Genomic DNA, 57045 nt, shown 5'->3' with positions numbered 1-57045 from the left:
GTCTACGCCGTCCGCCTCGAGTCGCCGATCGACGAGCCGGCGATGCGAGAGTGACGCTCGACCGAGCAGCCGTCGAATCGCCGCCATCCACGCAAGCGTGTGAAAGCTTTTGGACCCCACCGACGAAGAACGATCATGTACCGCCTTCTCCTGCCGGTCGACGAGAACGCACCGCGCGCTCGAGCCCAGGCCGAGGCCGTCCTCGAGATTCCGGCCGACGACGGCATCGCCGTCGATCTGTTACACGTCCACGACGACCTGTCGGCGTCCGACGCCGAATGGGCCGCCGGCGGCGGATTCGCCGAGACGTTCGCCGAAGAGATGGAGGCCGTTCGAGGTGCTGACCGACTTCCGGCTTCGATCGAAGCGGCCGTCGACGTCCTCGAAGGAAGCGACGTCGAGTTCGCGGTTCACGAGACGTCCGGTGAACCCGCAGTGAAGATCCTCGAGGCCGCGACCGAGTTCGACAGCAACGCGATCGTCCTCGGCGTCGGACGGCGCTCGCCGGTCGGGAAGGTGCTGTTTGGCAGCGTCGTCCAGGCGGTGATCCTCGACAGCGACCGGCCGGTGACGGTGGTCCCCGTGGGCGAAGAGAGCGAGTAGTCGTTCGAGCGACGAAGCGCTGGTAACCCGACGCGGGCAGAGGTTTCACGGCAACGCTCGAGCAGCACCGCGATTCTCGTGATTACCGACTGTACGAGGGACTGAAACGTCAGGTTCGGTCGCCGTCAGTCCCGTCCGGTTGTTCAGCCAGAGAGAACGACCACAATGACGAACTATCGGTGGGTACCGATCACCGAATAGAATGCGCGATGGACGAGGCCTCGAGCAGTTGTTGGGCCAATCCTCCGATGATTCTCCGACGGTGCCGCGACACTATCCACTGCTCGCCGTCTTCGCCATCGTCGCGAGCGTCGCACCCTCGACGTGGTACTTTTCGACGGACCAGGGCTATCTGCTATCGGGTGCGGTCCTCGCCGCTATCATCGTATACGGGGTGTTGTTTACGAGCGTGCGGCTGTCGGCGGATCCCGCCTTTCTCGTCCTCTTCGGCGGGTACTGGCTCGGACTGGTGGCACAGTACCGGTTCCACGATCCGCACACGGAACTCTTCTACGTCGCGCTCAGCGCTCCGCTCGCCGTGTTCGCGACCGTGGTCGTCCTCCCTCGATTCGTCGCGGGACGACGCCAGACGTTCGCGATGGCCCTCACGCTCGCGGCCGTCGCCGCCGCTCTGATCGGACTCTTGGTGCTCTGGTGGGCCGGAACGGCCGACACCGACCTTCCCGATTTCGTCGGCGAGGAGGTCATGGGTCTCTATGCGATCCGAACTGTCTCGGTGTTCGGCAACCCCAACCCGTACGGCTTTTTCATGATGGTCGGCTGTCTGGCCGCGCTGTATACCGTCCTCGTCCGCGGCGGGTTCGTCTGGGTGGCCGCGCTCGGACTCTGCGTGCTCGGGCTGGTCATGAGCGAGGGGGACGCCGCGCTCGCCGGGGTGAGCGTCGGCTCGGTTATCGTGCTGGCCGGACGCCACCGGCTGCTCTCGTTTCTGGGAATCGGCGTCGGGATCGTCGGGCTGTACGGGATGATCCGAACCGGTCACGTCCCCGAAGTGATGCAGACGACGCTGCTGAACCGAATCGAACGGTGGGTGCGCTCCGTCGAACTCCTCGCTGACGAGCCGCTGTGGGGGATCGGATTCGCGGACGTCGGATCGCAGCTCGGAATCGGACGGGAGTTCGACCACTCGTCGATCTATCCGCCGCTCAGTTCGGATACCGGCACCAGCAGCGGTCCGCACAACTCCTACGTCTACCCGCTGCTCAGCACGGGAGTGATCGCCGGCTCGCTGTACCTCGGCTCGCTGGTCTACGCGCTCGGCCGCGGAATCAGGGGTCACTGGACGACCTGGAAGGCCTACGTCGTCGGCACCGCAGCCGGCATCTACGTTTTCATGGCCTTCGAATCGCACTTTCTCGGCGGGTTGAGCGTCTCGTCGATCGTCTTCGGGCTGTTCGTCGGCCTCATGCTGCTACCGGAGCACGAGGGCGCTAACGCGCAGACGCAGCCGGTTGGCACGCGGGCGGCGCTCGCGACCAGCCGGTTCGCCCGCGCGCTCACTCGCGTTCGAACGTGGATCGCCGAGCGCGACGCGACGGATTCACGTCGCGACTCGAGAGGAAAAGCGTAATCGACCAGGTTCCACAGCCCCGAGCGTCACCGCAGACAGGCGGCGACGACCTCGAGCATCCCCTCGCCGCGGACCTCGTCGGCGAACAGCGGTACCCGTTTGACGTCGGTGCCGCGAAAGAGGTTCTGGGCCTCCGCGAGCGCCGACTGCTGGACGTCCCAGCGCCGCTGGCAGAACTCGCAGTCCTCGAGGTTCGGCTGGAGGAACTCGCCGCGGACGTCGTCGGTGACGTCCGACAGCGGCTCCATGACGCGGTTGACGACGACCGTCCCGACGGGGATGGCAAACTCGTCGAGTTGCTGGCGCAGTCGCTTCGATTCGAAGACGCTCATCTCTTCGGGGACCATCACGATCCGGAAATCCGTCCGCGCGGGGTCCTGCAGCGCCGCGCGCAGTCGTTCGATCCGTTCGCGCAGTTCGTCGAGGTCGTCGAGGTCGCCCTCCTGGGGAGCCTCCTGGCCGGGAAACATCCCCTTCATTCCCTCGAAGAGCCCGCTCAGCCGCTGGCGCATCTTCATGATCCGGCCCATCATCGAGTCCATCAGTTCGGGCAGTTTCAGCAGTCGAAGGGTGTGGCCAGTCGGCGCGGTGTCGACGACGACGCGCTCGAAGCGCGGATCGTCCATGTACTCGAGCAGCAGTTGCATCGCGGCGGCCTCGTCGGCACCGGGCATCGCGCCGCCGAAGAGGGCGTCCATCGGCGAGTCGCCGCCGAGCATCTCGCCGAGACCGCCCATGCCGCCCATCGCGTCCGGGCCGCCGGCGTCGGCGCCGCCGAACGGCCCGCCGGCGCCAGCACCACTGCTCTCGCCGGTATCGTCGAAAGGACTGTCAGCCACGTCGTCGCCGAATCCGTCACCGCCGCCCTCGCCGCCGAAGACCGCCTCGCCCTGCTCCATCGCGGCTTCGGGGTCGATCTCGGCCGCGTAGAGGGGGACGTCCTCGCGGATCCGGGTCGGATCGGCGGGAACGTCGGTCTCGTAGGTGTCGGACAGCGAGTGTGCGGGATCGGTCGAGACGACGAGCGTGCTGGTTCCGCCGCGGGCGCTGTCGAGGGCCGTCGCGGCGGCCATCGTCGTCTTTCCGACGCCGCCTTTCCCGCCGTACAGGACGTAGTCGGGCCCCTCGATCGGCTCGTCCGAGGGCTCCACGTCGATCGTCTCTCGCTCCTCACCGACGGACTCCGTCGGCGTCACCTCGATGGTGTGTGCGCCGCCGTCGCTGTCGCCGTCGGCCGCTGCCCCATCGTCTTCCGCTTCGACGCGTTCGGCGTCGGCTCCACTCATACCGATCGCTTCGCCGTCCCGTCACGAGTATTCGTCGGTCTCGAGCGGTCCGGTCGCGCTGACGACCGCGGCGGTCCCTCGCGACGGCACCGACGCGGGACTGGCCGCCGCCGAATCGGACGGTCAGAGGACGGTCAGAGTGCGAGGAGCACGACTGCGTAGACGCCCGATCCGGCGGCGAACGCCCAGAATCGACTCTTTTCAGTCCGCGGCAGTTCGTCCTTGATCGCGTTGAAGACGACGCCGCCCGTCAGGAGTCCGAGCAGCGCCGTGAACGCGACGTCGCTCAACGCGTATACGACGCCGACGGCGGCGCCGACGAAAACCGCGGCCGCGAGAACCCACCGCCCGAGTCGCTGATACGACTCGCGGTGGTGTTGGCTCATCGCTTCGTCGTTGCCGAGCAGGTGAAACGCCATCGCGACCGCGAACAGCGCCGTCGATTCGGTGCCGGTCTCCCCCGCGACCAGCACGTACCCGATGAAGGCGTTGTAGACCGCGAACGAGCTGACATGAATCCAGAAGACGGGCTCGTCGGCGAGCGAGCCCAGTTCGTGGTCGAACTCGTGGGACCGGGATATTGTCGCGACTCGCTCGAGGCCGTAGAATAACGCCAGTCCGAGGAAGACGAGCGCGTATCCGTGCTGGACGAGCGTCGATCCGAGCGCGGGCTCGGTCGTCTCGAGTGCGCCCCGGCGCGTCTCGAGTTCCGGAAACAGGTGGAGGAACGCGTACACGGTCGAGATACCGCCCGCGAGGGACAGCAGGCTGCGACGCGAGACGCCGCTCGAAATCGGGAGCGTCTCGGGAAGGAGGTGGACGAGCGCGACGACGCAGACGAGGAGCGCCGTGGCGACCGCCCCGCCGTCGAACGGCTGGGTGAGCGCGACCCACATCGGTAGCCAACACTATCTCCGGCGCAACGGACGCCGCTTTCGGTGCGCCTGCCGGGTCAGGAGCTCTCGACTCCGCGACGGCGTCCGAACTCGAGCTATCCCCGCCCGCCGCTCCCGTCGGTCGATTCGGGCGACGCAGTTGGTTCGGTCGGCTCAGTCGGACTCGAGTCGCCTCCCGTCGCGAGATCGACGGCAGCGAGCGCGATCGGCGCCGCAGACGCCATCGCGTACAGCGCCTGCGTGAACGGGTTCGAGAGAAGCGAGTACGCGAGCCGGTGCAGCCGATTCCGGAACGGGTACGCCCGCCACGCGGCCCGGTACGCCCGCACGCTGTAGTACCCCCAGAGCACGACGTTGAAGCCGACGAGCAACTGCAGGGAGAGCGGGACCGACCACGATTCGGCTCCGCTCCCCGTGAGTGTCGGCCACGCGACGAGCGCCGCGGCCGGCACCCCGACGACGCTGACGAGCGCGATCGACTGCAACAACAGCCGTCCCGACCAGCACCGAACGTCGTCGATCGCCGTCCAGCCGTGAGCGGCGACGCGTCGGTACAGTTCCCGCGACGACGATCGCTTTCGCTCGAACCACGCCTCGAGCCCCGGCGGACAGCCTTCGAGAACGAACCGATCGAGGACGCCGAGGTCGTACCCTCGCCGCGAGGCCGCCAGCCCGAGCGGCAGCGCCCCACCCTCGTCTCGCTCGCGGTGCCACCGTGCGACGTCCTCGAGGACGCGCGCTTCGGTCACGTAGCCCGTCTCCTGAATGGCGTAGGGGCCCGAACTCGAGGTCGGCAACAGGTCCGAACGGACTGCGGCCGCCGTCGACTCGAGCAGCGGGAGGATCCCGAAGTCGACGTTGCGAACGGAGCGTTTGGCCTGGACGATATCGTACTCCTCGAGACCGGCGACGGCGAGTTCGAGGGCGTCGACGGGAAGCCACGTGTCGGCGTCGATAACGGTGACGAGGTCGTCGCCAGCGACGCCGCGACCGTCGTCTTCGTAGGCGGCTGCCAGCATCGCCGCCGTCGCGGGCGGGACGCCGGTCGGCGCGAGCCACGAGCCTCGGTCCTGTCCGTCGCGTTCGTCTCGGCTGCTGTCATCGCCAGCCATCGCCCCGACCGCGTTCGTCTCGCCGTCGACCGCGACGGTTTCGATCTCGAGGCCCGGCGGACGGCGCGGTTCGATCGCCCCCTCGAGTTCGAGCGCCGTCCGGTCTCGCGGCTCGTAGACCACGTGGACGGTGAGCGACGACGCGGGGTAGCTCTGGGCGGCGAGGCTCGCAAGCGTCGACTCGAGGGCGTCCCACTGCTCGCCGACCAGCGGGACGAAGACGTGGACCCGCCGCCGGAGGTCGGCGGGGAGCCGACAGTCGGGGCCGGGTCCGCGTTCGATCTCTGTCCTCGTTTCGCCATCGCGCCGTTTCTCCGCGCGCTCGAGGACGGTCCCGAGCGTTCGCTCGTCGACGCGGTTCATCGGTCGGCGGAGAAACAGCGCGAGCAGCCCGCAGTTGGCAACGAAATAACACAGCTGCGTCGCGACGAACGCGACGAGCACGACCTCGAGGACCATCTTCACTCAACCACTCGTCTCGCGGCGTATCTGTATTGCGGCCGTCCCGTCGTCTCCCGTTCGATTCGGATCGGCGTCCCTTGCAGCACCAACTGAAGCCGACCGTGCGCTAATCGGACAGCAGTAGCGGTCGGACGCCGATCACACGGTCATCGTACGCGGAAGCGTACAGATTTTAATCACCGGCCGTTGACCGTCGTGTTCCCCGAGGACAATGACAGAACTCTGACGCTGCTATCGTGCCCGTCAGAGGTGGCCTCGCCCTCCCCAGCCGATTCGCTCGGTCACTTCGTTCCGTCGCTCATCCCTCGCACGATGTCGTCGACTGTCCTCACCGTCGTTCGGCCAGCCGACAGCACGCGCCACCGCACGACAGCTGCACGGGGACGGACGATACCGCCGCGTATCGACGTAGCCGACCGTCGCTCGAGAGTCGCTCACCCGAAGTACGTCGCCAGCCGCTCGGCGGCCTCCTCGACGCGGGGCGTTACGAGCGCGAACCGCAGCCACGCCGACCGCGAGTCGCCGAAGGCCTCGCCGGGCATTCCCGCGACGCCGGCCTCGTCGATCAGCCGCTCGACGTTCTCGAGCGTGCCTGGATAGTCCTCGAAGCGAGCCATGACGTAGAACGAGCCCCGGGGCGTGGTGTACTCTGCGCCCGCGGCGTCCAGGGCGTCGGTGAAGGTGTCGACGCGCTCGCGGAGCAGGGCGCGGTTTTCCTCGTAGTACTCCGGCGGCGTCTCCCGCAGCGCCCGCAACACCGCGTACTGTGGGGGCCGCGTCGTCGCCACGTTGACCAGCATATGACGGCTCTTTGCGTTCTCGACCAGTTCGGGTGGGAAGATCGCGTAGCCGACACGAAAGCCCGTGATCGCCATCGACTTCGAGAACGCGTTGGTGACGATCCGGTGGGCCGAATCGGACTCGAGCGCGCTCGCGAACTCGCCCGAGAGGTCGTAGTGGTCGTAGACCTCGTCGCTGACGAGGATCGCGTCGTACGCCTCGGCGATCTCGACGAGCGCTTCCATCGTCTCCGCGGGGTAGACCGCGCCCGTGGGGTTGTTCGGCGAGTTGACGACGATCGCGGCCGTCTCCTCGCTCGCCGCGTCGCGAACGTCGGCGGGATCGAGCTGGCCCGTCTCGTCGGTCGCGACGAACCGCTGCGTGCCGCCGAGCATCGTCGTCTTTCCGGGATAGTAGGGGTAGACGGGATCGGTCAGGAGAATCTCGTCGCCGCTATCGCGCTCGAGGGCGCGAGCCATCGCGAGGTAGTTCGCCTCGCCCGCGCCGTTGGTGACGATCACCTGCTCGGCGTCGACGCCCCGACGAGCCGCGATCTCCTCGCGAAGCTCGAGGAGGCCCTCGCTGGGGCCGTACTGGAACCGATCGGGCTCGAGTGAGGCGTAGTCGCGCAGTCCCTCCCGGAGTGCCTCGGGGGGCTCCCAGTCGGGGTTTCCGCTGACCATGTCGACGACGTCGCGGTCGGCCCGGTCGGCGTACTGCATGACGTGGAAGAACAACGGCGTCTCGTACTCCATACCGGATCCAGCGGGCGCGCGGACCGTCGTTCTTTCCGTTCGCGCTCGCGACGGTGACTCGATCGGCCGCCCGAGGAGCCGCTGTCGGCGCCCGGCAGAAAGCCGCGCTTTGACGTACCGACGGTTCGTTGCCTCCGGTATGAACGACGACATCGATCGCGAACTGCCGATGGACGTCGCCGACGCGCTCCGGGACCGCGAGGAGACGCTCGCCGTCGCCGAATCCTGTACCGGCGGCCTGATCGGCGCCGCGATAACGGCCGTACCCGGCGCCAGCGACTACTTCGATTCGGGGCTGACGACCTACGCCTACGACGCCAAGCGCCGCCACCTCGGCGTCAGCCGCGAGGCGCTCGACGAACACGGCGCCGTCTCCGAACCCGTCGCCCGCCAGATGGCCCAGGGGGTCCGCGACGTGACGGACACGACGTGGGGAATCGCGACGACTGGCGTCGCGGGACCCACAGGCGGGACCGAAGAGAACCCGGTCGGAACCGTCTACATCGGCGTCGCCTACGCCGGACCGTGGGGCAGCGAGACCTCCTTCGCCACCGTCTCGCGGTACGTTTTCGACGGCGACCGTGCCGACGTCCGCGCACGGACCGTCGATCAGGCCCTCGAGGACCTGCTCGAGGCGATCGACGAACTGCAGTAAGTCACACGCCGCCGTCGTCGTCGCCGTCGCTGCCACCCTCGTTATCGCTGCCGGCCGCCGTCGTCCGTTTCGGCTCGCCGTCTCCTACAGTCCATTCGCCCGCGCCGAACGGTTCCGAATCGATGACACTCTCGAGAGAAAGCTATTCGGTGCCGGCCTCACCAGTACCGAGTGAATGAACAAGAAGGGACACGTTCTCAATGCGGTGCTCTTGAGCATCGGGCTCGGCTATCTCCTCGAGCCCGCGGGCGACCTCGAGACGTTCGAGACGATCGTCGCGATCACCGTCCCGGTCACCCTCGGCGCGCTGTTTCCGGACGTCGACACGGCGTTTGGCAAACACCGCAAGACGCTGCACAATCTCCCGGTTCTGGCCCTGTTTATCGTCTTTCCCTACGTTTTCGGCAACCTCGAGTACGTCTGGATCGGCGTGTTGACCCACTACGTGTTAGACGTCGCGGGCAGCAAGCGCGGCATCGCGCTGTTTTACCCGCTCTGGAAGAAGGAGTACGGCCTTCCGATCGGCGTCACGGTCAGCAGCAAGTACGCGGACGCGGTGACGGTCGTCGTCACCGGCCTCGAACTGGTACTCGTGGCGCTGATCGTCTACGAGGTCCCGCAGTGGGGCTTCGAGATGGGCCAGCAGATGGTCGGGTTCTAGTAGTCAGTGAAACGATTCACACACTGATCGTAACGCCGTACTGCGATCAGGTGTGCAGTGACGTTCACTGACCACTATCTTTCTGCGAGGAGAGAATCCCGCCGTTCACGGCGGGCGTAAATCCGACAACTCTTACACCGACCACGTTAAGCAACAACACGGATATTTAAGTGACATCGTACCGCAGCATGACGAACACCGAGGCGGTCACACCGCCCACTCAAATGCACAATATCGGGACTCCGAGAACCAGAACGTTCGAGACACACTCTCGAACCGCTGTGGTGTCTCGGTCACAAGATAACTCCGAGTCCCCTGCCGGGATAGGAGTAACGGCAGTGTGGCCCTGCCATCGGCCTGTCATACCGACGGGTTGTAAACCAGCAAATATCCCAACCCAGCGGTGCAGTGCCGTGGGAAGCCTCGCCGTTTACGGCGAGGAGGAGGTCTCCGCTACTCTTCCCAGTCGATTTCTCCCGTCCGTTCCGAGTGGCGGAGAATGAACGGCCCGAGCGATCCGGTTCGCTTCGAAACGGTCGCGATTCGCGCGACGTAGGTCGCGAGCAAGAAGAACGGAACCAGCGAAACCGTCGCACTCATGCTGACTATCCACACCAGATCGTCGACGCCGAAGGTCGTCCCAGCCGCCATTCCCGGCTCGAGATAGAGCACCGTCGCCGTCGCGATGACGACGCCCGGCAGACCGGAGTACAGCATCGACCGAGTGAGGTGGACGAGCTCCCACTGAAAGTACAGCGACTTGAAGTGCTCGAGCGCCGGGCCGAACAACGTCAGGCTGTCGATCAGGTCGTCGAAGGCCGCCCGCTGGTCGTTGTCAAGCGTCTCCTCGTGTTCGTGGCACAGCCGACGGACCGCGTAGATCTTCCACGAATAGTTGTAGTTCAGGCCCGACCGCAGGACGCCGAATTCGCCGAACTCGGCGGTTTCGAGCTGCGAGTAAATCTCGTCGGAGTTTCGACAGATGTTGTCGACGAGCCGATCGGTACGCCGTCGCAGCGCCTCTTCGTCGCTGTCGGTGACGGCCGTCCGAAGCGCCTCGGCGGTCTCGCTGCTCGTCTGTACGAGCGCCTGCAGAAATCGCGCGGGATCGGGCGGCCCCGTCGTGCCGAACAGTTCCTCGGCGTTTCGACGGTAGTCCATCGCCTCGTTCATCCAGGTCTGTTGATCGCCCAGCCGGCCGAGCTCCTGTGAGAGGACGAGCTGGTTGATCGCGACGACGAGCGTAACGCCGGTGATAACTGCGGCGATCAGCGCCTGAAACGCGGTCTCGACGGGCGAGCCGGAAGCCATGGCGTCTTGCAGCGAGATCGACAGCGACCCGGCGGCGACGAACGATGCGAACGTCGCGAGCGAGAGGAGGCCGGCCAGAAGCCAGCGGTTCGCATCGAGCAGAATCCAGTGAGCCACCGGGTTCTCGCCGGTTCGACCCCGGAGCGTATCGGTCGACGGCAAGTCGTCGACGTCCATACCGCCCGTTCACTCGGCGGGCGAAAAGCAGTTGAGCCTGAATCGAACGGCCCGCGGCGACGGTTCGGCGTTCGACTCAGCGGTTCGGCGCCCACTCCTCGCAGGCGTCCATGTCGTCCATCGCCCGCTCGTGGCGAGCGCAGTAGGGGACCATCCCCTCCGACGAGCGGACGTACTCGAAGTGCTGGCAGTTGCCGCAGTATCGGTCCGTCGGCGCTGCCGGCTCCTGCGGCGTGGTCTGTGGCGTGGTGTCGCCGTCGACGATCTCGGCGTCGCGGCCGTCTCCGGCGTCGAGCGGCGACGTGATGTCCGACGCGGCCGTCCCGCCGTCGCTGGTCGCGACGCCGGGCGTCGGTCGCCGCTTGCGGCCCCCGCTTCCGGAACCGCCCGTCGAACTCGAGGCCGCCGTACCAGCGGTCGAACGGGGGCTCGAGTTTCCACTTTCGGTCGATCCGGAGACGGTCGACGACTCGTCATAGGAGAGCGTCTCGCCGTTGGAATCGTCCGCGTTGGTCTGGGTTTCGACCTCGCCGTCGGGGGTGCTGCCGAGGAAGCCGATTCCGCCGAGTCCGCCGGATCGGTCGGATTCGGTGACCTCGACGACGGTCTTGTTCTGGCGCGTGACGTTCATCTCGAGGGCGCCGCCGGGGTCGTTTCGCGTCTTGAAGTTGACGACGGCGGTAAACAGGCTCCAGAGGGCCATGAACAGTCCGAGCAGGTAGACCGCCGACACCCGGAGCGTGTGATCGGCGCCGTAGCTGCGCCAGTCGTGGGGGTAGGCGTCCCAGAAGAGGACGACCCCGAGCAGACACAGGCTCACGCTGATCGCCGCGGCGGCGTGGACGCGGCGACCGGCGGGCAACACGAGAAAGACGCCGACCAGTGCGATCGGAACGCCGAGGCCGGCGAGTACGCCGGCGACGCGAATCGAGGCGTAGTGGGCGTCCATCCCCGGCGACACCGCCGCCGCGGCGCCACTGAAGAGGTCGGTCGTCGCCACGACCACGGCGACCACCGCCAGGAGCGCGCCAAGCAGGACGAGCGCCGTCCCCCCGTACAGCCGCCAGGGGCTCGCCACCTCCCGTGCGGTCCCGTCGTAGACCTCCGTCAGACTTGTCATGAACAGGGATTTGAGCGCCTATCACAAAACGCTACGTCAGACACATCTCGGCAGTCGGAGAGTTTCGCCGTCGAGTCGCACCCGCGGCGACCCCCGGAAACGAAAGCTTGAATCGACGCGCTCGCAAACGACCGCGCATGAGCGACGAGGAAGACGAGGAGCCGGCCGTCGCGCTCGGTGAACGAACGCCCGTCGAGGGCGCCCCGCTCGCCCGCGTCACCTCCCGGCTGGTCTGGCCGAAGGAGAAAAGCGAGATCGAGCGCCTCGAGGGCGACAGCGTCATCCGGACGCCGGACGGTCCCCGCGAACTCGCGAGCGTGCTCGAGGAGATCGACGAGACCTACTTCCAGCGCCGCCAGGAGTTCAGGTCACACGTCGAAGCGGTCATCGGCACCGGACCGATCCCGACGGCAGACGAGTAATCAGCCGTGGCGACCGAGCGGGCCGACGGCGGCGACCGCTGGATTCGAAAGCAGTTCGACCGCCTCTCGTGGGTCCAGAAGTCACTGCTGACGGGGGCGATTCTGACTGTGCTGTGGATGCAGTTCGTTCCGCCCGAACTCGACAGACGGGTCTACGTCGACGGCGCCTTGCTGATCGGCGGGCCGCTCGCGCTGGGGCTCACTCACGGTCGCCATATCGGCTGGAACGTCAACCGCGTCGCCGTCCGAAACGCCGTGTTGCTCTCGCTGTTCGTGCTCCCGTTTTACCTCGTGGGTTCGACGCTGCCGACGATCCGGGAGTACTACCCGATGTGGCCGACCTCGGCCGCGTTAGGCGAGTTCCTACCACACGCCGTCCAGCTATTCATCCTCGCGCTGGCCGCAGAGACCTACTACCGCGGCCTGCTCTGTGTGGGCGTCAAGGACATCGGCTTCAAGGCGGTGCTCATCAGCCCCGTCGTCTACATGCTCCACCACTACGGAAAGCCGCCGATCGAGTTCCTCCTGTCGGGGCCGACGGATATCCTCTTCGGCGCCGTCGATTACAAGTCGAACTCGATCCTGCCCTCCGTGATCGCCCACGGCGCGGGGCTGGTCCTCCTCGACTGGCTCGTCGTCCACGACCCGCTGTTCGATCCGACAACCGTACTCGAGTACCTCGAGTGGCTACCGGTACCGCTGTAGCTGTCGGACGCGGTTCCGGTCGTCGACCACTCCGATCCCCACGTATTTTACCGCCGAGCGCCAACCTCCGGTATGTCACTGCCAATCGATCCGGCGGCACTCGACCCGGAGGAGTACGGCGAGAAACAGGCCATCCTCGAGATGGAACACGAGGAAGCGATCGAGCACGTTCGGGAGGTCTGTACGGACGTCGGCTTCGGGATCCCCGTCGAGTTCTCGCCCTCGGACCTACTGAACGAGAAGGTCGACGCCGACCGCGACCCCTACTACGTCCTCGGCGCCTGTAACCCCGAGGTCGCGAACGAAGCGCTCGGCGAAACGCTGCGAATCGGCGGCCTCTTCCCCTGTAACGTGATCATCTGGGAGGAAGAGCCCGGTCGCCAGCGCGTCTATCACGTCTCGATCATGAAGATCGCGCGGCTGCTCGGCATGGCGCCCGACAACGACGAGTGGGCGGACATCATCGATCGGACCGGCGACATCACGGAGGAAGCGTTCGAACGACTCGACAGCGTCGAAACCGAAGTCACCGACTGACCGGTCGGCCCCCGGCATCCGTTTGCCCGTCGTCTCCCGTTTTCGTCGCCGTTCGATCGACGGTGCGTCGTCTCTCGAGCGTGCGTCCGGCTGCCCGATGGCGGTTTTTCCGGAGCTATTCTTGCCGTCTCTATCCGCACCCACAACTCAGCAAATAATAATGTTAAGATTTACTTACACGACGCGCCACGAGTACGTATGGACGTCCGCACCGCGTTCTTCGCCCTCCTGCTCGTCCTCCTCGGCGCGATTGCGACGCTGATGATCGCGCCGCTACTGCAGTACGTCCTGGCGGCCGCCCTCCTCGCGTTCGTTCTCTACCCCGCTTACGAACGACTCGAGCCGATACTCGGTCCCAGACTCTCGGCGCTCTCGCTGACCGGATTCGCGATCGTCGCCGCCGTCGTCCCGCTGCTGATTATTTCCGTCGTCGTCCTCCAGACCGTCGTCTCGTTTCTCAACGGCTTCGACGAGACAGCCGTCCTCGAGACCGCGCGGACGCTCGCCGAAGACGACCTCGGCCTCGAGGCCGAACACGTCGACGCCGTCGAGGCCACGGTCGTAACCGAGGTCGAATCGTCGCTGTCGGAGGCGGTCGAACTCGTCCTGTACGAACTGATCGGGCTGTTGAACACGAGCGTCGAGATGGGGCTCGGATTGATCGTCTTCGTCTTCTTGCTGTACTATCTGCTGCTCGACGGAGCGACGTTGGTCACCTGGCTCGGCGACGTCGCACCGATCGACCCACACGTCCGCGACGAACTCGTCGAGGAGGTCAGCGTCGTCACCTGGGCGGTGATGTACAGTCACGTTCTCGTCGCGCTCGTCGAGGGGCTGCTCGGCGGTCTCGGACTCTACCTGCTCGGCGTCCCGAACGTCGCCTTCTGGACGGTGATCATGATCGTCGTCTCCTTCCTGCCGGCGATCGGCGTCTGGCTCGTCTGGGGACCCGCGGTCGGCTACCTCGCGATGACCGACGGCGTGGTCGCCGCCGCCTTCCTCCTAATCTACGGCGTGACGGTCCTCGCGGTCATCGACAACTACCTGCGGGCGATCTTCGTCGATCGGGGCTCCGGACTCCACCCCGCGGTCGTCGTCGTCGGCGTTATCGGCGGCATCTACCTGCTCGGGATCATGGGGCTGTTCCTCGGCCCCGTGTTGCTCGCGGTGTTCAAAGCCGGAGTGAACGTCTTCAGTCGAGTCGTCGACGACGCCGGCGCTACTGACGATTCGACGACCGGTTTTGAGCCCGATCCCGACTCTGAACCGAATCCCGAATCCGGGTCCGAGTCAGAGCCACCGGCTCCACCCGGCTCGGAGGGACCGGTCGCCGAATCGGATTAACCGCAGCCGCAACCGAACCGTCTTCGGGTACAGCGCGTTATCGTGGACCGTCCTCGTCGGCCGGCGCCTCGCCCGTTTCCCCCTTGGCCTCCAGTTCTTCGAGGTACTGCTCGGCGTCGTACTGCAGGTACGCCGACACGACCGCGATGACGGCGACGACGAACAGCGGCACGCCGATGAGAAGCGCGAGCATCGCTATCACGGTAAGGAGCTCGGCGCTGACCAGCGCGAGTGTCATAGGTCGACGTGGGGCTCGAGCGAGTTAGGGGCTCGGATTCGTCGGGTCACTCCTGGCCGGTGAAGGAACTGAGGTTGGCCTGCAGCCCCGCGGCCAGTTCGGACTTCCGGCGCAGACGCGCGTGCGAAACCGGCAGCTGCGTCGAAATCTCGGCGACGGCGTCGTGGAACGTCTCGGCCTCGCCGTAGGTGCCGTCGAAGGCGTTGCGGACGCTCTCGCGAACCTGCCAGACGCCGACGGGCGCCCAGTAGTCGTCGCTGACCTCCCGGAGGACGAGACACTTCGCCTGCCGACCGATCGACTCGAGGTACTCGAGCACGCCGAGTCGGGCGGCGTAGTAGGCCCCGGCGGTTTCCTCGACGTAGCTCGAGCGCCCCTCGTAGCCCTCGCTGGCGCTCTGGAGCCAGACGTCGTCGCCGGGATTCGGATTCCAGATGCTGCCGGGCGCCTTCATCTCGACGAGTTCGAACTCCCAGTTGCCCGGCGCGAGGACGACCCAGTAGCGGTTGCCCATGTACTCGTTGGCCCACACCTGCACCTCGTCGACGCTGGGTTCGTTGCGGATGCGTCCGCGGAGGTACTGGCCGACGGTGTCGTCGACCGCCGTGATCGACCAGCGCGTCGGGACGAGACGGCGCTGTTTCGCCTCGCCGAGAGCGCCCGCCGAGAGGATCGAGTTGATGTCGTAGACGTCGAAGCCGCGCCGGTAGAGGAAGGTCATGGCCCCCTGGGCCTGCCAGTCGTCGTCCTCGAGGGTCTTCTTGACCGGTTTCGGCACGTAAGGGTTCTCCCGCAGTTCGGCGTTACGGGCGTTGGCCCGCGGCCCGCGGGGCGTCGCGACGTCCGTGCCCGCGTCGAGGCCGAGATCCGGCGTGTCGTCGAGGCCGATCTCGAGGTCGACCGGCCGGCCGGCGATGGCGACCTCTCGCTGGACGCCGACGAACCCGTCCCAGGCGTCGTGGACGTTCGGCGTCAGTCGGCTCGCGATGCTCGGCGAGTCGACGTTCGCGCGCTTGTTGGAGTTTAGCAGGCCGGTCCGACGCTGGAGGACGTCGGGGATGTCGTAGCCCTGCTGGTACCAGTTGCCGTCGGTGACGTACTCTTCGGCGGCGTCCTCGTCGCCGACCGGCGAGAGCAACCCGACGGGGATGTCCGGATAGTTCGACCGCCCGACGAAAATCGATGGCGCCGTCGAGCCCACGAGGGAGTCGCCCGACAGCGATTGCTCGAAGTTGCGCTCGAACTCTTCCAGGTGGTCCGTGATCGCGTAGGACTTCTCCTTGGCGAGGCGGCGTCGCTCGGCCTCCTCGTCGGGCTCTAACTCCTCGATGTAGTCGTCGAGGCGCATTCAGCGAGTGTAAGGGGCCAACCCGTTTGAATGTTGCATTTCGGTCGGTCGACCGAACCGTCTCTGGTCTACACGGAGCTGTGCGTGACGAAGAGCGACGACAACGTCGACGGAGAACGGCGGTCGCGACGGATTCCACCAGTCGTCCGAACGCGACGAACGCCAGGAATGTCAGAGGCAGAGGTCCGGCCTGGCGTCGACCCACCGAACCTCGATCAACCCTTTCGGGAGCAACGTTATGTATATAGTCGCGCGTTTTCTGAACCTGAAAACACGCGGGGACGGGCGCCTCGGTCGGCGTGCAACTCGTTTCAGTGGGTACTCTAACAACGATTTACGCACCGATCGCAACGCAGTCCTGCGATCGGGTGTGCAGTGACGTACAAGAGCTACGGTGACATCCTCCCCGGCGTAAACGGCGGGATTCTCTCCTCGAAGAAAGATATAGTAGCCACTGAAAGTCAGTGCACACCCAATCGCACGAGCGCTGTGCGATTGGTGTGTGAACAGTTTCAGTTGTTACTATAGGTGCCACTGTCAGTCATCGACCGCGACGATTCGAGCGACCGCGTCCGTCGGCGTGAGTCGGCGCCCGGGAATCCGGTATCGAGTAGTTTAAAAACGCCGGGCGGAAAGGGAGGGGTATGAGTACGACGGACGATCAGCAGGCTCGATCCTGCGTCTCCTGTGGGATCAACATCGCGGGCACCAACGCCGCGGCGTTCAAGTGCCCCGACTGTGGCGCCCAGATTTACCGCTGTGCCAAGTGCCGCAAGCAGAGCAACCTCTACGAGTGCCCCGACTGCGAATTCACCGGACCCTGAGAGTACCATGGGAAAAGTAGCTGCCAAGATCAAGGTCATGCCGGACAGCCCCGAAATCGACCTGGACGCGCTCCAGGAGCGACTCGAGAGCAGCCTCCCCGAGGGCGCCAAGATCAACGGCGTCGAACGTGAGGAGGTCGCGTTCGGCCTCGTCGCGCTCTACCCGACCGTGATCGTCCCCGACGGCGCGGGCGGCACGGAAGCCGTCGAGGAGAACTTCACCGAGGTCGACGGCGTCGAAAGCGTCGGCGTCGAGAACGTCGGCCGTATCTGAGCGGCCGCTCGCACGGCGAGCCGTTTCTCCGTACGACCACAACCACTCCTGCGAGCAGCGGCTTCCTCGCTCGAACCGTTTACATGCTCGCCAGCGGTTGCGCGTTCTCACGCTCGGAACGCTTACACGTCCGCTCGTGAAACGGTTTCCGCGTGAACGTGCTGTCGGACCCGACGAAACGGCGGTGGCTCGCGTGGGGAGCGCTAGCGACCGTCTTCTTGCTGGTGAACCTCCACCGGCTCTCGACGGCCGTCCTCTCGGAGCGCCTGACCGTCGACTTTGAGACGACCGCGGCCCAGCTGGGGACGCTGCACGCCTCGTTCTTCCTCATCTACGCGGCGATCCAGATCCCCACCGGCGTCCTCGCCGACCGCGTGGGTCCGCGTTACGTCGGCTCGATCGGCGGCGTCGTTCTGAGTCTGGGCGCGGTCGGCTTCGCGCTCAGTGAGAGCTACCTCGCGGCGTTCGCCTCGAGAGCGCTCATCGGGCTCGGCAGCGGCGTGATCTTCGTCTCCATCCTCCGATTCTGCGCGAACTGGTACCGCGACGACGAGTTCGCGACGATGACCGGCCTCACCGGCAGCATCGCGGGTCTCGGTGCGATCCTCGCGACGACGCCGCTTGCGGTCACCGTCGACGCGTTCGGCTGGCGGCCGACGATCGCCGGACTGGGCGCCGTCGGCGTCGTCGCCGCGGGTTCGGTCTTCGTCCTCGCGCGCCAGTCGCCGGCCGCCGCCGGCCTCGAGCCGATCGAGGGCGTCCCGGAGCAGCCATCGGTTACCCTCTCGGAGCTGGGCGGTCACCTGCGAACGCTCGCGACGGACCTCGATCAGTGGCTGCTGTCGGTCGTCTTCTTCGCCGGCAACGGCGCGATGTTGACCCTCGTCGGCATGTGGGGCGTCCCATACGTGGTCGTCGTCTACGACCTCGACGTGACGACGGCCTCCTACTTCACGCTGCTCGCCTCGGTCGGCGTCCTCTTCGGCCCGACGACCATCGGCTGGCTCTCGGACCGACTCGAGCGGCGCCTGCTTCCGATGGCAGTTGGTATCGGCGTGTACGCGGCCGCGCTCGCGACGATTCCCGTCTTCGGACGGCCGCCGCTGCCCGTCGTCGCGCTGGCCTACCTGGCCAGCGGGTTTCTCTTCGGCGCCGCGATGCTCTCGCTGTCGGTCGTCAAAGAACGCTACCCCGCCGGCGCGAGCGGCGTCGCGACGGCGACCGTAAACACCGCCGGCTTCGTCGGCGGCACGATCCTGCCGACGATCATGGGTGTCGCTCTCGACGCCTACCAGACGGGCGAGACCGTCGGCGGCACCGTCGCCTACACCGAGTTCGGCTACCGGATCGCGTTCGGCATCCTCGCCGGCACCGTCGCCGTCGGCTTCCTCTGTGCGTGCTGGCTCGTCGTTCGCGACCGGCGCGACCGGGCCGACGCGGCGACCGCGGCGAGTTCGACGCGGTCCGGTCCGCGGTGACTCCGTCCGGAATCGGGCAGGAACGGGCGAGAAGCTTTTTCGTCCCCGACTACGGACTCGAGGGCGTGCGTTTGGTACACGAACCGGTTGCGGGCGGCGAGTCGGGTAACGGCGATCGCGGCGACGTGAGTGACCGACGGCTACTGGCGACGACCGTCGACGTCGCCGACACGCTGCTCAGTCAGACTCGCGGGTTGATGTTTCGTCGCTCGATTCCCGACGACTACGCGCTGGCGTTTCGGTTCGAGACGACCTCGGTTCGCGACGTTCACATGCTGTTCGTCTTCTTCCCGATTGACGCGATCTGGGTCGCCGACGGCGTCGTCCAGCGCGTCGAACGACTACGGCCGTGGCGGAGTTTCGCCCGCGAGGAGTGCGATCTCATGCTCGAGTTGCCCGCCGGCGCCGCCGAGGGCGTCGAGGCCGGCGATCGGGTGGTTCTCGAGGACGGCTGACGGTCGCTATCGGCGGGCGAATCGGTTAGGGGTCGGTAGTAACCGAGATGTTTCTCCCATCGAGAGTAATATACTATTCCGCAGATTAATTATTGGAGCTATTGTAGCCACTGGTATGGGAGGGTCACCCGACGACATCAACGAAGCGTCCAGGGCCGCGTGGAAAGCCGAGACGACGACACAACAGCGCGTCCGGGCGGTCGTGAGTACCGAGTACGACGGACTGACAGCCGGCGAGACGGCCACCGAGGCGCTGGTTTCGGAAACCACCGCTCGGAGACACCTTGAAGCGCTCGCCGACCAGGGATTCGTCGAGAAAACGGCGGCACCCGATAGCGGGGCGACGCGCTATCGTCGCTCGTGGGAGTCGTTGGTGTTCGAACAGGCGCGGGATATGCTCCGCAACACGGATTCGTCGACGCTGTTCGCGAAAGTAAACGAGATGCAAGACGAACTCGAGGCCTATCGGGAGGAGACGGGACTCGAGAGTCCGGAAGACGTCGCGTGGAACGAGGGCGATATCGATCGCGAATTGCTGTGGGATTGGCGGTCGACGCGGCGGAACCTGAGCTTTGCGAAAGTTGCGCTCGCATTGGATCAGGCCGGAGACGTCGTCGGAGAGCCGAATCAGGGGTCGGCGTGAGCGATGTCTGGTGGTGACGACGGGACCGAATCCCACTCGCTTCGCGGGGCCTCGGACCGGCGTTCCCTCCTCGAGTTTCGCGACGTCGTCGAAGGGATGGAACCGCTGGCGACCGCCGCGCTGGACGATCCGCTGAACCCGGACGAACTGCGAATTTCGCTCGCCGATGGAATCGGTCCTGCGAGTCGCGGACGGTTCGACGTGCGATGGTCGACGACGAACGATTACAACATCCACTACACGGACGATCGCGGTCGAAACCTCCGCTGGGACGTTCATCCACACGAGTATCCGGCGCCCGACGATGAGTCACACTTCCATCCACCGCCGGACGCGTCGAGCGACGACGGCGCCGTCGAAGCGTCGTGTATCGACGTTCGGCAGGTTCAACTCGTCGCGCGAGCAACGGTCACGCTCTGGCGAACGCTGTACGACGCGGAATCGCTCGAAGAGCCGAACGGAGTCGTCGATCCGCCGTAACGCGGTGCGTATTCGACGTGCTCGAGGACGACCCCATCTAGACCACCGGCTCGTTCACTCGGAATCCAGAACCTCGAGCGCGCCGTCTCGAACCCGAACGTCGAGCAGGTTCGTTACCTCGCGCGAGACGTCCTCGTGATCCGCATCGACGCGTCTGAGAACGACGACGATATCGGATACCTCGGCTTCGGCTGCCTCGAGGGCCTCACAGACGGCCTCGATCGTGCCGCCCGAAGAGAGCACGTCGTCGACCAGCACGACGCGGTCGCCGGGGTCGACGCCGTTGAGGTAGAGTTCGTCCTCGCCGTAGCTGGTCGTCTGGTGGACGGCGACCTCCTCGGGGAAGCCGTACTCGCGCTTGCGGACGACGACCAGCGGGATCCCCGTCGCGATCGAGAGCGCCGTTCCGTGGTGGATACCCATCGCCTCGGGCGCGACGAGTTTGTCGACGCCCTCGAGGTCGATTCGGTCGCGGATGCCGTCGGCGACCGCCTCGAGGACGGCCGGCTCGAGGGGCGGGATGCCGTCGGTGACGCCGTGGACGAAGTACTCGTAGCCGTCGCGGTCGACGACCGGCGCGTCGCGGAGCGAGCGGGCGAGCGGCTCCAGGTTCGAATCCATGCTCGCGGGACGATACAACGGGGGGGTGGAAGGGTGTTCGGGTGGGCTCTCACTCGTGGGGAAACGGATCGGAGGACGCGACTACTGCTGGCGGCGAGATTCCCACTCTCCGACCGATTCGGTCGGTCGCGGCGCTCCCTCGCTTATCCACTGGCAGACGCGTGCGTCTTCCGAGCCGTCACTCCCAAGCCGTCACTCGCTAGCGCTTGTAACAGCCCCACACGACGCCGAAGCGCAGTTTGCCAGTGGCTCATTTGCCAGTGGCTCACCTCGTTTCAGCGTGCGCTACCGCACATGGTTTGAACAGCCTGGAGAGCCCAGTGAAACCAGTGAAACGTTCGTTTCGTCGATCTCGACGGCCACCGACGATCTGGGACCGGCGGATTTAAGAGCACATGATGCAATAGCATCGCATACCATGTCCGAGGATAGAGGAAGTCGGGGCAACCCGGCTGGGCGTGAAATTCTCCGATGAACAGCCTGCTACACCAACCGATTCGCTTCTACCTGTGACTCACTCCGCCGCCGACACGATCGCACCAGACCGTACAGTCCGCCTTCTCGATACCACCCTTCGCGACGGCGAGCAAGCCCCCGGCGTCTCGCTGTCGCCCGACGAAAAGGTCGAGATCGCTCGCGGCCTCGAGCGCGCGGGCGTCGCCGTCATCGAGGCGGGCAGCGCCTGTACCGGCGCCGGCGAGCGCCAGGCCATCTCGAGGGTGACCGACCTCGATCTCGACGCCCTCGTGACGAGTTTCTGTCGCGGGATGACGTCCGACGTCGACCTCGCACTCGAGTGTGACGTCGACGGCGTCCACATCGTCGTTCCCTCGAGCGACCGTCACGTCGAGGGGAAGGTCGGCACTTCCCGCGAGGACAACCTCGCGACGACGGCCGAACTCGTCGAGTACGCGACCGACCACGGCCTCTGGGTCGAGGTCATCGGCGAGGACGGCTCGCGCGCGGATCTGGACTACCTCGAAGAGCTGATGGCGACGGCCGCGGACGCCGGCGCCGATCGGCTCTGTTTCGCCGACACCGTCGGCCACACGGGCCCGGAGCGTACCGCCGAGGCGGTCTCCCGACTCGCGGAGATCGGGCCGGTCAGCGCACACACCCACGACGATCTGGGGCTGGGCGTCGCGAACGCCCTCTCCGCGGTCTCCGCGGGCGCCGACCTCGTCCACTGTACGGTAAACGGCTTAGGCGAGCGCGCCGGCAACGTCGCCCTGGAGGAGGTCGCAATCGCGCTCTCACACGTCTACGACGTCGAGACGCTCGAACTCGAGCAGCTCTACGACCTCGCACAGCTCGTTTCCCGGGCGACGGGAGTTCAGCTGGCGCCGAACAAAGCCGTCATCGGCGAGAACGCCTTCACCCACGAGAGCGGCATCCACACCGACGGGACGCTGAAGGACGACAAGATGTACGAGCCCTACGCGCCCGAGACGGTCGGCCGCGAGCGCCGACTCGCCCTCGGCAAGCACACGGGCCGCGCGGGCGTCAAGGCGACCCTCGAGGAGCACAACGTCGAGGCGTCCGACGAGGAAATCGCCGAGATCGCGACGCGCGTCACGGAACTGGGCGACCGCGGACGCCGCGTGACCGACGCCGACCTGCTGGCGATCGCGGAGGACGTCACCGGCGACGACCGCGAACGCGTCGTCGACCTGCTCGATCTCAACGCGACCAGCGGCGGGCCGGTTCCGACGGCGAGCATTCGCCTCGAGGTCGGCGGCGAGGAACGCGTCGCCAGCGGCACCGGCTCTGGTCCCGTCGACGCGGCGGTTTCGGCGGTCCGCGAGGCGCTCGGTTCGATGGCCGACGCCGAACTCGACTCCTACCACGTCGACGCCGTCACCGGCGGCACGGACGCCGTCGTCACGGTCGAGGTGACGATGGTCCGCAACGATCGCTCGGTCACCGTCGCGCGAAGCGAGGCCGACATCACCCGCGCCAGCGTCGAGGCGATGGTCGACGCCCTCGATCGACTGCTCGCGGCCGACCAGCAGCCGCTCGCGCCGGCCGACGACTGACGACACGACGGAACGCGCGCCATCGACTCTCCTGCTGTTTCTGATCCGAAAACTGCGTACTACTGTTTCTGATCCGAAAACTGCGTAACGACACCCTTCGGATCGAGCAGATAGACGCCGGCGAGAAAGAGCGCGACGACGACGACGAACAGCCGTGCGATTTCGCCCGCGTCCGACGGTACTCCCGGCTCGAGCGTGATAGCCATCAGTGCCGCGACGCCGATCCAGAGCGCGGCGACGATGACCCGCTGACGCATGTCCATACGTGGGTGTTCGTGGGGGTCGTAATGAAGACGGCGAGTCGAACCGAACCGAACCGAAACGAGCCGAAACGGTTCTGAACGTGGTCCGATCGGAGCCGAGTCGGCGGAACGGAAGGTGAAAGGAAGGGGAGCTAAAAGCGCGCGATCAGATGGAAGGGCCGTCCGGACCGACGGTGCCTTCGTCGAGAACGTCCTTGCGGTTGTCCGTCTGATCGACGCTGTCGTAGGCAACCGGTCCTTCGACCTGTTCGGCGTCCGGACCCGGTTCGTTACCGAGGTAGATGATGTTTGGATCCGTCCCGACGTCCTCGAGGAGCTTGAACCGAGACTCGACGTCGCCCGCGAAGTCGTCGAGGACTTCCTGAGCGAGGTCTTCGCTCGCACCGTCGAACTCCTCGTCGTCGTCCGGTTCTTCGGCGAGGTCGAACTCGAGGAGCAGATCCTCGTCCTCGAGGTCGATCCCGTGGTCGGCGAGCGCCTCGACGTACTCCATCGCCTCGGCTTCCTGCTCGGCGAGAGAACTGCTCTCGTCGCCCTCCGGTTCGCCGTCTTCGCCGACGATGTAGATGGCCAACAGCAGTCCAACCATCTCCTCGTCGAGGTCTTCGACGGCGTCGATGACGGCATCTATCTCTTCGTCTTCGCCGTCGATCGTTTCCTCGAACTCCTCGAGCGACGGGAGGTTGCCGGCCGTCCGAACGAGCGTCCGACTCTTGGCGGTGTTGTTATTGTACCGCTGCGGATCACTGTTCGGATCGTTCATATTACCGAACTGGATTACTTCGGGCGGACAAGCGTCCTCGCAGGCGGTCGTGCCGACCATTTCTTCGCCGAGACTGCCGTCGTTTCGCGTCGGACAGAACGTACACTTCTCCATGACTCCTCGCGGTCCGCGCGCGCTGACTGGCCGGTCTCGCACGTCGTACATGTGGTCTTCGTCGAGTTCGTCCTCCCCGACTTCCGGCTCTTCCCACTGGAAGTAGTTGACGCCGTAGGGACAGGCGACCTGACAGTACCGACAGCCGATACAGACGTCGTAGTCGGTCAACACGAGTCCGTCCGAGTCGCGCGTGTGCCGCGCCGTCGTCGGACAGACTTTCTCACAGGGCGCGTCGGTACAGTGTTGACACGGCCGGATCAGGTACTCGAAATCCTCCGTCGAGTCGAAATCGTCGGCAGGCGGGGAGCTAACGGTGTCGTCCTCGTAGGCAAGTACGTACATCCAGTTCGCTCCCTGATCCCAGTCGTGCTCTTCGGCACAGGCGACGACACAGGAGAGACAGCCGTCACAGTGCTCGAGGTCGAGGGTCATCCCGTACTGCGTCCCCTCGCCGTTCGCGTCGTCGGGTTCGTCGGCTTCCTGTTGGTCGTCCTGTGCGGGGACGGGACTCGAGGGACCATCGTTCCCGCCGGCCGCGCCCCAGGCGCCGAGGCCCACCGCACCGGCGCCACCCATCTTCTTCATGACGTCGCGGCGGGAATCCTCCCCAGCCCCGACCGCGGAAAGCGCCCCTTCCACGTAGCCGCCGTCTTTCGACTCCATCTCTTCGGCGAGCGCCTCTCCGTCCTCGCCGAACTCCTCGAGGACGTCGTCGCGGTAGCGCTCGTTGAACGTCTCCTCGGAGAGTTCGCCCTTGGTGACGCGCATGGCGTCTTTGGCCATCTCCATCCCGAGATCCGCGTCGTACTCCGTGTCCTCGAGCGCTTCCTCGAGGTCGTCTTGCCACTGCTCGCCGAGCGGATGGAACGTCTCGTCATCGTCCCGCCCGTCGTCGAAAGTCACCACGCCTCACCACCGGATACGGCCGACTGAGACTGATTGCGATCGGTATCCATCGTTACTCCGTAGTACTCGTGTTATCACAGGTATCTCGATAAACGGTATGCCTGCGAGTGGCATGGTGTTCGGTCGCTGCTAGCGTTCCAATCGTCTCAGTCGACCCGCCCGGTACGATTTCGCTGACGACGGACGTCGTGATCGTCGCCTCGAGTGCACCCTGTTGATTGCCTGGTCGCGACTGTGTTTGCAAGCGATGGCCCGCGTTCGCGTCCCAGCTCGGCGAGAACCTGTCTGTGACAGGCCGTCGCCGTGAGGGAACCGGAAGCGGGGGACACTGCGCGACGGGTCCCGACTGTTGTGCACTGTCGTCGGAGCAGACCGACGGCTGGCTGCAGACGTGTAACAATATATAGTGATTGTGGCCACTGTTCAGGAACAGTTCGGTGTAGACTTCGTAACACGGCTCAGCGCACTGAAACCGACCGCGAGAAGCATCCGAACCGAAGCTGTTAACTGTGGTTACTTTCCTTTGTAGCGTAATGTCTGGCGACTATAGCAGACGACAGTTTATTCGGAACGGTGGCGCGGGTGCACTTGCGATCGGAATGGGTGGTCTTGCCGGCTGTACGAGCAGCCTCCCCTTCGTCGGCAGCGGCGATTTCGAGGTCGATCAGTGGCTCACGACGGTCTCGTTCGAAGACGTTCTCGACGACGAGACGGTCGAGGAGCAGTACGACGACGCCGACCTCGAGGAGACCGAGGAGCTAGTTCGGATGTTCTCGTACGTCGAACCCGAGATGATCTTCGACAACGAGAGCGATATCGACACGTACGCGCCACTCGAGAGCGGCAGTGAACTCCGTGGCAAGGTGGGTGTGACGGCGTCCGAAATCGATTGGGCGCTTCAACAGAGCGCGAACTGGGAGTACGAGTTCGATCTCTCCTACGGTGGATCCGGGACGACCGAGGGGAGCACGACGGTGCTCGCCGGCGACTTCGACACGGACGACGTCGAAGACGCGCTCGAGCGGTGGGTCGACGACGAGTTCGATTTCGACGACGATGATGACGATGACGATGACGACGACGGCTTCGAGAGCGCCGGGAGCCAGGGCGACTTCGACCTCTACACGGTCGAGGACTACGCGTTCGGCGTCAGCGACGACTACGTGGTCGCCACCGACGCGCCCGCACTGATCGACGCGGTCTCGCTCGTCGAGTCGACGATCGACACCAAGGACGACGAGCAGAACCGCTGGACCGACGACGACGACGGCGAACTCCTGCTCTCGGAACTCGAGAGCGGGGGCGCCGCATTCGGAATTCTCACGCAGCCGCGGACGGTCGAGAACGAACTCGAGGATCAGTACGACGATCCGGACGACGCGAGCGAGGAGGAGCGCGAAGCGATCAGAGACAGGATCGAGGACTGGGAGTACGGCCTCGTCGGACAGGCGCGCTCACAGGACGTCGACGGGAGCACCACCGACATCTGCGAGGTCTTCGTCTACGAGAGCGAGGGCGAAGCCGACAGCGACGCCCTGCAAGAACACGTCGAGCGGAACCGCGACATCGGCGACGATTGGGCCACGCTCGAGGATTACTCGATCGACGCCGACGGCCGCGTGCTGATCCTCACCGGAGAGGTTCGGACGCGGGCGCTCTTCTAGCGTCGCGATCCGTTTTTTGGTCCATTCGTTTCGGACCGACCGCAAGTCCAGCGAGCGACGGCGTTTAAAGCAACTCGAGGTCCTCGAGTTCCGCACGAAACGTCGCCGTCGCGTCGTCGTCTTTCAGCCGGAGCGGGCTTCGAAGCGGCCCCGCGTCGAATCCGCGGAGGCGGAGCGCGGTCTTGACGCCGGACATGTAGGCGCCGCCCGACTTGAACGCGTCGCGGACGGCGAACACGTGGCTCTGGAGTTCGCGGACGCGAGCGTCGTCGCCGTCGTCGTAGCTCTCGTAGAGGTCGACGACGAGCGCCGGGAAGACGTTCGCGACGGCGCTGACCAGTCCCGAACAGCCGACCTCGAGGCCCGTCTCTAACAGCGAGTCCGAGCCGGCGAGGAAGGTCAGTTCGGGGTGGGCGTCGGCCGCCTGAGCGAGCCAGGGGACGTCCTTGCTCGAGTCCTTGACGCCGGCAATCGCGTCGATCTCGGCCAGTTCTGCGAGCGTCTCGAGGGAGAGTTCGGTGCCGGTCTTGCTCGGAATGTGGTAGACGTAGATGGGGAGATCGACGGCCGAGGCGATTCGCCGGTAGTGGAAGAGTGCAGCGTCGCGGTCGATCGGATAGTAGTAGGGCGTCACCACCACGACGCCGTCGGCACCGACGGAGTCGGCGTGTTCGGCGTGGGCGACAGTCTCACGGGTACTCGGTGCGCCGACGCCGGCGATGACGGGAACCTCGCCGCCGACTTCGTCGACGACGCACTCGACGACGCGCCGTCGCTCCTCGCCGGTGAGCAACGGGAACTCGCCGTTCGTACCCAGCGGAAACACCCCGTGAACGCCGCGGTCGACGACGAACCGAGCGTGGTCGGCGGTCGTCTCGTAGTCGACCGACTCGTCGTCGCGAAACGCGGTGATCGTCGGCGGGACGACGCCGCGGAGCGCGAGCGGATCGTCGGTCCCGGGATCGGAGTGAGCCATGCGGGTTCGTCCGCCGCGGATTCGCATAAAGGCCGCTTTTCGCACGGTCGGGCGCGATCGTTCACCTCGCCGTCGACCGCGTCAGTCGGTCGCCAGTTCCCCTGCCGGCTCGTCTAACTGCTCGCTGGCGAGCACCCGATTCGCTCGTCGCAGGCGCTCGGAGAGCGCCTGATGGGAGATGTCAAGTTCGCTCGCGAGTTCCTCGAGCGAGATTTCGCGGGGGACGTCGTAGTAACCCTGGCGATAGGCCTCGGCGATCGCCTCCTGCTGGGGGTCGGTCAGCGCCGCCGTCGTCTCGAGCCCCTCGTCCTGTCCGGCCTCGACCATTCGTCGGACGTCGACGCGAGTGCTGCTGTCTTCGATCGCCGAGACGGCGTCGGAGAGCTCCTCGCGTTCGGGAAAGAGCAACCGCAGCGTCCACTGGTCGTCGGCAACCTGCGCGTCGAGGAGCGTGCCGCCGTTCGCGTAGACGGCCTGGCAAACGGAGCTGACGTCTTCGTCGTACTCGAGTCGGTAGAACCACTCCATCTCTTCGTCGGTGTTCTCGAGGAGTCGCTGGTAGTCGGCGACCGTCGGATCCGCCTCGAGGGCTACCTCGATCGCGTCGTGGTCGGCGTGTGTAAACCAGACGAGCGGGACCGTCCGCGCCGGCCCTTCTGCGACGACGCTCTCGACGCGGACCTCGAGTTCCGGGAGGCGGTCGAACGTCTCCGCGAGGGCGAACTCGGCGGTGGACAGTGAGAGTTCCGCGATCGTGGTCACCGGACAGTCACCCCCGCGTGATCGCCCGACTCTGATCGGTGAACGATGCCAAGGGCGTTCGTGTCCGTGCCCATGTTAGGTTCAAGGTCTCGGTCTGTGGCTCGGAATTCACTCATAATTGTCTCACCGATCCACGCGCTGGGGTGGCGAAAGCGCCGCCAATACGCGGCGATACCGACGTGTCGGTGCGCCACACCCGCTCGGATCGTGCTACACCCGGCTACTGCTCGCGTGTGGTTGATGAGCAGGCTTTTGACTTCCAGTCGTTTAAGACAGTCTCTCACGCCCGATGACGGTCAGTTCAGGGTGTCTGTCGGGCCAGTCGAACGACCTCGAGAACGAACGTGAGTTCGTGCGGGCGATCCGCTCGAGTGGGGCCTGCCGTCCCGTACGGTTTACTGTCCGTCGTTTCCGGCACAACCGTGGCCCAGCCAGCGGTTGCGCCGGCAAATCGGTACAGCGATCCGTATCAGTCCAGCCGTGCCAGTCGGTTCATCGCGTACACTGTCCGCAATACGTCGACGCTTTTTCCCCGGTCGAAGATGAGTTCGTCCGTCTCGAGAACGTGCTCGAGGGTGTCCTGCGAGGCATGTTCGGGCGCGGCGGCGATTCCCGCGTCGATCTCGTCTACCCACTCCATGACGCGGAGGTCGCTCTTGGAGTCGCCCATCACGAGCGCGAACGGATCTTCGACGCCCAAGACGTCGAGCGCCCGCTCGACGCCGACGACTTTGTTCAGTTCGAGGCTACCGATCTCGGCCGCATCGGCCTCGTAGTAGGCGACGTCGATCCGCGCTAAGACGTCCGCGAGCGCCGACGGTACCGCCTCGGCCTCGAGGTTCGGATAGGCGCCTTCTCCCTCGAGGACGGCCCGAATCTCGGGATCCTGATCGGCGTAGAACGCTCGCGTCCAGTCGACGATCGATTCGGCCTCGAGTTCGCGAGTGCCGTTGCCCGTCGACTCGTCACCCTCCCGATCGGCCGCGGAGTCGTCCGCGAGCGTCGCGCCCACGGCGTCGGCCAGCAGGTCGATCAGGTAGACCAGCGCGGTATCGATGGTCTCGCGCGCCTTCGAAGAGCCCGTCTCGTAGTTCGGCTTCATCGTGACGTTGAACTCGTTGCCCTGGAGGTGACAGCCCCGGCGGAGTTCCTCGGGCGCCTCCGGAAGCACGCGGGAGCGAACGTCGTCGAACACGTCCCGGATCTCGGCGTCGAGTTCCTCGTAGAGCAACTGCTTCGTATCGGCGCCGTGGCCCGGCGTGAACACGCCCGTTCCGGCCTCGTAGACGATCGAGAGCGCCCCCGAGTGGACGATCTCGCTGCCCAGTCCCTGGATCGCGAATCCCTTGACGTTCTCCAGCGTCTGGCCCGTGCAGATGACGATCGGGATCCCTGCCTCGTGAAACTCCGTCAGGACGTGGAGCGTATCGCGCGGGATTTCGTTGTCGGTGTTGCCCGCCGACCGCAGCGTCTCGTCGACGTCGAGGACGAGCACGTTGACCGCGCGGCCGTACTTGGCCTCGAGGTCGAGCGCGGTAAAGGCCTGGTCGCGGTCGGCTCGTGCGGCGATTTCGGCGAACGTCTCGCCGGCCGCGAACGCCGACCGAATCTCGTCTTTCCGGCGCTCGAGTTCCTCGCTCGCGTCCTGCCAGTGTTCCAGCGCGACGCGGGAGTCGACGGCCGGAAAGACGTCGACGAACGCCTGATACTCCCGCAGCCGATCCGTATCGTACTCGTCGTAGAGGCGGTAGACGAGATCGTATCGCTCCATGTCCCATAGAGGCGGTGGAAGCGGGATAACCGTTTGTGGTACTCGCTCGTCGACGACGACACGCCTATAAAAACGGCGGTCGAATTCACGGATATATGAAAAACGTAGACGACCTCATCGAGAGCGCGGCAGAACTCGCCGCTCGCGGGCTCTCGAAGGGCGAGATCGCGGACGAACTGAACGTCTCCCGAGAGACGGCGAGCTGGCTCGTCGAGCGAAGCGGCGCGACGACGGAGCCGAGCGACCAGCAACAGGAACCCCGCGGTGGCACGGGCGGCCCGCAGGACATCCACGTCGACTGGTCCGCTATCGGTCGCGACAGCAAACGAATGAGCGCCATCGCCGAGGCGATGGCCGATCTGCTGGCCAAACACGGCGAAGACGTCGATCTGACGATCGGGATCGAGAAAGCCGGCGGCCCCATCGCGACGCTCGTCGCGCGCGAACTCGAGACCGACCTCGGCACGTACACACCGGCGAAACACCAGTGGGAAGAAGGCGACATCGAGGACCTCGGCGGCACGTTCAGCCGAAACTTCTCGGGCATTCGTGATCGCGAGTGTTACATCGTCGACGACACCATCACCAGCGGCACCACGATGCGCGAGACGATCGGCGCGATCCGCGCGGAAGGTGGCGATCCGCTCGCCTGCGTCGTCATCGCGGACAAACAGGGCGTCGAGGAACTCGAGGGCGTCCCGGTCTACTCGCTGTTGCAGGTGATCAGCGTCGGTAAAGACGACTGAGACGTCGACCGACGGCGGGTCAGCCGGCGGAAGCGGGGCGTCACAACTCGAGACAATGGCGACCGTTTCAGCGATCACCACCACGCCGACTCGAGTAACCGTCTGTTTTCCAAGCCTCGAGACCGTCGTTACTGCGGCGAGTTTCAGGTGAAACGGTCGCTCAGCTCACCCGTTCGGAAACCGACTGGATCGGCCGAATTCTCCTCAAACGCTCGGTTTTCGGATCGATTGGCATAAACGGCGAGTTGGCTCGAACCGCCGACGGCTAGGCTCCGAATTCTCTTGACCGTCTGTCTCCGGGACTCGATTGAGGTACTATGACGGAACGACTCACTCGACGACGGATGGTTGCACTGAGCGGTGCAGTCAGTCTCGCGGCGCTGGCTGGCTGTAACGACAACGGAAACGATGACGATGATGTCGAAGACGACGACGAGGAGAACGGGATGGACGACGACGTCGAAGACGACGAAGAAAACGGGATGGACGACGACGTCGAAGACGACGAAGAAAACGGGATGGACGACGACGAGGAGAACGGGATGGACGATGACGAAGACGACGAAGAAAACGGGATGGACGACGACGAAGACGACGAAGAAAACGGGATGGACGACGACGAAGACGACGAGTAACGCTGCGTAGTGGCGGACCAATCATTGGCGCACGTCCGACGACCGCCGCCCCGTTCTTTCGCACCAGTCGGTCCAGGCGACGGTCTCGCACGCCCATTCATACGGTTTACTGTCCGTCATTCCCGGCGCAACCGCGACTCGGGCGGCGGTTGCGCCGGTAAATCGGTACCGCAATCCGTATCAGACCCAGTTCTCGACGCCGTAGCGAGCACAGGGAGTGGACTTTTCGCCGCGACGGCACCAGATCGGAGCACTGAGCACTGCCAGCGGATGCGCCGCAACGCTCCCCCCGAATCGATCGTCGAACTATGATACCATGACACGAACACCGACGCGACGACAGTGGCTCTCTGGAGGGACAGTCGCCGCCCTCGCTACGATCGCCGGCTGTAGCGATATCGTCGAAGACTACGACGAAGACGAATCGCCGGACGACGGCGAGGAGGAGGTCCCGATCGACGACGTCGATCACGAGAATCACGACGGCGAGGTCGAGTTCGTCGGACCCGAAGACGGCGCCGAGGTGTCGAGCCCCGTCGACGTCGAACTCGAGGCGACGGAGTTCGAACTTCAGCCGGTCGAAGACGAGGGCGACCAGGATCCGACGCCCGAGGACGGCGCCGGCCACCACCACGTCATCGTCGACGAAGGCTGCGTCGATCCGGGGTACGTCATCCCGCACGAGGACGGCTACTACCACCTCGAGGACGGCGAGGAGGAGACCGAGGTCGAACTCGAGCCGGGCGAGTACGACCTCTGTGCGCAGACGGGCGACGCACAGCACAACGCCTACGACATGACCGACGAGATCACCATCGAAGTCGTCGAAGACGACGAGAACGGCGCTGACGACGAAGACGGTGATGAGGAGAACGGCACGGACGAGAACGGCGACGACGGAGACGACGAAACGTAACGTGCTGCGAGGCGTCTCAGCGTGCCGCGTCGCGTGCCGTCGATCGAGCGGCCGCTCTCGAGGATGAGAACGCGTCGAGAAACGGCAAAACGGTGCGAGACGGCTTAGCCGTGGATCCCCATCGCTTCGATCTGCTCCTGGTACCGATTCCGGATGGTGACCTCGGTCACCTGTGCGACGTCGGCGACTTCCCGCTGGGTCTTCTTCTCGTTACAGAGCAGCGACGCGGCGTAGATCGCGGCCGCGGCGTAGCCCGTCGGCGACTTCCCCGAGAGCAGTCCTTCCTCGGCCGTCTTCTCGATGATCTCGTTGGCCTTGGTCTGGACTTCTTCGGAGAGTTCGAGTTCGGAACAGAATCGGGGGACGTACTTTTTCGGGTCGACGGGGCGCATCTCGAGACCGAGTTCCTGCGAGATGTACCGATACGTACGACCGATCTCTTTGCGTTCGACGCGTGAGACTTCGGAAATCTCCTCTAGACTGCGCGGAATGCCTTCCTTTCGACAGGCGGCGTACAGCGCAGAGGTCGCGACGCCCTCGATCGAGCGCCCGCGGATGAGGTCTTCTTTGAGCGCGCGCCGGTAGATGACCGACGCAACCTCGCGGACCGACCGCGGGACACCCAGCGCGGAGGCCATTCGATCGATTTCGGACAGTGCGAACTGCAGGTTTCGCTCCCCGGCGTCTTTGGTCCGAATACGCTCTTGCCACTTGCGCAGTCGGTGCATCTGACTGCGCTTTTTCGAGGAAATTGACCGCCCGTAGGCGTCTTTGTCCTTCCAGTCGATCGTCGTGGTCAGTCCCTTGTCGTGCATCGTCTGGGTCGTCGGCGCGCCGACGCGGGACTTCTCTTGCCGCTCCTGGTGGTTGAACGCCCGCCACTCAGGACCGGGATCGATCTTCTCTTCTTCCACGACGAGCCCACAGTCTTCACAGATGAGCTCACCCCGGTCAGAGTCCTTTACGAGATTGTCCGATTCACACTCAGGGCAGGCACGTACCCCTTCCTGATCCTCGGTCTCGTCCGTCTCACGCGTTCGCTCCCGCTGGCGGGTGGACCGTGTCATCGCACTTTTATAGTAGTATCACCACACTATATAAGTCCTTGGGAAGTGTTTTGTCAGACTACACCGAAAGTGCCGAAATCGGCACACAGGCGCCTTCTCGAGCGAGGTTTACGATTTGGAACCGGAAAGACTTTATCCCGTTCTGGCCGACAACAGCTACGAATGCCGGTCATCGAGTGTGACGTCGAGACGGCTCGAGAACGACTCGAGGAAGCGGGCGTGTCGGTCGAACCCGGAAACACGGATCACGAGCGCTGGCGGGCTAGCCGCGGCTCAGCGACGGCTGTCGCCTACGACGGCAAAGTCGTGATTCAGGGCGGGAGTCCACAGGAGATCGAATCGCTGCTGCGCGAGGGCGGCGGGCGCGCACACGTCTACTTCGACGGCGGTTCCCGCGGCAACCCCGGGCCGGCCGCGATCGGCTGGGTGATCGTCACCGGCGACGGAATCGTCGCCGAGGACGGGGAGACGATCGGCACGGCGACGAACAATCAGGCCGAGTACGAGGCGTTGATCGCCGGTCTGGAGGCCGCCAGCGACTACGGCTACGATGAGATCCACATCCGCGGCGACTCCGAGCTGATCGTCAAACAGGTCCGCGGCGAGTACGACACCAACAACCCCGAACTGCGCGAAAAACGCGTCACCGTCCACGAACTGCTTCGCGAGTTCGAGGAGTGGACCCTCGAGTACGTTCCCCGCGAGGTCAACGAGCGCGCCGACGGGCTCGTCAACGAGGCGCTGGATCGAGCCTAGGCCGGCCAGGGCGACGACAGCGCGGCGAGAATCCGTCGAACTCGCTCGGCGAGCCCGATCAGCAAGGGAAAAGCCCTCGAGTGCGTACGACGAATATGGCCGATTCGACCGATCCTGCGAGCGGCGCCGACGCGAGCGACGATGCTCGAGACGACGCCGACGAACCGAACGACGAACTGCCCGCCGACGTCGTCGACGAGGCCGAACGCCTCACTCGGATCGCGCGTCAAACGCCCGATCCGAACGAGGCTGACGCCCGGCGCGAGCGGCGAGACGCGTTGCTCACCGACCACGAGTTCACCTCGCGTATTCGCGACGACGACGGCGACGACGTCCTCGTGCTTCACCCCGACGAGTGGCACGACGCCGACGCGGGCGTCATCCGGACCGACCGCATCGACGACATCTCGCGCGCGGTCGAAATCCGACTCGAGGGGACGGGCGATCCCGACGACTGGGACACCGTCGACGAACGGAACCGCGAACTGGTCGCCGAGGTTCGGGACGCCCACGGCGAGGTCCACGGGGACAACGCCGCCGCGCTCGCCGATTTCGTCGGCAACCACTACGCGAAGCGAATCGAGGACCTGACGGCGGCGGAGCTCCGGGAGTTTCGCGACGAGTACTTCGTGAGAAATGCCTGGCCGTCGAACGCACAGCGAGACGCGATCGAGGACTCGATCACGCTCGTTTACGAGACGGCCGACGAACCGGTTCCCGACGATCGGGAGCGGTAATCGCTCGGTGGTGCGACCGTGAGCGCAGTTGCGGCTCTGGTGGCTGCCGCAGTTGCGTCGTTCAGTAGCTGTTGTCGACGATTTCGGCGATCTCGTCGGCGCGGTCGTCGCCGGTGACGACTTTCGAGAGCGACCACTGGATGCCGTCGAGGACGGCGTCGTAGCCGTCGTCGGTCAGCGAGTACTGGTTCGTTCGCTTGTCGAGTTCGCTCTTCTCGACCAGGCCGAGCTCGACGAGCTCGTCGAGGTTCGGGTAGAGTCGACCGTGGTTTACTTCCGTCCCGTAGTAATCCTCGAGTTCGCGTTTGATCGCCAGACCGTACATCGGCTCTTTCGCGAGGATCGTGAGGATGTTTGTCTGGAACGCCGTGAGTTCACGCGCAATGCTCTGTTCGCCGGTGATTGATTGTGCCTCTGACATACTTGTGCAAATGTCACCAGACTATTTAAGACTTGTCAACTAATCCGTTGGGGTACCGATCGAGACCTCGTCGAACGGGGCCGACATCGCCGGACGCTGGTGGGTAATGCCCGGATAGCATCGTCAGGGTATCTGGTAACCGTCATTTAGCAATTGACACTCGATTACGAAAGTACTTTTTGATCCACCGTGGAGTTTCCGGTACATGGTCAATCTCTGGGAAGACCTCGAGACTGGACCGAATCCGCCAGAAGAGATCTACGCCGTCGTCGAGTGTCTCAAGGGCGAGCGAAACAAGTACGAGTACGAGAAGGACATTCCCGGCGTCGTCCTCGACCGCGTGCTCCACAGCAACGTCCACTATCCGAGCGACTACGGCTTCATCCCGCAGTCGTACTACGACGACGAGGACCCCTTCGACGTGCTCGTCCTCGTGGAGGATCAGACGTTCCCCGGCTGCGTCATCGAAGCCCGCCCCGTCGCCCTGATGAAGATGGACGACGACGGCGAGCAAGACGACAAGGTCATCGCGGTGCCGAGCGAGGACCCGCGCTACGATCACATCGAAGACCTCGACGACATCCCACAGCAGCAACTCGACGAGATCGACGAGTTCTTCGCGACCTACAAGAACTTAGAGGAAGGCAAAGAAGTCGAGACCCAGGGCTGGGAAGACAAGCAGGCCGCCTACGACGCGATCGAACACGCCCAGGAGCTCTACGAAGAGAACTTCCAGTAGTCACCGCCGACTGATCGACAACGGCTCGCCACACGCCGTTTTCTGTACGATATTACGCTCGCTTCCAGATACCGATCCGAGTTGCAACGAAATACCCACGGGTTATGGACACCCGTCCGCTGTATGCAGTATGAACATGGGTAATTTTATCCCCGTGGCAGCCAAAGACGTACTCGTTATGGCAGCATCCACTCCACCCCGTCCGTCGACCGAGGAGGACGACCGACCGAGCGTCGGTATGGCCCACCTGACGGTCGTCCCCGCGAACTTCGAGCCGGACGACGACGGAGACGACGAGTAAGGTTCTCGTCGGTAGCTGACCGTCGGATCGCTGTCGCGGTCCCCGTCCGTCGGCGCCACGTCCCACCATCCATTCTATCGCGCTCGAGTGCAGGCCAAGCGACTGATACGGACTGCTGTAAGTCGTTACCGGAGCGACCCCGAGTCGTCCTACGGTCGCTCCGGCAAAACGTTACAGCAGACCGTATGAACCACGCACTTCATCGGACTCGAGTGAGACTGGCGCGGTCCGAGATCCGACGCCGTCCGTGCGTGAGACGCTGTCATGCCCTTCTCAGTACAGTGTCTCGAAACGAACCTTCTTGTATGCGGTCGGACTACGGACGCCCATGGGTCTGTTCGATCGATTGCGGGGCGACGACACCCCCCGCGTCGCATTTATTGGGGTCGACGGCGTGCCGTACAGTCTCCTTTCGGAGAACGAAGAACTGTTTCCCAACTTCGCCGCGATCGCAGACGACGGGACGGCCGGCGAGATCTCGAGTATCGTGCCGCCCGAATCCAGCGCCTGCTGGCCGGCACTGACGACCGGAATGAACCCCGGCGAGACCGGCGTCTACGGCTTTCAGGACCGAGAGGTCGGCACCTACGACACCTACGTTCCGATGGGCCGTGAGGTCCAGGCTGATCGCGTCTGGGATCGCGTCCAAGAGGAGGGTCGCAAGGCGACCGTCATGAACGTCCCCGTCACCTTCCCGCCCCAGCGCAACGTCCAGCGGATGGTCTCGGGCTTTCTCTCGCCAGGGCTGGAGAAGGCGGCGTACCCGGACGACGTACGCGACTACCTGGAGACGCTCGACTACCGGATCGACGTCAATCCGAAACTCGGCCACGAGACGGACAAAGCCGAGTTCATCCAGGACGCCCACGAGACGATCGACGCGCGCTTCGAAGCCTTCCAGCACTACATCGAGGAGGACGACTGGGACCTCTTTTTCGGCGTCTTCATGACGACCGACCGGGTCAACCACTTCCTGTTCAAAGACTACGAGCGCGACGGCGAGTACAAAGACGAGTTTATCGAATTCTACCAGAAGGTCGACGACTACATCGGCCAGCTCCGGGACGCGCTGCCCGACGACGTCACCATGATCGTCGCCTCCGACCACGGCTTTACCAGCCTCGACTACGAGGTCCACTTCAACGAGTGGCTCCGAGAGGAGGGATGGCTCTCCTTCGACACCGACGACCCCGAGGAACTGGGCGACATCTCCGACGACACGAAGGCCTACTCGTTCATTCCGGGTCGATTCTACATCAATCTCGAGGGCCGCGAACCGCGCGGGTCGGTCCCCGAAGACGAGTACGATCGGGTTCGAGACGAACTCAAAGCCGACCTCGAGGCGCTCGAAGGCCCCGACGGGAACACGGTCGTCGAACGCGTCGTCGAGAAGGAAACGGCGTTCCGCGGCGACCACGACGATATCGCGCCCGACCTCGTTGCGATCCCGAACAAGGGCTTCGACCTCAAGTCGGGCTTCAAGGCCGACTCCGACATCTTCACGACCGGGCCGCGAAACGGCATGCACAGCTTCGACAACACCTCGCTGTACATCGACCACTCCGAGGCGACGATCGGCGACGCCGACCTCTTCGACATCGCGCCGACGATCCTCGACCTGCTCGACGTCGAGTACAGCCGCGGCGAGTTCGACGGCGCGAGCCTGGTCTAAGGAACTCGCGTCTTCCGACTCGAGCGAACCGTCTGTTTTCGACTGCGAAGCGCGCTCTGACTGCGTCCGATCAGTCGCCCGTTCCGGGTTCGTCGGATACAGCCGACAGCGTAAACGAGAACGTCGCACCCTCGTCGGGCTCGGAGTCGACCCAGATCTCGCCGCCGTGGCGCTCGACGATCCGTTCACAGACAGCCAGTCCGATCCCCGTCCCCGCGTACTCGCCGTCGACGGGGAGTCCCTCGAAGACCTCGAAGATCAGGTCCTGATCGCCGGGGTCGATCCCGATCCCCTCGTCGGCGACCGAGACCGTCCACGTCGATCCGTTCCGTTCGGCAGAGACGTGTACCCGCGGCGGCCCCTCGCCGCTGTATCGGATCGCGTTGGCGAGCAGGTTCTGGAACACCTGCCGCAACTGGTCGCTGTCGCCTCGAACGCGAGGGAGCGAGTCGGCGGTGATTTCGGCGTCGGTCTCGTCGATTCGCATCCGGAGGTCGTCGCGTGCGTCGTCGAGAACGTCCTCGAGATCGACCGGTTCGAACGCCTCGCCTTGCGTCTCGACGCGAGAGTACTGAAGCAGTCCCTCGATCATCTCGCGCATTCGGTCGGCGCCGTCGACCGCGAACTCGAGGAACTCTTCGCCGTCCTCGTCGAGCGCGTCGCCGTACCGGCGCTCGATCAACCGAAGGTAGCTCGAGACCATCCGCAACGGCTCCTGTAAGTCGTGGCTGGCCGCGTAGGCGAACTGCTCTAAGCGTCTGTTCGACTCCTCGAGGCGCGTGTTAGACTCCTCGAGATCGGCCACTAGTTCCTCGAGGTCGGCCCGGTACTGGTGGCGCTCGATCGCCTCGGCGAGGACGTTCGAGACGCTCTGGACGAACGTGACGTCCTCGTCCGTGTACTCTCGGGGCGCAGTGTCGTGCGTTCCGAGGATACCCCACGGCTCGTCGAACGGGCCGATAACGGTACTGATACCGGATCGAACGCCGTGATTTCGGAGCAGGTCGGGGCCGCCAAAACGCGTTTCGGACGAGAGGTCCTCGACGACGATCGGCTGATCGTTCGCCAGGGTGTAGGCGGCCTGCGAGTCTGCCTCGATTGCGGAAATCGTCGCTTCGCCGACGATACCGTCCCGCCAGCCGACCCCCTGTCGAAGCAAGAGCGTCTCGCCGTCGTCGTCGAGGTCGAGCACCTTGCAGTATTCGGTGTCGAGGACGTCGGCCACCTTCCGACACGCTTCGTCGATGAGTTCGTCCAGATCGTCGGTCTCGAGGGCGAACTGTCCGAGGTCGGCGACGATCTGCTGTTGGTGGGCCCGCCGCTCGAGTTCGCGCTCGCGTTCCTTGCGCTCGGTGACGTCGCGATCAGAGACGATGAGCGAGACGACGTCGCCATGCTCGTCGGTGACCGGCCTGAAGTAGCCGCTGAGCGTGTACTCCTCGCCGTCCGGACGCGTGAGGTCGGCCTCGAAGTCGACGTACTCGCCGGTCGCCGCCCGCTTGGTCCAGCGTTCGACGTCCGTGGCCACGCCGGCGCACTCGCCCGACTCGCTTCCGTCGGCCGCGTTCCACCACGGCGTCTCCCAGAACGGTTCGCCAACGACGTCCGCGAGGTCGGCGTCGACGTACTCCATCGCCGTCTGGTTGATGTCGAGGACGGTCCCGTCGGGTTCGAGCAGCCCCACCAGGATGTTCGGATCGTTGAAAATCGCCTCGAAGCGCCGCTCGGTTCGTTCGAGGGCGCGCTCGCGGATCTTGCGTTCGGTCACGTCCTGTGACATCGCCAGCACGGCGAAGACGTCGCCCTCGTCGTCCGTTAACGGAATCGTTCGGAACTCGAACGTGCGATCCTGTAACTCGAGTTCGAAGGCGGTCGCCTCCCCCTCGAGCGAGGTTCGGAACTGCGACTCGAGTTCGTCCTCGATCGGCGACGGATACACCTCTCCGATCCGTTTTCCCCTGAGTTCGTCGGCGTCGAAATCCAGCTTCTCGAAGCCCTGGCCCTCGACGAGCGTGTGTCGCAACTCGTCGTCGATCAGCGCGACGGCGCCGTTGGGGAAGTTCTCGGCGAGCGTGCGGTAGCGTTGCTCGGATTCCTCGAGGGCTCGTTCGCGGGCGTTCCTGTCGGAGACGTCGCGCCCGATTCCCGCCAGCACTGGCTCGCCGTCGGGCGTCTCGAGGCGCGAGGCAGTGAACTCGTAGGGGATTCGGTCGCCGCCGCTGGTCAGCAGTTTCGTTTCGACCTGAACGCGTCCCCGTTCGAACCCCGCATCGATCGTCGATTCGACGGTCTCACGGTCTGGACCGCCGATAAGCTCCGGAACGCTCATCGACGCGATCTCGGCGTCCGAATAGCCGGTCACCTCGTTGAGGCTTCGGTTCCAGCGCCGCAACGTTCCGTCGGCCGTGCACACGTAGAAGATGTCGCTGATGGCGTCTAACACGTCGTCGGTGTATCGTCTGTAGCGCTCGAGACGCTCGTTCGACGCCTCGAGTTCGGCCACCGTCTCCTCGAGTTCCGCCTGCGTCCGCTCGAGGTCGTTGTTTCGTTGCTCGAGTTCGTGCGTGCGCGTTTTGGCTCGCCCGTCGTGGAGGCCGACTGCGAAGCCGGCGAGGGTGCTAAGTGCCAGCAGTATGGGCGGGGCCGTCGTCGGCGAGGTGATGCTGGCGTCCGGCTGGAGGTGGTACAGGACCAACACGCCCGCCATGAGGCCGAATCCGGCGAGACACCACCGAAGTACGTCGGGATAGAACTGCTCGTCGACGTCGACCCTCGAGAGCCAGTAGCTCGCGGCGGCGAGCACGAACCCGGGCGCGGCGATCAGCAGCGTAATGACGAGGATGTCGCTGACGGTCGCCCCCTGGTCGAGTCGCAGATACGCCCGTCCGGCGGCGAGGACGACGAATAGCCACCCGAGAAGAGCGATAGACCGATTCGCCCCCCTCGGTGCGGAGAACGGATTCCAGTCGGCCACTACTACACGTATTCGAGGTGACGGTTATGGGCGTTACGGAGGGACGAGTTCGCGCTTCCCGAGGACCGGTACTCTCGCTCGACTTCGAGTTCGTTTTCCGCCCGGGGCCGAACCGGCAGGCATGGACGAAGTAATCCGCGCTCGCGGCCACGAGAACGTGACCGCCGAGCACGCGAGCACGTTCGAGGTGACGACCGACGACTATCTCACGCCGGCGGGCGACTGCATCCTCGCTATCGAGGCCGACCGCGCGCCCGCGGACTTCGATCCCGACTTCGTCGACGCGTGTCGGGACGCGGACGCGACGATCACGGTCGAAATCGAAGCCGGCGGCCACAGCGACTCGGTGACCGGACGGGGCGACCCCGACCTCGAGTTCACCAACGAGCGAAGCGCGGTCGGACGGACGAGCGACTACATCGACGACCGAACGATCCTCAACGGCGCCGCGTTCGCCGCCGAGGGGTTCGATCGGGACCTCGTCGCGGCGCTTGCCGACGGCGCCGAGGCGACCGTGACGATCAGCGTCGACGCGGAGTGAGGCGGACTGGGGCCGTACGAGACCCCGTCGTCCGCCGTCGTTTTGTCCCGCTGGCCCCAACGGTGCCGTATGAGCGACGATCGAGAGCCGTCGGTGAACATCAGCGGCGGCGTCGACGGCGGCGGCGTCGCGGCCGAGTTCGACCCCGCGACCGCCGACACGCGCGCGGAACGGGTCGTCGACCGACTCGGCGAACTGTACTGGGAGAAAACGTACGGCGGACAGGACGCCTTCACCTGCCTCGTTCGCACGATTCTGAGCCAGAACACGAGCGACAAGGCGAGCCAGCCGGCCCACGACGCGTTGATAGAACGCTACAACGCCGAAGGGGTCGACCTCGCGCGGGCGCTCGCCGAGGCCGAACGGTCCGCGCTCGCAGAGACGATCAGTTCCGCGGGCCTCTACAACCAGAAGTCCGAGGTTATCATCGCGACCGCCGAGTGGGTCATCGAGGAGTTCGGCTCCGCCGTCGCCTTCGACGAGTACGTCAAAGACGAGGCCCCTGAAACGGTCCGAGAAACCCTCCTCGACGTGCGCGGCGTCGGACCCAAAACCGCGGACTGCGTCCTGCTGTTCGCCGGCGGACGCGGCGGGGTTTTCCCCGTCGACACGCACGTCCACCGGATCTATCGCCGGCTGGGCATCGCACCCGCCGACGCCGACCACGAGGACGTTCGGGCCGTCCTCGAGCGAGAGGTCCCCGCCGCGAAGTGCGGCTTCGGACACACGGCGACAATCCAGTTCGGCCGCGAGTACTGCACCGCGCGCAAGCCGGCCTGCCTCGAGGATCCGGAGGCCTGTCCGATGGCCGATCGCTGCGAGCAGGTGGGCGTCTATCCCGAGACCGACGACGTCGTCGACCCGGCCGAGGCGCCCGAGGCGGACGGAACGGAGGGAACAGACGGACGGGACGACCACTCGAGCGCGTAGCGACGCGCACCGCACGGTGATCGAGCCCGTTTCGCCGGACGGCTGTCGCCGATCACCGACTTTATACAAATTCATTTTAACACAGACAATAATGGCTGCATTCAGCGATGCCGAGCGTGAGGCGGTGTACAAGACGATCTACGCTCGGCGCGACATTCGACGATTTCGTCGCGATCCGATCCCCGACGCCGTCCTCGAGCGCCTGTTCGAGGCCGCCCACCACGCCCCGAGCGTCGGCTTCTCGCAGCCGTGGGACCTCGTGGTGGTGCGCGACGAGGGGACGAAAGCCGACATCGCCGACATCGCCGACCGGGCGATCGCGGCCGCACGCGAGGGGTACCGAGAGCCTCGCCGAAGCGAGTTCGCCGCGTTGAAACTCGAGGGGATCCGCGAGTCGCCGGTCAACGTCTGCGTCACCTGCGATCCGACGCGGGGCGCTCCCCACGTCCTCGGACGGAGTTCGATGCGTCGGACGGACGTCTACTCGACCTGTCTCGCGGTCCAGAACCTCTGGCTGGCCGCCCGCGCCGAAGGGGTCGGCGTCGGCTGGGTGAGCGTGCTCTACCCCCACGAGGTTCGGGAGGTACTCGAGATTCCGCCCCACGTGAAGCCGGTCGCCTACCTCTGTCTTGGCTACCCCGAAGACGGCTTTCCCGACGAACCGGTCCTCCAGCGCGAGGGCTGGCGCGAGCGACTCGCGGTCGACTCGCTAGTCCACGAGGAGCGCTGGGAGGACGAGGCGGCCGACGGGAGTGAGTGACCGGTCGCGCCTACCCGCTGGTCGACGTCGCCGGGTGATCTGCGGTCGCCTCGAGAGCCCGCGCGTCTCAGTTACGCGCGTTTTCGCTGGTTCCGTGTTCGTCGACGACCGATCCGACGCCTGAGACGGAGTACCACCCCCCGAACTTACCAACACCACGGATCGACTGCGGTTTCGCCGAGAATCGAGGTGCGGGCGTACGAACCGCTCCGTTTCGACGAAACCCGAAACGACGACGGTGCGTCTAGCGCACCGTCCAGAAAGTGTCGACTGAGTAAGCTGTTGCCGAGAGTTCACAACCCATTTATGTCGCGATCAAAGAAGAACCGGAGCACCAATGGCTGCAGACCCAGATCGGGTTGCAGAGACGAGCGAGACAGGTTCCGAATCAGGCGCCGACTCGTCGGCGGTTTCGCGCCGAGGGTTATTGTCGGCGACGGCGGTCGGATCGGCGACCGCGCTGGCGGGATGTGCGGAACTCCTCGGCGGCGGGGACGGGCTCCGCGTGATGGTTTGGAGCGGCAACTACGCCGACCGGTTCGAGGAGGGCCTCGTGAGCCAGTGGGAAGAAGACCACGATACCGACATCCAGGTCGAGCGCGGCTGGGACGGCGTCTTAGAGCAGATTCGAAACGCGCCGGAGGACGACCCGCCGTTCGACGTTACCGTCGCGGAGGGGAACTTCTACTACTACGGTCGACAGGACGACCTCTTCGAGCCCATCGACCGGGACAACATCTCCAACGAGGACGAGATTATGGACTTCTTCACGGAGATTCGCGACCCCGAGTACGGGATGCCGGTCGACGGCGCACCCTGTACGATCATCCACCGCGAGGACGCCGACGTCGACCCCGAGACGTGGGCCGACCTCTCCGGTGACGCCGTCGCCAACAGCGAGGGCGTCGGCATCGACACCGGTTTCTGGTGGTACCCGATGTACGCCGCGGCGCTCGGGATGGGCGAAGAAGGCGACGCCGAGGTAATGTACGACGAGGACAACCACGAGGAGATCCTCGAGGCCGTCGATGACTGGGGCGTCGACGAGTGGGCCAGCTCCGGCGAGGACATCTGGCAGGCGTTCGACAACGAAACGATCGACGTCGCCCAGTGGTACTACGACCAGACGGCCTACGACATCGACGACGAGGAGGGGCTGACACACACGATGCCCGAGCAGACGACGGGCTGGATCAACAACTGGTGTGTCGTCCGCGGGACCGACAGACAGGACGAGGCCGAGGAGTTCATCGACTTCCTGCTCGACGCCGAGGTCCAGTCAACGTGGGCCGAAGACCATCCGATGATGTTCAGCAACGAGAACATCGACTACCCCGAGGAGCTCGAGGACGACCTCCCGACGACCGACGAGGAGGCCCGTGACGTCGCGTTCCCCGACTGGGAGTTCCTCTCGGAGCACGACGGTGATCTCTCCGAGGCGTTCGACAGTATGCAACACTCGTCCTAACCGAACCGACGTTCACTTCACGCTATTTCAACAGTTATGTCCGACATCACGCTACAGGGACTCGAGAAGCGATACGGTGAGACCACCGCAGTCGAAGACGTCTCGGTCGAGATCGACGACGGCGAACTGCTCTGTCTGCTCGGGCCGAGCGGCAGCGGCAAGTCCACGACGCTGCGGATGCTCGCCGGCCTCGAGACGCCCACCGAGGGCGCGATCCGACTCGACGGCGAGGACGTCACCGACCAGCCGGCCTACGACCGGAACACGTCGACGGTGTTTCAGGACTGGGCGCTGTTCCCGCACAAGACGGTGCTCGAAAACGTCGCCTTCGGGCTCAAGATGCGCGACGTACCGACGGACGAGCGCCGAGAGCGCGCGCAGGCGATGCTCGAGCGCGTCCAGATGGGCGGCTACGGCGACGAGGATCCGACGACGCTGAGCGGCGGCCAGAAACAGCGGGTCGCGCTCGCGCGGTCGCTCGCCGTCAACCCGGACGTCTTGCTCTTAGACGAGCCGCTGTCGAACCTCGACAAGCGGCTTCGGGAAGACATGCAGATCGAACTCCGCGAGATCCACGACGACCTCGAGGAGACGTTCGTCCACGTCACCCACGACCAGGACGAGGCGTTCACGCTCGCCGACCGCATCGGCATCATGAACGAGGGCGAACTGATTCAGGTCGGCGACCCCGACGAGGTATACGAAAATCCGAAGAACCGCTTCATCGAGGGCTTCCTCGGCGACACCAACTTCGTCGACGCGACGGTCGCGCGAACGAACGGGGAGGCGGTCTACGTCGAGACGGAACTCGGCGCCGAGTTGATCCTTCCGAGCGACGGCGCCCACGGCCTCGAGTCCGGCGACGAGCTAACGCTCTCGTTGCGACCGGAGATCCTCTCGATCGACCGGGGGGAGCCGGACGCGGCGGCGACCGCCACCGCCGACCAGCGCGCGGTCACCGACGGCAGCACGACCAACGCCGTCGCGGGAACGGTCGCGAACGTGATCTACCGCGGCTCGACCGTTCGCTACTCCGTGTCGATCGACGGCGCGTCGGTGTTCGCCGAGCGAACGGACGCGAGTTCGGGATCGCTGTCGGCCGGCGACGACGTGACCCTCGAGTGGGACGGCGAAGATGTCCTCGCGTTTCGCGCGGACGGGAGCCGCGTATCGCTTCGTGAGCCATGACGGAGGCGACGTCCACCTCGGCGTCAGCGCTCCCGAACCCGATCAGTGCCGTCCGGTCGCGGCTGGCGACCCAGTCGGGGTCGCGTCGGGCGCTGTTGCTCATGGCGCCGCTGATCGCGTTCGAGCTCCTGATCTTCGTGATCCCGTTTGCCATCCTGTTGCGGATCAGCTTCGCCGCTCCATCGAGCGACGGCGTCTACCACGAGGGAACGTGGTCGCTTGAAGCCTACCAGCAGGTCTTCGCCAGCGACCTGATCTGGAGCGTCCTCGGCTACTCGTTTTTCCTCGGCGTCGTCGTGACGGTGCTTTCCGTCGCGATCGGGCTGTTCTACGCGTACGCGATCTGGCGCTCGAGCGGGGTCGTCAAGTCGCTCCTGCTGTTCTCGGTCGTCCTGCCGTTGCTGACGACGCTCGTCATCCGGACCTACGCGTTCGATCCGTTGCTGGTTCCCGCCGGGCTCGTTCCCGGGACCGCCGGCGTCGTCGTCGCGCAGCTGTACATCGTCCTTCCGTACGCCGTGCTCGCGATCTACAGCGTCATGGCGACGACAGACTGGCACGTCGTCGAGGCCGCCCGCGACCTCGGGGCGAGTCGCCCGCGGTCGGTCCTCGAGGTCGTCGTCCCGCAGGTGATGCCGGGAATCATCGTCGCGGCGGTCGTCTCGTTCGCCTGGAGTGTCGGCGCCTACGCGGCGCCCGAACTGCTCTCGAACAGTATCACGTTCGCCATCTACGTCGAGGGACTGATGCTCTCGGACATGAGTTACCCCACCGCAGCCGCGCTGTCGGTCGTCATGCTCGGCCTGATGTCGGGCTGTATCGCCGCGATCTTCGGCGTCCTCAACCGATTCGGAGGTGACTTCGAACTTGCATAGAGAAACCGTCGAAACCGTCGCGTTCCGCGCCGGCTATCTGGCGCTGTTCGCGCTCATGGTCGTGCCGTTGTTAGTCGTCATCGCAACCTCGTTCTCGGACGGGGCTCGAATCGCGTTCCCGCCCGAGAACCTCTCGCTGACCTGGTACGTCGAGTTCTTCGATAGCATCCGCTGGCTCGAGGCGTTCACGAGCAGCATTATCGTCGGCGTCGGTACCGCCGCGCTCGCGACGTTGCTCGGCGTGCTCGGCGCGTTCGGCCAGGAGTTCGACGACAGTTCGCTCGGCAGCGTCGTGGCGCCGCTGGTACTCATCCCGCTGTTGATTCCGCCGGTCATCCTCGGAATCACGCTGTTGATGTACTTCAACGAGGGCGGATTGCGGGGCTCGTACGTGAGCATCATCCTCGCACACACCCTGTGGGCGACGCCGCTGGTCTACTTCGTGATGCGATCGGTGTTCAGCCGCTTCGACTGGCAACAGCTAGACGCCGCCCACGACCTCGGTGCGGGTCCCGTCCAGTCGTTCGTCCACGTCGTACTCCCGAACGTGAAACACGGCGTCTTCGTCGGCGCACTGCTCGCCTTTATCATCAGCCTCCAGGAGTTCGTGATGGCGCTGTTCCTCTCGACGTCCACCACGCAGACGATTCCCGTTCTGGCCTGGACCGAACTCCGACAGGCGATGGACCCGATGGTGAGCGTCGTCTCGACGTTCCTCATTCTCATCTCCCTCGGCGCGCTCGCACTCGCCGTGATCGCGACGAACCTCGAGTGGGTCTCGAAACAGCTGTCCTGACTCGAGTGTCTCCCGCCGTTTCCGTCGTTTTCGATCGCTACACGGTTCGAGAAGCTGGTGTGCGCACCCGTCAGTAGCTGAACTGGATCAACACGCAGCCGGCGAGGATGATCACCGACGCAGACGCTTTCTGTGCCAGCGTGAACGGATCGAACTGCTCCGTCAGCAGCGCCGGCGCGAGCTTCGACAGCGTCAGCGCGCCGACGAAGACCAGCAGCACGTCGAGTTTGGTGATCGCCGTCGCCAGCGAGACGGGGCCGTGCTCGAGCGCCCGCAGGAACGTAAAGAGCGCAACGGCGTTCAACAGGCCGCCGACGATCAGCAGCCGTTCGCCGCTCGTCAACTGACGCAGAGACGGCGGGCCGACCGAAGCGTCGCCGGTCCGAATCCGAAACGGCGCGATCGCGACGACGGAAAGGAGACCGCCGAGGCTGATCCAGAACAGCAGTTCGACCGTCCCGAAGCTGTCCGTCAGCGCCTTCATCCCCGTATTTAGTGCCGCGAAGGCGACGGCGGCGGCCATCGCGACGGCGACCGTCGGCAGCCCCAGCCGCTCGAGCAACGCGCCGTCGCCGCGCTCGTAGGCGATGAACAGCGCGCCGAAGACGACCAGCCCGACGCCGGCGTAGACCCCCGGCGGGAACGCCTCGCCGAGTAGTAAGTAGCCAAGCACGAGGACGAAGATCGTCTCGAGCGCCAGCGCCGGGACGAACCGGGAGACGTCGCCGTTGACCAGCCCCCAGTAGTACACGCCGTAGGCGACCGTCGAGACGACGCCGATGGCGAGCGCCGTCGCGGTCGGCGCCGACCAGAGAACCGACGTGACGCCGCGGTCACCGCCCGTGAGCGCCGGCCACTCCAGTGCGGCGCCCCCGACGACGTACACCGCGTAGAAGGGCACGCAGCTGTAGACCGTCAGCGCGATCGGATCGTCGATCTCGGTGCCGCTGACGACCTTCGAAAGGAGAGCGATGCCGGCGTAGACGACCGCGGTCAGGAGCGCGTAGCCGAACCAGAGCGACGTCACGACGCGCTCACCCGGCGTCGCCGACGAATCGTCGGCGGGCAGTGTTCGACGACGGCGGTCGCTCGAGCACGTAACTGCAACTCGTCGCGTACCATTCGTTCGAACCGTGCGACTCGAGGCGGAAACGCGTGTCGCTGCGCGGCGGAGCCGACGGCGATGAACGCTCGCTTGCGAGCGCAAGACCGGCACAAGCGGCTGAAGCGCCACGTCAAACGGCGTGGCAGACCCGACAGACACCAGCAGATACCGTACGTCGAGCCATGAACGAGCGTATTCTGGTCCCGCTCACCGACTCGGAACCCGCATGAAACGCCCTCGGGCCGACGTACTTGAGCGCGAACGTGACAGTCGCACAGACCGCGCTGAGGACGACGAAGAGGCCGATAGCATACCGCTGTGACTTCCCACGTGGCCGTCTCGAGGGTGCGCCGTTCGTTCGCGGCGCGCCCTCGAGTCACGGGGAAGGGCAGGCTGTCCGCGCGGCGCGCAGACTCGCGCGCCGCGCTGCGGTAGCGCCTGGCGTCCTGGCGAACGCAGTGAGCCAGGGCTCGGAAGTCCCAGCCCGCACAGCGCAGCGAGCAGGACCGCCTTCCGGTGGGCTGAAAGGGCGAGCGGTGCGGGGTCGCGAAGCGACCTCGAGGTGGAGCCGCGTGGAGCAACGCTCCACGGACCGTTCGAGCGGGCAGCGAGGCGGTGGAACCCCCTCGAACGAGCGGCTCCGCCGTCTCGCCGCCCGCGAGAAGACGGCGAAGCCGCGAAACGAGCCCGCCAAGTCGTGCTGAGAGAACTCAAAACCGTGGAGCGATTTTTCCTTCTCGAAAACGCGACGCGTTTTCGGAGAGTTACAGGAAGCGGAAGGTCTCGAGGTTCTTCGGCGCGAACGTCCGCATATCGAACTCGTGGTAGAGCGCGGAGGAGAGGTCCTGCGTGGAGCGTTCGTCGCCGTGGACACAGAGGACCTTCTCGGGGCGCGGGTTCATCGTGCGGACGAAGTTCTCGAGGCCGGCGCGGTCGGCGTGGCCGGAGAAGCCGTCGACGGTTTCGACGTCGACGTTGAGCTCTAAGGTGCCGCGGCCGCCGCCGTTGCCCATCGCGCCGACTTCGCTCGTCGGGATCTCGTCCCAGCCGGACTGGATGCGCCGGCCGAGGGTCCCCTGGGCCTGGTAGCCGACGAAGACCATCGTCGAGTCCGGATCGGGACCGATGTGGCTGAGCCAGGACATGATCGGACCGCCAGTGACCATCCCTGACGTCGAGAGGATGATGCAGGGTTCGCCGTCGGCGACGTCCTGGCGCTCCTCCTCGCCGCCGTCGATGTGGTTGAACTCCTCGGCGAGGAACGGGTTCTCGTCCTCGTGGAAGATCCGGTCGCGCAGGTCGTCACGGAGGTACTCGGGATAGGTGGTGTGAATCGCCGTCGCCTCCCAGATCATCCCGTCCAAGTGGACCGGCATCTCCGGAATGTCGCCGTTGCGCATCGCCTCTTCTAAGACGAGCATGATCTCCTGGGACCGACCGACCGCGAACGCCGGAATCAACACCTTCCCGCCCTTGTCGTAGGTCTCGTTGATGACCTCCTTTAGCTTCTCCTCGGAATCTTCCTGGTCGGTCTGGTAGTCGTTGCGACCGCCGTAGGTCGACTCGAGGACGAGCGTCTCGACGCGCGGGAAGTCGTTGACCGCGCCGTTGAACAGTCGCGTATCCTCGTAGTGAATGTCGCCGGAGAACGCGACGTTGTAGAGGCCGTCGCCGATGTGGAAGTGCGAGACGGCCGAGCCCAGAATGTGACCCGCGTTGTGGAAGGTGAGTTTGACGTCGGGGGCGATGTCGGTGACGTCGCCGTACTCGAGCGGGATGCAGTGTTTGATCGCCTCGCGGACCTGCTCGGAGTCGTAGGGGGGCGTGCGGCCTTCCTTGGCCGCGACGTCGAGGTAGTCGAGCGTCAGCAGCCCCATCAGGTCCCGCGTGGGCTCGGTACAGTAGATCGGGCCGTCGTAGCCGTACTTGAACAGGAGGGGTATCAGCGCGGAGTGGTCGAGGTGGGCGTGGGTGAGGACGACCGCGTCGATGGTCTGGGGACCCGCCCCGAGGGCTTCGGGCGCGTGGAGGTACGGCACCTCGCCCTCGGCGCCGGGCTTGTCGCCGCAGTCGACGAGAATTCGCGTCTCGGGCGTCGAGATGATAAAAGAGGCGCGCCCGACTTCGCGACAGCAGCCGAGCGTCGTGATGCGGACGTACTCGTCGTCGGACATCTCCTCGCGGTGGATCTGTCGGCCGACCTTCTCCAAGATGTCGCGGCGCTCGTCGCGCTCCTGTTTGAGGAAGCTCCGGACGTTCGAGACCGTCGAGGACTCGATCGGCGGCGTGCGGACGACTTCGGGCGTCCAGCCGACGCTCTTGGTAATCTCGCGGAGCGTCGACCCGTGGCGGCCGATAACCATGCCGGGTTTTTCGGCCTCGATGACGACCTCGCCGGTGTCGGCGTGGAAGTCCAGGTCCGTCACGCCCGCTTCCTCGGGGATGACGTTCATGATCTGCTCGCGGGCTTCGTCGGGCCGAGCGAGAACGCTCGGGTCGGGGCGGACGGTGATCCGCTTGCGAAGCTTGCTCGCGAGCTTTCGAATGAGGTCGCCCTGCTGGGCGAACTCCTTCGGATCGCGCGTGTAGACCACCACTTCGGGGCCTTCGTATTTCACCGAGGAGACCGAGATATCGCTCGGTAACTCGCTCGTGATCTCTGCTTTCAAGTCGTCGAGTTGCTGCTCTACAGTACTCATAGGTCGCCGATTGTGGCTTGCGTGTACTCGCCGCCGGGGTGCGTCCGTCTGGGACGGTAACTGGAGGGTCCAAAGGATGTCGACGTCGAATCGACGGCCGACGGAACTCGTCCGTCCCGACGATACCGGTTCGACGCGCCGTCTCGATGAGACGACGCAGTACGTCTCGTATCCCGGATCATCCTGTGTAACACCGTCTCGTGACGAATACGCTCCCAGGTCGGTCGTCCTGGTCTGCGGGAAGAGTCCAGGGAGAACCCGCTTATTCGAGGCTATTCTTTGCGGAGTATAAAAGCCTTCGCAAAAACCAGGGCCGCGCGGTCCGAACGGGAGGTATGGAGCTCACTCCCGAACGCGTCGCCACCGAGCGAAATTGGGTCGCTGACCGGTCCGAAACCGTCGTTCCGATCATCAACACCGTCCGCGACGACCTCGGCGAGATCTTCGACACCGACGTCGACCGCGTTACCGAAAGACAGTACGTCGCTGAAGTCGACGCCGTCTTCGCCGACGGCGATCTGGCCGTCAACGTCGCCGCGATGGTCGCGATCCTGCGCGAACTGGACGTCGAGGGCGATTATCCGGGCTTCGTCGTCGACGAAATTCTGGGCCGCGAACTGGCCGCGACGATCGGCGGCACGCAACCCCTGCGGACGCTCGGCGAGGCGACCTTCCACTACGCCGATCTGCAGGTCCACGGCGACGCCGACGAGAACGCTGGCGTCGACGACCTCGAGGCGGCGCTCGCGGCCGGCTTTCAGGAACGGCTCCCGGGCTGGGACTGGACCGAGCGCGAGAGTCCGTTCAGCGTCGACTAGTCGTCACTCGAGTCGTCGTCGGTACCGTCGTCGGCGTCTCCGTCCGTCTCATCGTCGTCCGCACCGTCGCCATCGTCGTCCGATCCGTTATTATCGTCCTCGTCCTCATCATCATCATCTCTCTCTTCGTCTCCGTCGTCCGGCTCGGGTTCGGGCTCAGGCTCGGGTTCGGCCTCCGGCGGCGCTTCCGCTCCTCCCTCGAGCGCGGCCGCGTACTCTTCGCCGGGCAGCAACGCGCTGACGTCGCCGTCGCGGAGCAACTCGACCAGCCGCTCGTCCGAGCCGGTGAGCAAGAACGCGCCCATCTCGCCCATCGCGGCTTCGACCGTGAGTTCGTCCGTCTCCGCCAGCCGGGATTCGAACTCGATCGAGCGCTCCAGAAACAGCTCGCTCTGGCGCTCGTACATCTCCATCTGGGCCGCTTGCTGGTCGAGTTCGCCCTCTTCGAGTTCGGTCTGGATCTCCTGTTGGAGTGCCGCCATCTCCTCGTCGGCCGGCTCGACCGCCGCGGTGATCCCCTCGGACGGATCGATATCGGGTTCCTCGTCGGCCTGGAGTTCGCCGTTATCGCCGAGGAGACCGGTACAGCCGGCCAGCGACGCGGTTGCGCCGGCACCGGCGAACTGAAGAACGCGGCGTCGAGTCGGATCGGACGTCATTGTGTCCGGCGTTCAGGGACGAACGTGGATAAAACCTCGTGACACGGTTGAGAAGGCGGTACACAGATCGAACAGGAGTCGAATATGTTCACAGTGCTGTACGATCAGGGCCAGCGGGCCGCGACGGTCGGACCGCCCGCGACGTTCGGGTCCCTTTTATTCGCCCGCAGACTACGTCGGAGCAGTGACCACCGGTACATCCCACTCCCAGTCCTCGAGAGCCGTTACCCTCGAGCACCCCGGCCTCGAATCGGCCTGCGAGGCGATCGTCGACGGCCTCGAGCGTGAGGCCCTTGTGACGGTCTTCGGGCGCTGTACCGTCGACTACGAGGGGCGGGCCTCGAGCACGCTCGAGGCGGGGGATCGCCACGTGATGCTCAAACCCGACGGCGCGGTGCTGGTCCACACCGACGAAGGCCAACAGCCGGTCAACTGGCAGCCGCCGGGCTGCGAGCACGACGCGTTCTGCGAGTCCGACGCGGAGGCGAACGCGGAGTCGGCCGACGAACCGGACGGCGACGTCGAGCCCCGGAGACTCGTCCTCGAGAGCGTTCGCTCGACGCCCGAGGAGCGCCTGCGAGTGCGGTTCGAGCGCGTGCTGCAGGTCTCGACGTTCTCCGGCACCGACGAGTCCGACCTCTCGCTGTCGGGCACCGAGGAGGACCTCCGCCAGCGGATCCTCGATGAGCCGGACCTGCTCGAGACGGGCTTTACGCCGCTGGCGACCGAGCGCGAGACGTCCGCGGGGGCCGTCGACGTCTACGGCGAGGACGCCGCGGGCCGGACCGTCGTCGTCGAACTCAAACGCCGCCGCGTCGGCCCGGACGCCGTGGGACAGTTGCGCCGGTACGTCGACGCGCTCGAGCGCGACCTCCACGCCGACGCCGACGTCCGCGGCATCCTCGTCGCGCCCTCCGTGACCGACCGCGCCGACCGCCTGCTCGTCGACCACGGTCTGGAGTTCGTCTCGCTCGAGCCAACGTAGTCGTACGCGCTGCACTTCTACCGCCGCGTATCGGCTCGGTCGTTCGGGACCCTGCAGTTGCCGTGGCGGATCCTAACCCGGATCGGTCCCGTAGTCGACGATAGATGAGTCTCCGTACACGAACGACGCAGCGACGGGACGACGGCACAGCGGCTGCCGGTGAATCGAAACTCGACGTGACCGAAACGCCGGCGTTTCGCTTTGGAACCGCCCTGTTCGGCGGGATCCTCGCGTTCAACGCACTCGAGAACCTGCGGAACCTCGAGGGGCGGATCGCCTACGCCGAGGCGAAGGGCGCGCCCGCGCCGAGCGTTTCGGTGCCCGCGATCAGCGGCGGACTGCTCGCCGGCGGGATCGGCCTCGTTCTCTGGCGGCTACCGGCCAGCGCCGCCGCGGCCATCGCGAGTTTCCTCATCGGCGTCACGCCGGTGATGCACGACTTCTGGAACGTCGACGACCCGGAGGAACGCCAGAACGAACTGATCCACTTCCTGAAGAATACCGCCCTGCTGGGGGCGGCGCTCGCGCTCCTGAAGGTCGGTCAACGGGACGACTGACCGGCCGCGGGTTGCGGAGTCGCGACGTTAAATGGTTCAAACGGTAGTCGGCGCTGTTTGCTTTCGGCTTCGATCAGTCCGCCTCCTCGAGCAACTGCTTTAGCCGATCGAGTTCCGTCAGGGCCTCGACGGGCGTGAGGTGCGCGAGGTCGAGCGACCGTAGTTCGGCGGCGATGTCGGTCGGAACGTCCCCGCCGTCGGCGGCAGCAGCGCTTGGCGCGTTGCGGGCGCGGGCGTGGTCGTGGTCGTGCTCGGTTTCGATGGACCGATGTCCGTCGGTCGCCTCGTCGGCTCCCTCGAGCGCCCGGTCCTCGTCGGCCGCCTCGGCGGCAAGTTCTCGAGAGCGCTCGACGACGTCGTCGGGTACCCCTGCGGCCGTCGCGACCTCGACGCCGTAGGAGCCGGTCGCCGCGCCGGGGGCGATCTCGTGGTGGAAGACCACTTCGCCGTCGACCTGCTCGACCTCGAAGTGGAGCGTGAACGCGGCCGCGAGGTCGTCTGCGATCTCGGTCAGGGGATGGTGGTGGGTCGCAAAGAGCGTCGTCGCGCCGACCTCATCGTGGACGTGCTCGGTGATGGCCTGCGCGATGGCGAGTCCGTCGGCGGTCGAGGTGCCGCGGCCGACCTCGTCGAGTAATACGAGCGATCGCTCGTCGGCCTCGCGCAGGATCGTCGCGAGCTCGTCCATCTCGACCATGAACGTCGAGCGACCGCCGGCGATGTCGTCGCTGGCGCCGACGCGGGTGAAGATTCGGTCGACGGGCGTCAGTCTGGCCGCGCGGGCGGGCACGAAGCTCCCGACCTGCGCGAGCAGGACGATCTGGGCGACCTGGCGCATGTACGTCGATTTCCCCGACATGTTCGGACCGGTGATAACCGCCAGCCGCCGGTCGTTCGCGAGCCGCGCGTCGTTCGGGACGAACGACTCCTGCGTGCGCTCGACGACGGGGTGGCGGCCGCCCTCGATCTCGATCTCGAGTCCCTCGCGGCCGCCTCCCGGTTCGCCTGCCGCGTTTCCGTCGGTCCCGTGCTCGAGGATCTCGGGCCGACAGTAGTCGTACTGCGCGGCGACGGTGGCGAGCGAGACGAGCGCGTCCAGGGTCGCGACCGCGTCGGCGAGAGCCTGGACGCGCTCGACGTCCTTGGCGATCTCGCGTCGGACTTCGCGGAACAGTTCGTACTCGCGTTCGTCCGCACGCTGCTTTGCACCGACGATCTCGTCTTCGCGCTCTTTCAACGCCGGCGTGACGAACCGCTCGGAGTTTTTCAGCGTCTGCCGGCGCTGGTAGTTCTCCGGGACCGCATCGAGGTTGGGGTTCGTCACCTCGATGTAGTAGCCGTGGACCGAGTTGTGGCCGACCTTCAGCGAGTCGACTCCGGTCCGTTCGCGCTCTCGCTGCTCGAGGTCGTCGATCCATTGCTCACCGTCGCGTGCGGTTCGTCGGAGTTCGTCGAGGTCGTCGTCGTACCCCTCGGCGATGATCCCACCCTCGGTGATCTCGATCGGTGGGTCGGTGACGATCGCGTCGTCGATCAGCTCGCGGACGTCAGCGAGCGGATCGAGTCGCTCGTGGAGTTCACACAGCCGGTCGCAGTCGGCGTCGGCGAGTTGCTCGCGGATATCAGGGACGACCGCCAGCGTGTCCCGCAGCGATCGCAGGTCTCGCGCGTTGGCGCGTTCGCGGGAGATCCGTCCGATCAGCCGCTCCAGATCGTAAACGTCCCGTAGCAGTTCGTGAAGTCGCTCTCGTTCCCGGACGCTTCGTTTCAGCTCCGCGACCGCGTCGTGGCGCGCCTCGATCCGGCTGGGATCGAGCAGCGGCCGGCGGAGCCAGTCCCTGAGTTTTCGGCCGCCGAGAGCGCTTGCCGTCTCGTCGAGGACGCCGACGAGCGTCGCCTCGTCACGGCCGTGGACCGACCGTGGCTCGAACAACTCGAGGCTCCGCAGGGCGACGGCGTCCAACAGCAGGTACTCGCGGGGGTCGTATCGGGTGAGTCGTGTGATGTACTCGAGACGTTCGGTCGGCCCCTCGAGGTCGACGCCGTCGTCCCCATCTCGGTCGCTCCCATCGCCGCGCTCGCCCTCGTGTTCGCCGCCACGGACGTACTCCGCGTAGGCGAGCAAGGCCCCACAGGCTCGGATTTCGGCATCGCTGGCGAGCAAGGTGTCGCGGTTTCGGAAGTACGCCGAGAGCTTCTCGCCGGCCCGCTCGCGATCGAACGCGCGGGCGTCGAACGGCGTGACCATACAGTCGTCGGGGACGGGATCGGTGGGCGCGTCGGGACCGACGACGGCCTCCGAGGGAGCGAAGCGACTCACTTCGTCCTCGATCGCCGATTCCGACGTCGAACTCGTCGCGAGGAAATCGCCGGTCGAGACGTCGAGTAGGGCAAGTCCCAGCGAGTCGCCGTTCCGGGCCAGCGCCGCGACGAAGTTGTTGTCGTCGCCGGCGAGCAGTTCGTCCTCGGTGAGCGTGCCGGGCGTGATCACCCGCGTGACCGCACGCTCGACGACGCCCGAGGTCTCGCCGGGCTCTTCGACCTGGTCGGCGACAGCAACCCGATAGCCGGCCTCGAGCAACTCTTCGATGTACGACTCGGCGTTGTCGATCGGAATCCCGGCCATCGGATACTCGCCGGTCGAATCCTCGCGGCTGGTCAGGG

56 protein-coding genes (1 of these 56 only partly in view) are annotated in these 57045 nt (G+C 65.4%); 35 read left to right on the top strand and 21 right to left on the bottom strand.

Features of this window, described 5'->3' with window-relative positions; translation table 11 throughout:
* The 3 genes from C493_RS17495 to C493_RS17485 form a co-directional block, all read left to right on the top strand.
* A protein-coding gene (locus C493_RS17495; RefSeq protein ID WP_007260819.1) for an MFS transporter crosses the window boundary here: on the top strand, positions 1-54 show its final stretch. Its footprint begins 1143 nt before the window's first position; the window shows 54 of its 1197 coding nt (coding positions 1144-1197); its start codon lies beyond the left edge, outside the window; its stop codon occupies positions 52-54.
* A gap of 81 nt (positions 55-135) precedes the next feature.
* Positions 136-603: a universal stress protein gene (locus C493_RS17490; protein ID WP_007260818.1), complete on the top strand. Its 468-nt coding sequence runs from the start codon at positions 136-138 to the stop codon at positions 601-603.
* Between the two features lie 202 nt (positions 604-805).
* On the top strand, positions 806-2194 hold the full coding sequence (locus C493_RS17485; protein WP_049889447.1) for an O-antigen ligase family protein: 1389 nt from the start codon (positions 806-808) through the stop codon (positions 2192-2194).
* A 26-nt stretch (positions 2195-2220) separates the two neighbouring features.
* Here the strand turns inward: C493_RS17485 and C493_RS17480 are convergent, their stop codons facing one another.
* From C493_RS17480 to C493_RS17465, 4 genes are all read right to left on the bottom strand, one after another.
* Positions 2221-3480: an ArsA family ATPase gene (locus C493_RS17480; RefSeq protein WP_007260816.1), complete on the bottom strand. Its 1260-nt coding sequence runs from the start codon at positions 3478-3480 to the stop codon at positions 2221-2223.
* 134 nt (positions 3481-3614) lie between these two features.
* A complete protein-coding gene (locus C493_RS17475) occupies positions 3615-4376 on the bottom strand; it encodes a hypothetical protein (protein ID WP_007260815.1) in 762 nt (253 codons plus the stop codon).
* 95 nt (positions 4377-4471) lie between these two features.
* Positions 4472-5947 carry a glycosyltransferase gene (locus tag C493_RS17470; RefSeq protein WP_007260814.1) on the bottom strand — a complete coding sequence of 492 codons (1476 nt, stop codon included), beginning with the start codon at positions 5945-5947 and terminating at the stop codon, positions 4472-4474.
* 437 nt (positions 5948-6384) lie between these two features.
* On the bottom strand, positions 6385-7485 hold the full coding sequence (locus tag C493_RS17465; RefSeq protein ID WP_007260813.1) for a pyridoxal phosphate-dependent aminotransferase: 1101 nt from the start codon (positions 7483-7485) through the stop codon (positions 6385-6387).
* A 139-nt stretch (positions 7486-7624) separates the two neighbouring features.
* On the opposite strand from C493_RS17465, the gene C493_RS17460 reads away from it, so the two are divergent.
* Both C493_RS17460 and C493_RS17455 read left to right on the top strand, forming a co-directional pair.
* Entirely contained in the window at positions 7625-8140 is a 516-nt protein-coding gene (locus C493_RS17460; RefSeq protein ID WP_007260812.1) for a CinA family protein, read from the top strand.
* 175 nt (positions 8141-8315) lie between these two features.
* Positions 8316-8801, top strand: coding sequence for a metal-dependent hydrolase (locus C493_RS17455; RefSeq protein ID WP_007260811.1), 486 nt, complete (start codon positions 8316-8318; stop codon positions 8799-8801).
* A 453-nt stretch (positions 8802-9254) separates the two neighbouring features.
* On the opposite strand, the gene C493_RS17450 is transcribed toward C493_RS17455, so the two are convergent.
* Positions 9255-10289 (bottom strand): hypothetical protein, encoded by a 1035-nt coding sequence (locus C493_RS17450; protein ID WP_007260810.1) that lies wholly within the window; start codon positions 10287-10289, stop codon positions 9255-9257.
* A gap of 76 nt (positions 10290-10365) precedes the next feature.
* Entirely contained in the window at positions 10366-11409 is a 1044-nt protein-coding gene (locus C493_RS17445; RefSeq protein ID WP_007260809.1) for a DUF7139 domain-containing protein, read from the bottom strand.
* 137 nt (positions 11410-11546) lie between these two features.
* Between C493_RS17445 and C493_RS17440 the strand changes: the two genes are divergently transcribed.
* The 4 genes from C493_RS17440 to C493_RS17425 all read left to right on the top strand — a co-directional run bounded on the left by C493_RS17440 (position 11547) and on the right by C493_RS17425 (position 14417).
* Positions 11547-11831, top strand: coding sequence for a DUF5789 family protein (locus tag C493_RS17440; protein ID WP_007260808.1), 285 nt, complete (start codon positions 11547-11549; stop codon positions 11829-11831).
* 6 nt (positions 11832-11837) lie between these two features.
* The gene (locus C493_RS17435) at positions 11838-12536 is read left to right on the top strand and encodes a CPBP family glutamic-type intramembrane protease (protein WP_007260807.1); all 699 of its coding nucleotides are present in this window, start codon (positions 11838-11840) and stop codon (positions 12534-12536) included.
* Between the two features lie 72 nt (positions 12537-12608).
* Complete coding sequence (locus C493_RS17430; protein ID WP_007260806.1) at positions 12609-13073, top strand: DUF302 domain-containing protein; 465 nt, start codon at positions 12609-12611, stop codon at positions 13071-13073.
* 198 nt (positions 13074-13271) lie between these two features.
* Complete coding sequence (locus C493_RS17425) at positions 13272-14417, top strand: AI-2E family transporter (protein ID WP_007260805.1); 1146 nt, start codon at positions 13272-13274, stop codon at positions 14415-14417.
* Positions 14418-14454: 37 nt separating this feature from the next.
* Here C493_RS17425 and C493_RS17420 read toward each other — a convergent pair whose 3' ends face one another.
* Positions 14455-14655, bottom strand: a complete 201-nt coding sequence (locus C493_RS17420) for a hypothetical protein (RefSeq protein ID WP_007260804.1) — start codon at positions 14653-14655, stop codon at positions 14455-14457.
* Between the two features lie 46 nt (positions 14656-14701).
* Entirely contained in the window at positions 14702-16003 is a 1302-nt protein-coding gene (nreA, locus tag C493_RS17415) for a DNA repair protein NreA (RefSeq protein ID WP_007260803.1), read from the bottom strand.
* A gap of 644 nt (positions 16004-16647) precedes the next feature.
* Between nreA and C493_RS17410 the strand changes: the two genes are divergently transcribed.
* The 6 genes from C493_RS17410 to C493_RS17385 all read left to right on the top strand — a co-directional run bounded on the left by C493_RS17410 (position 16648) and on the right by C493_RS17385 (position 20157).
* On the top strand, positions 16648-16827 hold the full coding sequence (locus C493_RS17410; RefSeq protein WP_007260802.1) for an HVO_2753 family zinc finger protein: 180 nt from the start codon (positions 16648-16650) through the stop codon (positions 16825-16827).
* Between the two features lie 7 nt (positions 16828-16834).
* The gene (locus tag C493_RS17405) at positions 16835-17101 is read left to right on the top strand and encodes an elongation factor 1-beta (protein ID WP_007260801.1); all 267 of its coding nucleotides are present in this window, start codon (positions 16835-16837) and stop codon (positions 17099-17101) included.
* A gap of 152 nt (positions 17102-17253) precedes the next feature.
* The gene (locus C493_RS17400) at positions 17254-18579 is read left to right on the top strand and encodes an MFS transporter (RefSeq protein ID WP_007260800.1); all 1326 of its coding nucleotides are present in this window, start codon (positions 17254-17256) and stop codon (positions 18577-18579) included.
* Between the two features lie 65 nt (positions 18580-18644).
* Positions 18645-19034 carry a DUF192 domain-containing protein gene (locus C493_RS17395; RefSeq protein ID WP_049889454.1) on the top strand — a complete coding sequence of 130 codons (390 nt, stop codon included), beginning with the start codon at positions 18645-18647 and terminating at the stop codon, positions 19032-19034.
* A gap of 115 nt (positions 19035-19149) precedes the next feature.
* The gene (locus C493_RS17390) at positions 19150-19677 is read left to right on the top strand and encodes a DUF7342 family protein (RefSeq protein ID WP_007260798.1); all 528 of its coding nucleotides are present in this window, start codon (positions 19150-19152) and stop codon (positions 19675-19677) included.
* Positions 19678-19680: 3 nt separating this feature from the next.
* Positions 19681-20157 (top strand): hypothetical protein, encoded by a 477-nt coding sequence (locus tag C493_RS17385; protein ID WP_007260797.1) that lies wholly within the window; start codon positions 19681-19683, stop codon positions 20155-20157.
* 54 nt (positions 20158-20211) lie between these two features.
* On the opposite strand, the gene hpt is transcribed toward C493_RS17385, so the two are convergent.
* Positions 20212-20778, bottom strand: coding sequence for a hypoxanthine/guanine phosphoribosyltransferase (hpt, locus tag C493_RS17380; protein ID WP_007260796.1), 567 nt, complete (start codon positions 20776-20778; stop codon positions 20212-20214).
* A gap of 509 nt (positions 20779-21287) precedes the next feature.
* Between hpt and C493_RS17375 the strand changes: the two genes are divergently transcribed.
* Positions 21288-22814: a (R)-citramalate synthase gene (locus C493_RS17375; RefSeq protein WP_007260795.1), complete on the top strand. Its 1527-nt coding sequence runs from the start codon at positions 21288-21290 to the stop codon at positions 22812-22814.
* Positions 22815-22873: 59 nt separating this feature from the next.
* On the opposite strand, the gene C493_RS17370 is transcribed toward C493_RS17375, so the two are convergent.
* Both C493_RS17370 and C493_RS17365 read right to left on the bottom strand, forming a co-directional pair.
* Entirely contained in the window at positions 22874-23077 is a 204-nt protein-coding gene (locus tag C493_RS17370) for a hypothetical protein (protein ID WP_007260794.1), read from the bottom strand.
* 145 nt (positions 23078-23222) lie between these two features.
* Positions 23223-24860, bottom strand: coding sequence for a 4Fe-4S ferredoxin N-terminal domain-containing protein (locus tag C493_RS17365; protein WP_007260793.1), 1638 nt, complete (start codon positions 24858-24860; stop codon positions 23223-23225).
* A gap of 536 nt (positions 24861-25396) precedes the next feature.
* Here C493_RS17365 and C493_RS17360 point away from each other — a divergent pair.
* The gene (locus C493_RS17360; RefSeq protein ID WP_083912436.1) at positions 25397-26527 is read left to right on the top strand and encodes a twin-arginine translocation signal domain-containing protein; all 1131 of its coding nucleotides are present in this window, start codon (positions 25397-25399) and stop codon (positions 26525-26527) included.
* A 64-nt stretch (positions 26528-26591) separates the two neighbouring features.
* On the opposite strand, the gene C493_RS17355 is transcribed toward C493_RS17360, so the two are convergent.
* From C493_RS17355 to C493_RS17345, 3 genes are all read right to left on the bottom strand, one after another.
* A complete protein-coding gene (locus tag C493_RS17355) occupies positions 26592-27503 on the bottom strand; it encodes a dihydrodipicolinate synthase family protein (RefSeq protein ID WP_049889453.1) in 912 nt (303 codons plus the stop codon).
* A gap of 81 nt (positions 27504-27584) precedes the next feature.
* Positions 27585-28265 (bottom strand): helix-turn-helix domain-containing protein, encoded by a 681-nt coding sequence (locus C493_RS17350; RefSeq protein WP_007260790.1) that lies wholly within the window; start codon positions 28263-28265, stop codon positions 27585-27587.
* Positions 28266-28734: 469 nt separating this feature from the next.
* Positions 28735-30036, bottom strand: a complete 1302-nt coding sequence (locus tag C493_RS17345; protein WP_007260789.1) for an HAD family hydrolase — start codon at positions 30034-30036, stop codon at positions 28735-28737.
* Between the two features lie 95 nt (positions 30037-30131).
* Here C493_RS17345 and gfcR point away from each other — a divergent pair, with 95 nt between their 5' ends.
* The 3 genes from gfcR to C493_RS17330 all read left to right on the top strand — a co-directional run bounded on the left by gfcR (position 30132) and on the right by C493_RS17330 (position 32333).
* Entirely contained in the window at positions 30132-30782 is a 651-nt protein-coding gene (gene gfcR / locus C493_RS17340; RefSeq protein WP_007260788.1) for a transcriptional regulator GfcR, read from the top strand.
* A 344-nt stretch (positions 30783-31126) separates the two neighbouring features.
* Positions 31127-31417, top strand: coding sequence for a hypothetical protein (locus C493_RS17335; protein WP_338042060.1), 291 nt, complete (start codon positions 31127-31129; stop codon positions 31415-31417).
* 316 nt (positions 31418-31733) lie between these two features.
* Positions 31734-32333, top strand: a complete 600-nt coding sequence (locus tag C493_RS17330) for a DUF4399 domain-containing protein (RefSeq protein WP_007260786.1) — start codon at positions 31734-31736, stop codon at positions 32331-32333.
* Between the two features lie 104 nt (positions 32334-32437).
* Here C493_RS17330 and C493_RS17325 read toward each other — a convergent pair whose 3' ends face one another.
* Complete coding sequence (locus C493_RS17325) at positions 32438-33400, bottom strand: transcription initiation factor IIB (RefSeq protein WP_006108914.1); 963 nt, start codon at positions 33398-33400, stop codon at positions 32438-32440.
* Between the two features lie 162 nt (positions 33401-33562).
* Here C493_RS17325 and rnhA point away from each other — a divergent pair, with 162 nt between their 5' ends.
* Together rnhA and C493_RS17315 are read left to right on the top strand one after the other, a co-directional pair.
* On the top strand, positions 33563-34156 hold the full coding sequence (gene rnhA, locus C493_RS17320) for a ribonuclease HI (protein WP_007260785.1): 594 nt from the start codon (positions 33563-33565) through the stop codon (positions 34154-34156).
* Between the two features lie 95 nt (positions 34157-34251).
* Entirely contained in the window at positions 34252-34893 is a 642-nt protein-coding gene (locus tag C493_RS17315) for a DUF7108 family protein (RefSeq protein WP_007260784.1), read from the top strand.
* A gap of 61 nt (positions 34894-34954) precedes the next feature.
* Here C493_RS17315 and C493_RS17310 read toward each other — a convergent pair whose 3' ends face one another.
* Positions 34955-35314, bottom strand: coding sequence for a PadR family transcriptional regulator (locus C493_RS17310; protein WP_007260783.1), 360 nt, complete (start codon positions 35312-35314; stop codon positions 34955-34957).
* 205 nt (positions 35315-35519) lie between these two features.
* On the opposite strand from C493_RS17310, the gene C493_RS17305 reads away from it, so the two are divergent.
* From C493_RS17305 to C493_RS17300, 3 genes are all read left to right on the top strand, one after another.
* A complete protein-coding gene (locus tag C493_RS17305; protein ID WP_007260782.1) occupies positions 35520-36053 on the top strand; it encodes an inorganic diphosphatase in 534 nt (177 codons plus the stop codon).
* 178 nt (positions 36054-36231) lie between these two features.
* Complete coding sequence (locus tag C493_RS24090) at positions 36232-36354, top strand: hypothetical protein (RefSeq protein WP_275039840.1); 123 nt, start codon at positions 36232-36234, stop codon at positions 36352-36354.
* A gap of 328 nt (positions 36355-36682) precedes the next feature.
* A complete protein-coding gene (locus C493_RS17300; protein ID WP_007260781.1) occupies positions 36683-38026 on the top strand; it encodes an alkaline phosphatase family protein in 1344 nt (447 codons plus the stop codon).
* Between the two features lie 70 nt (positions 38027-38096).
* Here C493_RS17300 and C493_RS22325 read toward each other — a convergent pair whose 3' ends face one another.
* Positions 38097-41000 carry a PAS domain-containing protein gene (locus C493_RS22325; RefSeq protein ID WP_007260780.1) on the bottom strand — a complete coding sequence of 968 codons (2904 nt, stop codon included), beginning with the start codon at positions 40998-41000 and terminating at the stop codon, positions 38097-38099.
* A 121-nt stretch (positions 41001-41121) separates the two neighbouring features.
* Between C493_RS22325 and C493_RS17290 the strand changes: the two genes are divergently transcribed.
* From C493_RS17290 to C493_RS17260, 7 genes are all read left to right on the top strand, one after another.
* Positions 41122-41541: a DUF371 domain-containing protein gene (locus tag C493_RS17290; RefSeq protein WP_007260779.1), complete on the top strand. Its 420-nt coding sequence runs from the start codon at positions 41122-41124 to the stop codon at positions 41539-41541.
* 69 nt (positions 41542-41610) lie between these two features.
* Complete coding sequence (locus tag C493_RS17285; protein WP_007260778.1) at positions 41611-42471, top strand: endonuclease III domain-containing protein; 861 nt, start codon at positions 41611-41613, stop codon at positions 42469-42471.
* 91 nt (positions 42472-42562) lie between these two features.
* Positions 42563-43231 carry a 5,6-dimethylbenzimidazole synthase gene (bluB, locus tag C493_RS17280; RefSeq protein WP_007260777.1) on the top strand — a complete coding sequence of 223 codons (669 nt, stop codon included), beginning with the start codon at positions 42563-42565 and terminating at the stop codon, positions 43229-43231.
* A 337-nt stretch (positions 43232-43568) separates the two neighbouring features.
* Complete coding sequence (locus C493_RS17275) at positions 43569-44699, top strand: ABC transporter substrate-binding protein (protein ID WP_049889446.1); 1131 nt, start codon at positions 43569-43571, stop codon at positions 44697-44699.
* A gap of 36 nt (positions 44700-44735) precedes the next feature.
* Entirely contained in the window at positions 44736-45887 is a 1152-nt protein-coding gene (locus C493_RS17270) for an ABC transporter ATP-binding protein (protein ID WP_007260775.1), read from the top strand.
* On the top strand, positions 45884-46762 hold the full coding sequence (locus C493_RS17265) for an ABC transporter permease (protein ID WP_007260774.1): 879 nt from the start codon (positions 45884-45886) through the stop codon (positions 46760-46762). Before C493_RS17270 ends, C493_RS17265 begins: the two co-directional genes overlap by 4 nt.
* Positions 46755-47558 carry an ABC transporter permease gene (locus tag C493_RS17260; protein WP_007260773.1) on the top strand — a complete coding sequence of 268 codons (804 nt, stop codon included), beginning with the start codon at positions 46755-46757 and terminating at the stop codon, positions 47556-47558. Before C493_RS17265 ends, C493_RS17260 begins: the two co-directional genes overlap by 8 nt.
* A gap of 70 nt (positions 47559-47628) precedes the next feature.
* Here the strand turns inward: C493_RS17260 and C493_RS17255 are convergent, their stop codons facing one another.
* Together C493_RS17255 and C493_RS17250 are read right to left on the bottom strand one after the other, a co-directional pair.
* Positions 47629-48585, bottom strand: coding sequence for an EamA family transporter (locus C493_RS17255; protein WP_007260772.1), 957 nt, complete (start codon positions 48583-48585; stop codon positions 47629-47631).
* Between the two features lie 842 nt (positions 48586-49427).
* Positions 49428-51362, bottom strand: coding sequence for a beta-CASP ribonuclease aCPSF1 (locus tag C493_RS17250; protein ID WP_007260771.1), 1935 nt, complete (start codon positions 51360-51362; stop codon positions 49428-49430).
* A gap of 335 nt (positions 51363-51697) precedes the next feature.
* On the opposite strand from C493_RS17250, the gene C493_RS17245 reads away from it, so the two are divergent.
* Complete coding sequence (locus C493_RS17245) at positions 51698-52180, top strand: hypothetical protein (protein ID WP_007260770.1); 483 nt, start codon at positions 51698-51700, stop codon at positions 52178-52180.
* On the opposite strand, the gene C493_RS17240 is transcribed toward C493_RS17245, so the two are convergent.
* Complete coding sequence (locus C493_RS17240) at positions 52177-52839, bottom strand: hypothetical protein (protein ID WP_007260769.1); 663 nt, start codon at positions 52837-52839, stop codon at positions 52177-52179. The genes C493_RS17245 and C493_RS17240 overlap by 4 nt on opposite strands.
* A gap of 184 nt (positions 52840-53023) precedes the next feature.
* Here C493_RS17240 and nucS point away from each other — a divergent pair, with 184 nt between their 5' ends.
* Positions 53024-53824: an endonuclease NucS gene (nucS, locus tag C493_RS17235; protein ID WP_007260768.1), complete on the top strand. Its 801-nt coding sequence runs from the start codon at positions 53024-53026 to the stop codon at positions 53822-53824.
* A gap of 104 nt (positions 53825-53928) precedes the next feature.
* Positions 53929-54381 carry a DoxX family membrane protein gene (locus tag C493_RS17230; protein ID WP_007260767.1) on the top strand — a complete coding sequence of 151 codons (453 nt, stop codon included), beginning with the start codon at positions 53929-53931 and terminating at the stop codon, positions 54379-54381.
* A 73-nt stretch (positions 54382-54454) separates the two neighbouring features.
* Here the strand turns inward: C493_RS17230 and mutS are convergent, their stop codons facing one another.
* On the bottom strand, positions 54455-57043 hold the full coding sequence (gene mutS, locus C493_RS17225; protein WP_007260766.1) for a DNA mismatch repair protein MutS: 2589 nt from the start codon (positions 57041-57043) through the stop codon (positions 54455-54457).
* Positions 57044-57045: the final 2 nt, after the last annotated feature.

The sequence above is a fragment of the Natronolimnohabitans innermongolicus JCM 12255 genome (assembly GCF_000337215.1).
In the GTDB taxonomy this organism is placed as follows: domain Archaea; phylum Halobacteriota; class Halobacteria; order Halobacteriales; family Natrialbaceae; genus Natronolimnohabitans; species Natronolimnohabitans innermongolicus.
The sequence above is the reverse complement of the archived record's forward strand: the minus strand, read 5'-3'. Positions and strand labels throughout refer to the sequence as shown.

Coding starts and splice junctions, on each gene's coding strand:
- C493_RS17490 (WP_007260818.1), top strand. CDS start 136: ATGTACCGCCTTCTCCTGCCGGTCGACGAGAACGCACCGCGCGCTCGA.
- C493_RS17485 (WP_049889447.1), top strand. CDS start 806: ATGCGCGATGGACGAGGCCTCGAGCAGTTGTTGGGCCAATCCTCCGAT.
- C493_RS17480 (WP_007260816.1), bottom strand. CDS start 3,480: ATGAGTGGAGCCGACGCCGAACGCGTCGAAGCGGAAGACGATGGGGCA.
- C493_RS17475 (WP_007260815.1), bottom strand. CDS start 4,376: ATGTGGGTCGCGCTCACCCAGCCGTTCGACGGCGGGGCGGTCGCCACG.
- C493_RS17470 (WP_007260814.1), bottom strand. CDS start 5,947: ATGGTCCTCGAGGTCGTGCTCGTCGCGTTCGTCGCGACGCAGCTGTGT.
- C493_RS17465 (WP_007260813.1), bottom strand. CDS start 7,485: ATGGAGTACGAGACGCCGTTGTTCTTCCACGTCATGCAGTACGCCGAC.
- C493_RS17460 (WP_007260812.1), top strand. CDS start 7,625: ATGAACGACGACATCGATCGCGAACTGCCGATGGACGTCGCCGACGCG.
- C493_RS17455 (WP_007260811.1), top strand. CDS start 8,316: ATGAACAAGAAGGGACACGTTCTCAATGCGGTGCTCTTGAGCATCGGG.
- C493_RS17450 (WP_007260810.1), bottom strand. CDS start 10,289: ATGGACGTCGACGACTTGCCGTCGACCGATACGCTCCGGGGTCGAACC.
- C493_RS17445 (WP_007260809.1), bottom strand. CDS start 11,409: ATGACAAGTCTGACGGAGGTCTACGACGGGACCGCACGGGAGGTGGCG.
- C493_RS17440 (WP_007260808.1), top strand. CDS start 11,547: ATGAGCGACGAGGAAGACGAGGAGCCGGCCGTCGCGCTCGGTGAACGA.
- C493_RS17430 (WP_007260806.1), top strand. CDS start 12,609: ATGTCACTGCCAATCGATCCGGCGGCACTCGACCCGGAGGAGTACGGC.
- C493_RS17425 (WP_007260805.1), top strand. CDS start 13,272: ATGGACGTCCGCACCGCGTTCTTCGCCCTCCTGCTCGTCCTCCTCGGC.
- C493_RS17420 (WP_007260804.1), bottom strand. CDS start 14,655: ATGACACTCGCGCTGGTCAGCGCCGAGCTCCTTACCGTGATAGCGATG.
- nreA (WP_007260803.1), bottom strand. CDS start 16,003: ATGCGCCTCGACGACTACATCGAGGAGTTAGAGCCCGACGAGGAGGCC.
- C493_RS17410 (WP_007260802.1), top strand. CDS start 16,648: ATGAGTACGACGGACGATCAGCAGGCTCGATCCTGCGTCTCCTGTGGG.
- C493_RS17405 (WP_007260801.1), top strand. CDS start 16,835: ATGGGAAAAGTAGCTGCCAAGATCAAGGTCATGCCGGACAGCCCCGAA.
- C493_RS17390 (WP_007260798.1), top strand. CDS start 19,150: ATGGGAGGGTCACCCGACGACATCAACGAAGCGTCCAGGGCCGCGTGG.
- C493_RS17385 (WP_007260797.1), top strand. CDS start 19,681: ATGTCTGGTGGTGACGACGGGACCGAATCCCACTCGCTTCGCGGGGCC.
- hpt (WP_007260796.1), bottom strand. CDS start 20,778: ATGGATTCGAACCTGGAGCCGCTCGCCCGCTCGCTCCGCGACGCGCCG.
- C493_RS17370 (WP_007260794.1), bottom strand. CDS start 23,077: ATGGACATGCGTCAGCGGGTCATCGTCGCCGCGCTCTGGATCGGCGTC.
- C493_RS17360 (WP_083912436.1), top strand. CDS start 25,397: ATGTCTGGCGACTATAGCAGACGACAGTTTATTCGGAACGGTGGCGCG.
- C493_RS17355 (WP_049889453.1), bottom strand. CDS start 27,503: ATGGCTCACTCCGATCCCGGGACCGACGATCCGCTCGCGCTCCGCGGC.
- C493_RS17345 (WP_007260789.1), bottom strand. CDS start 30,036: ATGGAGCGATACGATCTCGTCTACCGCCTCTACGACGAGTACGATACG.
- gfcR (WP_007260788.1), top strand. CDS start 30,132: ATGAAAAACGTAGACGACCTCATCGAGAGCGCGGCAGAACTCGCCGCT.
- C493_RS17335 (WP_338042060.1), top strand. CDS start 31,127: ATGGTTGCACTGAGCGGTGCAGTCAGTCTCGCGGCGCTGGCTGGCTGT.
- C493_RS17330 (WP_007260786.1), top strand. CDS start 31,734: ATGACACGAACACCGACGCGACGACAGTGGCTCTCTGGAGGGACAGTC.
- C493_RS17325 (WP_006108914.1), bottom strand. CDS start 33,400: ATGACACGGTCCACCCGCCAGCGGGAGCGAACGCGTGAGACGGACGAG.
- rnhA (WP_007260785.1), top strand. CDS start 33,563: ATGCCGGTCATCGAGTGTGACGTCGAGACGGCTCGAGAACGACTCGAG.
- C493_RS17315 (WP_007260784.1), top strand. CDS start 34,252: ATGGCCGATTCGACCGATCCTGCGAGCGGCGCCGACGCGAGCGACGAT.
- C493_RS17310 (WP_007260783.1), bottom strand. CDS start 35,314: ATGTCAGAGGCACAATCAATCACCGGCGAACAGAGCATTGCGCGTGAA.
- C493_RS17305 (WP_007260782.1), top strand. CDS start 35,520: ATGGTCAATCTCTGGGAAGACCTCGAGACTGGACCGAATCCGCCAGAA.
- C493_RS24090 (WP_275039840.1), top strand. CDS start 36,232: ATGGCAGCATCCACTCCACCCCGTCCGTCGACCGAGGAGGACGACCGA.
- C493_RS17300 (WP_007260781.1), top strand. CDS start 36,683: ATGGGTCTGTTCGATCGATTGCGGGGCGACGACACCCCCCGCGTCGCA.
- C493_RS17290 (WP_007260779.1), top strand. CDS start 41,122: ATGGACGAAGTAATCCGCGCTCGCGGCCACGAGAACGTGACCGCCGAG.
- C493_RS17285 (WP_007260778.1), top strand. CDS start 41,611: ATGAGCGACGATCGAGAGCCGTCGGTGAACATCAGCGGCGGCGTCGAC.
- bluB (WP_007260777.1), top strand. CDS start 42,563: ATGGCTGCATTCAGCGATGCCGAGCGTGAGGCGGTGTACAAGACGATC.
- C493_RS17275 (WP_049889446.1), top strand. CDS start 43,569: ATGGCTGCAGACCCAGATCGGGTTGCAGAGACGAGCGAGACAGGTTCC.
- C493_RS17270 (WP_007260775.1), top strand. CDS start 44,736: ATGTCCGACATCACGCTACAGGGACTCGAGAAGCGATACGGTGAGACC.
- C493_RS17265 (WP_007260774.1), top strand. CDS start 45,884: ATGACGGAGGCGACGTCCACCTCGGCGTCAGCGCTCCCGAACCCGATC.
- C493_RS17250 (WP_007260771.1), bottom strand. CDS start 51,362: ATGAGTACTGTAGAGCAGCAACTCGACGACTTGAAAGCAGAGATCACG.
- C493_RS17245 (WP_007260770.1), top strand. CDS start 51,698: ATGGAGCTCACTCCCGAACGCGTCGCCACCGAGCGAAATTGGGTCGCT.
- C493_RS17240 (WP_007260769.1), bottom strand. CDS start 52,839: ATGACGTCCGATCCGACTCGACGCCGCGTTCTTCAGTTCGCCGGTGCC.
- C493_RS17230 (WP_007260767.1), top strand. CDS start 53,929: ATGAGTCTCCGTACACGAACGACGCAGCGACGGGACGACGGCACAGCG.